Consider the following 42,916-nt stretch of genomic DNA (forward strand, 5'->3'; position numbering starts at 1 on the left):
GGTGACCGCGCCCCGTGAGGGGGCACCATCGTGGTAACGGGGGAGGGGGTAATTTCAGTGAATTTAGCCTTGCGTAAGGCGATAAGCATTGCCTAACCTAAGGCTGTTTTAGGTGGTGTTCCCGATCGGGAACCGGCAACGGAAGCGAGGCGGCGACGATGAACGGAAAACGTGGATCGACCGGAGAGCCCCTCTCCGGAGAGGGAGTCGGGGACGCGGTGGCGTCGCAGACGGATGACGGGCGGTTGGTGCACGTCGCACCGGTCGCAGCGGGTGGCCGACCATCCACCCGCGACATGCTCGTCGCCGCCGCGATCGGCGTTGCGGGGTCTCTCATCATCGTGCCCCTGACCTACCTGCAGGTGTTCGCCGGCATCGCCCACGTTTATCTCGTCGCGGCGACGCTCGGGTTGTGGTTCCTGCAGTGCGTTGTTCCCCTCATCGTCGTCCGCAAGCTTGGCGCGAGCCTCATCGCGTGCCTTGCCATGGGCGTCGTGTCCGCGGCGACCACCCCGTTCGGCGTCGCCGCAATCGGGGCGCTGATTATGGAAGGATTGCTCATCGAGCTTCCGTTCATGGTCACCCTGTACCGGCGGTGGACGCGTCCCCAGTTCGTGGCCTCGGCGATGTTGTTCTCCGCGCTGATGGGAACGATGGCCCCGCGCGCAGTCGGCGTCGACTCGCCGACCACGCCCATGACCCTGATCAGCTTCGCCGTAGCCTTGGCATCGAGCTTGGTGTTTTTGGTCCTGGGCTTTGCCGTCGCAAAGGGGCTTCGCAGCCGCGGGGTCACCCGGTGACCGGCGGAGCACCCGCGTGCGCCGGTGCGACACGCGGGACGGCCCCGGCCCGGTTACGGGTTAGTGGTGCAGGTGTGCGGCACGCCGATGGGCGATGGGCACCCGACATGGTGGATCTCTCCTTCGATTTCGGCACGATCAACGCCATCACGGGACCCGTGGGATGCGGAAAGACGAGCCTGGCCCACCTCATCGCTGGACTGATCCCCTCGCACATCCCCATCGACCATGCCGGATTCGTGCACATCATCGATGCCGACGGCACCGAACGCCCCGTGGACGGGGACCGGGTCACCTTCGTCGGGCAAGACCCGGCGACGCAGGTGCTCACGCTCCGAGTCGTCGATGACGTGGCCATGGCCCTCGAGTTTTCCCTCGTGGAAGCCGGTATCGTCGCCAAGCGATCAGCCGAGGCTCTATCGGAGGTCGGGCTGTCAGAGCTCGCGGAGAAGGATCCGTGGGCTTTGTCGGGCGGGCAACGCCAGCGGATGGCCATCGCCGGTGCGGTGGCCAGGGCTCCGGAGGTCATGATCTTCGACGAGCCCGCGGCCCACGTCGACGAGGACGGTCGCCGGTCGCTGTTCGCCGCCATCCGTGATTTGCGGGCCCCGGGGCGCGTTATCCTGCTCATCGAGCACGACCTCCGCCCGTTCGACGGGTGGGTCGACACGGTGACGGTCCTCGATGCGGACGGGAGCGTCGCCGCCCACGGAGCGCCGGATGGCATCGCGGTGAAGGGCATTGCGACGACGGCCGCGACCGCCGGAACGCCGGACGCCAGTACGCCGGGCACGGGGGCGCCGGACCGTCCCGATCCGGAATCGGAGGCGGATGCCGTTCCACTGCTGGCCTTGACCGGAACCCACGTGGCCCGAGGCGGGGAGAGGATCCTGAACGGGGCCGATCTGACACTGGAACGGGGCGAGATTCATGCCCTAGTCGGTGCCAACGGAGCCGGTAAGTCCACCTTGCTGGCGGTGCTGTCGGGCCAGATGACGGCGGGAGCGGACCTCCGGATTGACGGCGCGTCCGCCCGGCGCGTGCCCGACGCCTTCGCGTCGTTGGCGTTCCAGAACCCCGAGCACCAGTTCACCCGCGCGACCGTCGCCGCGGAAATCGACTCCGCGCTGGCCGGCACGGACCCGCACGGACCACTCGGCGCCGATGAGCTGCGGAAACTGCGGGAAGCCCTGTGCCCCCGGGCACTTGACCCCGTCTCGCCGTTCGTCCTGTCGGGCGGACAGAAAAGACGGTTGGGCATCTTCCTGGCGGTGGCGGCCAATCGCCGTTTGCTGCTTCTCGACGAGCCGTTGGCGCACCTGGATTCGCCGAGCTCGCGCATCGTACTGGATGCCCTAGCGGAATACGCCGGGGCCGGCGGAACCGTTGTGTTCACGTGCCACGACCGCCGTGCCGCGCGAACGTGGGCGGATCGGGCGAGCATCGTCGCCGAAGGGAAGGTCGCCTGGTCCGGTCCCGCAGCCGACGTGCCGGCTTCCCCGGAGTCGTCCCGGCGGGATCGTGCACTGCCCGCGGCCGGCGCACGGACGTCCTTGGACGAAAGCCCCTGGACCAGTGGATCCGCCGCTCGAAGGCGCGCGGGGTTGAACGCCATCACGATTGTCGCGGCGGTGATGCTCGTCCTCGTCGCCGGGCTGCTCTACGGCGGAGACGCCGTTCTCGCCCTGACGGTGGTCGCGTTCCTCGCACTCGCTGCGATCGCGGAACGCGACGTTCGGGCGACGGCGGGGAAGGTCCTTCTCGTCCTGTTAATCGGGGTGTTCTTCGGCCTGCTCGGGTGGCGCTCCGAGTTCTACGGAGGTGGGGATGCGGCGGAGGCCGTCCGCCACGGCATCCATCACGGACTGCTGCTGACGGCCGTGTTCGCGGGGACGGTCCTGGTCTCCGCGTGCATGCGCGTCGAGGAGCTTTTCGACGCCATGGTGCAACGCCTCCGGGTGCCCTACACATGGTGCACCATAGCGATTTCCGGGGTGAGCATCGCGGCGTTCCTGCGCAGCGAAATCCCCCATCTGACATGGGCGATTAGATTGCGCTCAATGCGACCGGGGCAGTCTTTCCGCTCCGGCTTCATCCGCGCGACGACGCCCGCGCGCATCGCCTTTCCCCTGTTCGTCAGCGCCGTGCGCTGCGCCGAAAAGCTGTCCCTGACCCTGGCGATGCGCAACTTCGGCCGCCATCCGCGGCGCACCTTCCGCACCGATTACCCCTGGCGAGTGCGTGACGGGTTCGTGGCCGCAGCGTCCGCCGCGGCCTTCGTCGCCGCCCTGGTGTCCGCAGTGACTTGACGGGCACCCGGAACCGGCGGGTCCCGGGCCCGCGAGCGTTTCCGAGCTTGTGCGGAGACGCGCCCCACCCAGTTTCGTCACCCTTTCAACCCTTCAGACACATCCGCCGGGTCACGCCATGCGGCCCGGTCCGCCCGGCACCGGCATGGCGCCGACAACCGAAAGAGGTACCAATGAACACGATCCGGACCATCAGCGACGTGCTTCGGGACAAGGCCGATGAGACGAAAAAGGGGATCACCTTCGTCGAGAATCGGCGGGACGTCTTCGTCCCGTATGGCCGGGTCCATGCGGAGGCGGTGGCGGGCCCGGTTGACGTCGACAGGGTGCGGACGCTCTCGGACATGATGCCCGGGGCCCCGATCCTGGTCGACGAACGCAGTCACACGCTGCTCACCGGCGCAAACGGTGCCGTGGTCGTGGGCGAGGACCGGCTGCTCGACGTGTCCATCGTCAATGACGCTGCCGCGGAACCGGGTGCGGCGATGCCGGGTGATGCTGAATCGGACTTCTCTCAGGCGGGGGACGTGGATTCCGGGGATGGCTCCGGGGCGGTCCCCGCGTTCCCGGTGCGAGGTGGGACGGCCGGCGAAGCCCTTATCCAGTTTTCGTCCGGCTCCACGGGATCGCCAAAGGGCGTCATCGTAACCAACGAGTCCGTGCTGAACGGTCTGCGCGCGACGATCCCACGCCACGCACACCGGTACGAGAACAAGATGCTCACGTGGCTACCTTTGACCCACAACCTTTCGCTGATCGGCTTCCACGTCTACGCCCTTTTTTGTGGTTACGACCAGGTGTTGCTGCCGGTTTCCGAGGTGGTCGCCGATCCCCCGAGGTGGTTCGAGGCCGTGACCAGGCACCGGCCGAAACGACCGTCGTCCGGGCGACCGGCCCGGGTTCCTACAAAATGACCGCGGCGATTGCTGCCGCCACCGTTGTGGCGGTCGCGGGGAAGCCGGTCGCGCCGGGGTGCCGGGATCTCGTCGGCCACCCCCGGCTCCTCGAACCGGTCCTCGCCTTCGCCCGCGATGCTGGCATCCATATCGAGGTGCCGCATGACAACCCGACCACGGGGCCGCTGCCGACAGCGGCCCACTGCGATACCAAAGGAAAGGGGAAACGATGACGGATCAAGCTGAACGAGGTGCGGCGATTGTCGTCCGCGACCTCACGAAGAGCTACCCGATTGCGGGCAAAGCGGGCACCCCGCCCGAAGGCGGGGCAGGTGCCCCGCCGGCCGGCGGCCGCAAGGGAAAGCGCGGTGCCCGGATGCGCAAGCATGTGCTCGACGGCGTGAGTTTCACCGTGCCCACCGGGGCGATCGTGTCGTTCCTCGGCCACAACGGTGCAGGCAAGACCACCCTCATCCGAATCCTGTCGACGCTCATCACCGCCGACTCCGGCGAGGTGAGCATCTTCTCGCGCGATGTGAAAGAGGACCCGGCGGGCGTGCGCGCTGACATTGCCACCACCGGCCAATTCGCGGCGATCGACGAGAACCTCACCGGCCGGGAGAACCTGGAGTTCTTCGGGCGGCTGCGCGGACTCGACCGCGCCGCCGCGGCCGCCCGCGCGACGGAACTGCTCGCGCAATTCTCGCTCGCGGACAGTGCCTCGACGCTGGCGTCGGCCTATTCGGGTGGCATGCGGCGCCGCCTCGACATCGCCGCGTCGCTGTGCGTCGTGCCCAGGCTGCTGTTCCTCGACGAACCCACGACGGGGCTGGACCCGGTCAGCCGCGAAGAGCTGTGGGGCTTCATCCGGCAACTGCGGGACGACGGAATGACCCTGGTGCTGACCACCCAGTACCTGGAAGAGGCGGAGGCGCTGGCAGACCACGTCCATCTGCTCAAGGATCGCCGCATCGTCGCCAGCGGAACGCCGGAGGAATTGCGCCGCGACTTCGGGTCGCACGTGCTCCGCGTGTCCTTTGCCACCGCCGCCGAGGCGGAGGCGTTCGCCCGCTGCCTCGGGGGAACGTGCCTGGACGGCGCCCGCGTCGCGGGGAAGTCGGTGTCCCTCGACGTCGACCCCGGACCGCGGGTCCTCGAGGCGGTGGCGCAGGCGATGGAGGCCTCGGAAGCGTCGCCGGATTCGCTGAGCGTGTCGCCGCCCACCCTCAACGAGGTGTTCATATCGATGAACGCAGGGGGTGCGGCGCGATGAGTGCGACGTCGGTCGCGGCGTTTCTCCGTCGGGATCTGCTGCTGTTGCGACGCAACACCGCGTCGCTGATCTCCATGTTCGTAGTTCCGCCGCTCTTCCTGCTGTGCCTGTACGCGGTGTTTGGGTACTCGGCGGGGCAATCCGGCTTCGGGTACCTGCGTTTCGTGCTCGGCGGCTGCCTGTTCCAGGCGGCGATGTTCACCGCCGCGGCGTCGGCGATGGCGGTGGGACAGGACGTCGAGTCCGGGCTCGTTGACCGCGTGCGCGTGTTGCCCGGGGCCACAGGCGGCTATGTCGCCGGCAGGCTCGCCACCGATGTGCTGCGGATGTCCGCGTCGATCGCGGCGCTGCTGGTCGTCGCGTGGTCCTGCGGCCTCGACATGGCTATCGGTGACGTCGCGTGGACTGTCCTGTGGTCGCTGCTCGCCGCGGCGGTCCTGTCCCTGGTCACGGACGGGGTGATCCTGATGGTGCCCGCCCCGGTGTCGACGGCCTCATCGATCCAGGCGCTGGAAATGCTGCTGCTCATGTTCTCCACCGCGTTCATTCCGGCGACCGCTTTGGACGGCTCCCTTCGCGACGTCGTGCGCCACATGCCTTTTTCGCCGGTGATCGAGGTGATTAGGGCGGCGTCCCCGGACGCCTTCCCGGATCGCGCCGGGGAAGAGGCCGCCCTGTGGCTCGGTGTCGCGGCGGTCGCCGGAATCGTCCTGTTCATCCGCCGGTTCACCTCGAGGAGCGAATCATGATCGGCCCCATCTTCGTGCATCTGCGGCGCATTGCCCACATTTGGCTGCGGCGCCCCGACTTCTGGTTCATGACGTTCATTGCTCCGCTCGTGTACCTGTTCATCGTCAACCGCATGTTCGGTGGCCTGGTCAGGCAGCTCACCGGAGAGTTCGAACTCCCGAACGCGGTCATCCTGGTCGTGACGGCGTGGGCATTCATCCTGGCCATCACGGGATCGTCCACCGTGTTCGTTGAACGCAGCAATGGCCTCCACGAGCGGTTGATCACCATGCCGGCGCCGTACGCGGCCGTGCCGGCCGCACGGATCATCGCCGAGTTTATCCGGATCATGGCGATGACGGCCGTCGTCGTGGCGGTGGCCGCCTTGCTTTCCGACAGCCCCCCTGAGGCGTCCTGGTGGTGGAGGATCGCGATGACCGGCGCGATGGTTGCCGCGGCGGCCGCATGCACCGGCACGTACATCGCGTTCTCCATCACCAGCCCCCAGGGCTCCGTGGCCCTCATCCCGTTAATCATCGTTGCGATGTTCGTCAACACGGTGCTCATGCCCGCCGACCACTTCCGTCCTCTCCTGCGCGGAATCGCCGGGCACACCCCCGTATCCGCGGCCGGCGAGGCCGTCAACGGCACCGGGGCTGCGGGTCTGGTGGTCTGCGCGGCCTGGTTCTTAGGCATCGCCGTGCTCGCGGCGTGGGGCATCGCCGTGAAAACGAGGCCGGGGGAGTCTGCATGACGGGCACGTCCACGGGGGCATCGCCGCCGACGACGGCCCGCGAACCCGAGCACCTAACCCGAAACCGCCGCGTGGACGCGGCCCACACACCCCGGAGACAGAACCAGATGAAGTCGATTGCCCAGATCGTCCAGAACAACCGCAGACTCCTCGCGGCCTACCAGGACAAGGTCCAGCCGAGGTTCCTCAGCCGCTATGCGCGTGAACCGATGGACGCCGCCGCCGTCGAAGGGCTCGGGGCCCGGACGGAATTCCACGTCGCCGACGTCCTCGCGCCGCTCGCGGGAGAGACCGGCGGGGCCGATGAAATCTGGGTGTGCGGCGCGCTCCACCAAATGAAGGATGCGGGTGCCGCGCTCGGCAGGGTCGCCGGGCTGCTCGCCGACGACGGCATCGCTTACGTGCAGACGTTCGCCGAGGATCCCGACGTGAACGAGCGGGTCGACATGGCCATCATGGCGAAGATGGGCCACCGGGTGTTCCGGGACAGCGAGCTCGAGGACCTCGCCGAAGCCAACGGGCTGAAGCTGGGCGGAGCCTCACACGCCGGCATGGTGTACTTCTGTACTCTCACGAAGAAAAGCGCAATCGGGGAGGCGGGCAAGTGAGCGCCGTGGACGGGACTGTAGGCCCGTGGTCACTGCTCGCCCCGATCCGGACACGGATGCGTGCGGTGGTCGCGTTATCCGTCCTGTCGTCGGTGGCTACCGTCGCTTCTCTGGTCGGCATCATCGACATCGCGATGACGTACCCGGAGGCCCCGGAGCATCGGACGTGGTTGGCCGTGGCTATCATCGTCGTCGCCGCAACGGTGCGCATGGCCGCGGACGGCGCCGCCGGCATGCTCTCGCACCGGGCGGATAACGACCTGCAGCTCCACCTTCGGCGCCGGCTGGTCGCCCAAATCCGGAAGTTGCCGCTGGGCTGGCTGGACGCCCGGCGCTCGTCGGGAATCATCGGGTCGGTTGAGAAGGACGTCGCGGCTATCCACCAGCTCATGGGCCACACCGTCGGTGAGACCGTGGTGGCGGTGCTGGTTCCCATGCTTTCCCTCATCGCGCTCGTTGCGGTGGATTGGCGGATTGCGGCGGTGGCGGTCGTCCCGGTGCTGGTCACCTTCGCCCTGATGGGCGTGATGATTTCGCGCGGAGCCGGTCTTCAGCGCGACTACGAGCGAGCCTCCGAAGGAGTGACGGCCGCGGTCATCGAGTTGGTGCGAGGTATCTCAGTGATGAAGTCCTTCGGACGCGCCAACCAGGGCGCGGGTCGCTACGATGCCGCGGCGCTGTCGTTCGTCCGTGCGTGGTCTGCCTGGTCCCGGCAGTCGAACATCTATCTCGGGGTCATCGACGTGGTGACGTCCCCGATCACAGTCCTCGCAGTGGTGTGCGGGGCCGGCCTCGCTCTGAGGGACGCCGCGGGCGGCCTACCGGAGGGGCTCGTCGCCGGGCTGGTTCTCGGCCTTGGACTCTCCGCGGCGATCGTGCGGGTGGCCATGAACTCCGAACCCATCATCGCGGGGATCGCTGCCCTGAAGTCCATCGCGGAGGTGCTGGGCACGCCGCCGATCGTCGAGCCCGCCGATCCGGTGCCCGCGCGCGGAGGCGCGCTCGAGGCCCGGAACCTGGTCTTCTCCTACGGCGATGGGCCGCGGGTCCTCGACGGGATGTCCGCGACGTTCGAACCGGGGACCCTCACTGCGCTGGTGGGGTCCTCCGGTTCCGGAAAGTCCACCGTCGCCCGGCTGTTGGCGCGTTTCTACGACCCCGTTGAAGGCTCGGTGCTGCTGGGCGGCGCCGATCTTCGCGACATCGCCGTGCGTGACGTGCACCGCTCGGTGTCGGTGGTGTTCCAAGATCCGCAGTTGCTCACGCTGCCGTTGCGGGAGAACATCCGGCTGGCCAGGAGAGACGCCACCGACGGCGAAATCATGGCGGCCGCGAAGCTCGCGAACCTCGATGCGGTCATCGCGGCGCTGCCGAAGGGCCTGGATTCGGTGGTCAACGTCGACGTGACCTTTTCCGGTGGTGAGGCGCAGCGCGTGGCCATCGCGAGGTCGATCGTCACGGACGCGCCGGTGCTCATCTTCGACGAGGCAACCGCTTACGCGGATCCGGCTTCCGAGGCCCTCATCCAGTCCGCAATCGAGCGTTTGGCCCGTTCACGGACGGTGATTGTGATCGCGCACAGGTTGAGCACGATCCGCAACGCCGACCGCATCCTCGTTCTCGACGGGGGAGCGGTCGCGGAGGCGGGTACCCACGACGAGTTGCTTGCGCGCGGTGGCCGCTACCGGGATTTGTGGCGCGCGTTCGCGCTCGACGACGAACCATCCGCCCCGCGGGGCACTGAATTAGACGATGAAAAGGCGGGGAACCGATGATTCGGGACTTGTGGTCGATGACGGATCGGCGCTCGAGAATGACGCTGGCGTGGCTCATTGCGTTGGCCGCGCTTGCCGCGCTGGCTCAGGGAGCGGCGTTCGTCGCGCTGCTGCCGCTGCTGTCGGCTCTGGCCGAGGGAGATGATGCGACGGCGTGGCGTTTCACCGGCGTCATCGCCGGCCTCGCGGCCGCCCATGCGGTGCTGTCTCTCGCCGCGGGGACGGTCGGCAGGGCGAATTCCGCAGCGGTGCTGTCGTCCCTACTGCGTTCTCTGGGCGAACGCGTGCTGACGTTGCCACTCGGGTACGTCACCAAGTCCACGGCCGGCCGCTTTTCGGAGATGGCATCGTCGGGTATCGCGTTCGCGGCGTCCGTGCCGCACGTGATCCTGCGGCCTGTCATCGCCGCGGCGGTTGCGCCGACCGTCATCGCCTTCGGAATTCTGGCGGTGGATTGGCGCGTCGGTTTGGTTCTCGTCGCGTCGGCGCCGGTGATCTTCTTCGCCTACCGGGCCATTGGTCGCGTCGGCGGGGAGTCGGACGAAGCGCATGCTGACGCCGTCGCTGCCGTCTCCGGCAGGCTGATCGAGTTCACCCGCTGCCAGCAGGCGATTCGCGCCGCGGGCGACGGTTCGGCGGCGGACGCGATGGTGGATGAGGCAATCCGGGCCCAACACGATGCGTTCGCGAAGGCGACGTCGACGCAGGGGGCGGCCATCGGACGGCTGGGTTCGGTCGTCCATGCGGTGTTCACGGCGGCGGTGATAGTCGCCGTGGCAGTCGCCGCGACGGGCGGGATGGCGCCGGCGCATTTGGCGCCGATGCTCATCGTGGTCGTCCAGTTCACCGGACCGATCACCACGGCGGGAGCGTTGTCCGGCGGTTTCGGTGCGGGCCGCAACACGTTGGCTGCGTTGCGTGACCTGCGGGCAATCCCCGCCCTTCCCGAACCTGCCGCACCGGAGCTGCCCGACGGGCATGACGTAGAGTTCCGCGACGTGAGCTTCGGGTACGGGGATAAGAAGGTTCTCGACGGCGTCAGCTTCCGTGCCCCTCAGGGAGCGCTGGTTGCCGTAGTGGGACCGTCGGGGGCGGGCAAGACGACGGTCATGCGGCTGCTGTCGCGTTTTCATGATCCGGACTCGGGGGAGGTCCTCATCGGCGGGGTACCCTTGCCTCGGATTGGCACCGACGGCGTGAACTCGCTGGTGACCCCGGTGTTCCAGGAGACGTTCCTTTTCGACGCGTCCGTGCGGGACAACGTGGTCTTCGCCGATCCCGGATTCGGTTCCGAGCCCGGTGACGGGGATCGCTTGCGCGAGGCCGCCCGGCGTTCCGGGGTGGACCGCATCGTGGAGCTGCTGCCTTCCGGGTGGGATACCCCGGTGGGGGAGGAGGGGACGCTGCTGTCGGGAGGCGAGCGGCAGCGCCTCGCCATCGCCCGGGCGCTTCTGAAGGATTCCCCGGTGGTGCTTCTCGACGAGCCGACGTCCTCGCTGGATGCGGCCACTGAGCGGGCGATCGTCGGCACGATGGAGGCGTTGCGCGGCGATCGCACCGTGATTGTCGTCGCCCATCGCCTGCACACCGTTCGCGATGCCGACCTCATCGTCGTGCTTTCGGAGGACGGGACGGTCGCAGAACGGGGCACGCACGATGAATTGCTGGCGAAGGGCGGCCGCTACGCCGAGTCGTGGGCGTGCCGGACGGGGAGCTCCTCGGGCGCCTGATCCTCATCACCTGGTCGATGCCCTCACGGGCGCCCTGCCGCAGCTTCCCGAATCCCACCGCCAGGCGCTCGGTGGACAGAGCGAAAACGCCGACGAAAACGCCGAGCAGCACGAACACCGACGAGCTGTAAAGACTGAAGCTCCCGGGAACGTGAAAATAGCCCCCCCCTCCCGCTTCTGCTACCGCCCGTGAATCTGGTTCTGCGCAATCTCCAGCCCGTGGCTGGCGATTAGCTCCACCGCCTCCGCCGCAGTGGGCAGAGTGAAAGCGAGCTCCTCGCGTTCCTTAGCATTGAAGTTACGCAGCACGTAGTCCGCCGGATCTTGGCGGCCCGGAGGACGGCCAATGCCAATGCGCACGCGCATGTAGTCCTTCGTGCCCAACGACTTCGTGGTCGAGCGCAGGCCATTGTGGCCATTCTCGCCCCCGCCGCGCTTGAGGCGCACCACGCCCGGGTCCAGGTCCAGCTCATCGTGGACTACCACGACGTCGGTAGGTGCGACGTTGAAGAACTTTGTCAGCGCCGCGACCGGTCCACCCGACAGGTTCATGTACGTCCGGGGCTTAGCCAGAATCACCTGCCGCTCGCCACCGTCGGAAGTCTTGAACCGAGTCTGGACTATCTCAGCATTCGACTTCTTGTGCACGCTAAACGACGACGGCATCGGAGAAGTGCGGCTGGCTAGTTCATCTAGCACCAGATGCCCGACGTTATGGCGGGTGAGTTCATATTTGGGCCCAGGGTTGCCGAGCCCCACGACAAGCAAAGGTGTGGTGGAGGCGTTCATGAGTTCAATCTTGGCACACAGCGCGCGGTCTGTTGGCTTCGGGGAGTTTCAAGAACAAAAAAGGGACGGACCAGAGTGTCCGTCCCTTTTTTTACTTAGCTGTGGTAGCTAGGCCTGCGAGTTCATAATTACTCAGCGGATTCCTCAGCTGGCTCATCCGGGGTCTCAGCCTCGCCCATGCCCTCGATGTCGGCATCGACGTCACCAGCCGGCTCTTCCTCCGGCTCGACAATGTTGAAGATGAGAAGGTCAGCGTCGTCGGTGAGGACCAGGCCCTCCGGCAGGGTAACGTCGCCGGCGTGAACCATGGTGCCGACCTCTGCACCCTCGACGGAGACCTCGATCTCTTCCGGAATAGCCAGAACCGGTGCGTTGACCAGAATGGTCTCGGCATCCTGCATGAGCAGGGCGCCCGGAGCGAGCTCGCCAGTCGGAACGACCGGAACCTCAACCTCAACCTTCTCGTCACGGTGAATGGCGAGCAGGTCAGCGTGGTCGATGTCGAGGGTCAGCGGGTTCTGGTCAACAGCCTTGACCATGGACAGCTGGGACTCACCCTCGATGTTGACGTCCAGAACAGCGTTGACACCGTGGTTACGGATGACAGCGTGGAAATCCAGAGTGTCAACGAGGATGTGCTTCGGGGCATCCAGGTCAGCGCCGTAGATGACAACCGGGATGTCGCCAGCAACGCGGGCACGGCGAGCGGCACCCTTGCCGAACTCGGTGCGGTTACGAGCATCAATCTTGATGATGTTGGGCTTTGCCATGAAAATGGGCTCCTAAACGATTCGATATTGAGTCGTCGAGTCGAGCACGTGCCGCATCCATGCCACCGTGGGCGCAAAAGTTGGGCTGCGAGCGTCGCGTCGATAACGGCAACCACCTACTGTGGCCGCCCTCGCCGAGACTTACCGGAGAAATTGTAGTGGACTAACAGGTCAAACAGCAAACCCCGCCACCACCAGCAAAACTAGGTTGCTGGTCGCGGCGGGGTGCCCGTCGGCAAGCGGAAAGAACTTATGCCTGACCCTCGAAGAGGGTGGTGACGGAACCGTTTTCGAAGATCTCGTGGATCGTCTTAGCCAGCAGTGGTGCGATTGGCAGGACGGTCAGGTTGTCCCAGCCCTCGGTGGACTGCGGCAAGGTATCGGTGGTGATGACCTCGCGGGCACCGCACTTCGACAGGCGCTCGCGAGCTGGGTCGGAGAAGACGCCGTGCGTGGTAGCGATGATGACATCCTCAGCGCCAGCCTCACGCAGCACCTTGACAGCGCCGGCGATGGTGCCGCCGGTGTCAATCATGTCGTCGATGAGCAGACAGGTCTTACCGGAGACCTCGCCGACCACGCGGTTGGCGACAACCTGGTTTGCGACATCGACGGAACGGGTCTTGTGAATGAAGGCCAGCGGGGCGTCGCCCAGGGTGTTGGCCCACTTCTCGGAAACCTTCACACGGCCGGCGTCAGGGGAGACCACGACCAGGTTGTCCAGGGAGTAGTTCTTCTTGATGTACTCCGACAGAATCGGCATGGCGTGCATGTGATCGACCGGGCCGTCGAAGAAGCCCTGAATCTGGTCGGTGTGGAGATCCACGGAGACGATGCGGTCAGCGCCTGCGGTCTTGAGCAGATCAGCGACCAGGCGAGCGGAAATCGGCTCACGGCCACGGTGCTTCTTGTCCTGGCGGGCGTATGGGAAGAACGGCAGGATAGCGGTGATGCGCTTGGCTGAACCGCGCTTGAGCGCGTCAATCATAATCAGCTGCTCGATGAGCCACTTGTTCAGCGGTGCCGGGTGCGCCTGCAGTACGAAGGCATCGGAACCGCGGACGGATTCCTCGTAGCGCACGAAGATTTCGCCGTTGGCAAAATCACGAGCGGTCATCGGAGTCAGCTCTGTGCCGAGCTCCTTGGCAACTGCCTCGCCCAATTCCGGGTGTGCCCTTCCGGAGAAGAGCATGAGGTTCTTTTGGTTATCGATCCACTGGCCGGTCATCTGCCGTCTAGCCTTCCTGGTCTTCCTTGTTGTTGTCAGCGTTGTCAGCTACCTGCGCCGCCTGCGCTGCCTCAGCAGCAGCGGTACCTGGACGCTTCCGCTCGACCCATCCCTCGATGTTGCGCTGACGGCCACCACTGACCGCCAATGCTCCCGGAGGAACGTCGTCCTTAATAACAGTACCTGCACCTGAGTACGCACCATCACCCACGGTCACCGGAGCGATGAACATGGTGTCGGAGCCGGTGCGAACATGCGAGCCGATAACAGTGCGGTGCTTGTTGACACCGTCGTAGTTCACGAACACGCTGGAGGCACCAATGTTGGAGTGCTCGCCAATCTCCGCATCGCCGACGTAGGTCAGGTGCGGAACCTTCGAACCGTTTCCGATCTGCGCGTTCTTCGCTTCTACGAAGCCGCCGAGCTTCGCGCCGACACCGAGTTTGGTGTTCGGGCGAATGTAGGTGAACGGTCCGACCGTCGCATCCTCGCCGATCTCCGAATCGGAACCGTGTGTACGTACGACGCTGGCGCGCTTGCCGACGACCATGTTGGTCAGTGTCGTGTCCGGTCCCACGGTGGCCCCGTCGCCAATCACGGTCTTGCCGTGCAGCTGCGTGCCCGGCAGAATCGTGACGTCGCGGCCGACTTCCACCTCAACGTCAATCCACGTGGTGTCCGGGTCGACGATAGTGGCGCCCCCGCGCATAGCTGCCTCGCAGGTGCGACGGTTGAGTTCGCGGCCAAGGGTAGCCAGCTGGACGCGGTCATTGACACCGGCGACGACGGTGGCATCGGCGAGGCGGTGACCGCGTACTGAGCGGTCGGCCTCACGGGCGATGCCGATGACATCGGTGAGGTAGAGCTCGCCCTGGGCATTGTTGGTGTCCAGCTGCTTGAGAGCGTTTGCCAGGGTCTCGGCATCAAATGCGTAGACACCGGAGTTGACCTCGGTAATCTCGCGTTCCTCGTCGGAGGCATCCTTTTCCTCCACGATGCGCAGAACTTCGCCGTCGGCGTTGCGAACGATGCGGCCGTAGCCGTGCGGGTTGTCAGCAGTGGAGGTCAGCACAGTCACGGCAGCGCGTGGCTTGCGGTTGTGCTCTTCGAGCAGTGCCTGGAGCGCTTCGGAATCCAGCAGCGGAACATCGGAAGTGGTTACCAGGATGGTGCCATCGAAGTTCTGTAGCTCGGGGTGCTCCAGCGCGCACTGAACAGCGTGGCCGGTACCGTTTTGCTCGTCCTGGTGGGCAATGACGACACCGTTGGAGTGCTCGGTATCCGAAGCCCAAGTCCCGATGGCGTCGATTACCTTTTCGCGCTGGTGGCCAACGACAACAGCAATCTCATCCGGATTAATGCCCTTGGCGGCATAGAGCGCGTGCTCCAACATGGTACGACCGCCGATAGCGTGCAGCATTTTCGGCGTATCGGATTTCATTCGGGTGCCTTGACCCGCGGCGAGAATGACCACAGCGGTGGCCGAACCGTTTGACATGAAACTTGCTACTCCTCGGTCAGGGTGCATCACGGTCACGGCGGGGCGAAAAGTCACTTCTTAATTAAGGGGCCGGCCCCCCGCTTGCTCTCCCACCAGGACTCGAACCTAGAATGCCGGTACCAAAAACCGGAGTGTTGCCATTACACCATGGGAGAATGGGGCAAACGCGAAAAATTGCATGGCTGATTCGACGCTGATTCGACTCAGCCAACTCGCTTGCGCCTGCGATATACGATAGCAAGACTTTAGCCACTAATCTAAAAGCATGGCCTCCAATTCTCCGAGACGACGTATGACCGGTCCACAGCGCAAAGCTCAGCTGACAGAAGTCAGCCGTGGAATCTTTGCCGCCAAGGGGCTTGATGCCGCCTCAATGGAGGAGATCGCTGCCGCAGCTGGGGTATCAAAGCCGGTTGTCTACGAGCATTTCGGTACCAAAGAGCGGCTCTACCAGGCAGTCGTCGACCAGGAGATGAAGACCCTGGAGGCCACGATTAGGGAAGCGTTGTCCCTGGGACGCTCGCGTTACCGCATCGAACAGGCGGTGTTGGCACTGCTGACTTATGTGGAGGAAAACCCGGAGGGATTCTCCATTATTTCTCGCGACCCCGGCGTGGCGGGTGGCTATGAGACGCTGCTGAATAATGCCACTGAGTCGATTACGCCTATCCTTGCCGAGGCTTTCAAACGCGCCGGCTTCGACCCGGCCATGTCGGTGCTCTACGGAAACTGCATGGTCGGTATGGTTTCGCAGACCGCTCGCTGGTGGATGGAGAAGCGCAGTCCGGATAAGGAGACAGTGGCGGCGCACATCGTGAACCTGTGTTGGAACGGGCTGGCCGGCATGGAGGGTTCTCCGACTCTGCATGGCTCCGCTGATGTGCCAGCGGCCGCTGAGGGCGCGAAGTTCGGCGCAGGTGCCGCAGCAGACCCGATGCAGGTGGCGGAGAACGGCTAACCAGCACGCAGGGTGGATCCGGGGTGCATGGTTATATTGGGGCTATGCCAACTTCTGCGTCTTCCTCGGCGAAAGCCACACCCAGCATTCTGCCGAACCCGCTGTCGGGGCTGGAAAGCCTCGTTGTCACGGATCCTCAATTTGTCGGCGTGCTCGGGCGCATCGGCGAAGACGAGCTGGCGCTCACGGGTGCGGACGCGGTGCGTTCGCACCTTATTTACGCCATGTCTACGAAGGTGCCGGTGCTGGTCATCACGGCTACCGGCCGTGAGGCGGAGGACCTGACTGCCGAGGTCAAGTCGATGATCGGCGACCGTGTAGCTATGTTCCCCTCGTGGGAGACGCTCCCGCATGAGAAGCTTTCGCCAGCGGTGGATACCGTGGCGCAGCGTCGTAAGGCGCTTTACGACGTTCGCCGGGGCAAAGTCGACGTTCTGATTGCGGCGGTGCGCTCGTTGGTGCAGCCGATTGTGGACGACCTCGAGGCTGAAGCCAGCGCCCCCATTCACGTCCAACTGGACCGGGACTGCGAGAACCTGGTTGAGCGGCTGGTGCATCACGGCTATTCGCATGTGGACATGGTCGGCAGGCGTGGCCAGTTTGCCGTGCGTGGCGGCATCGTCGATGTTTTCCCTGCGACCGAAGAGCTGCCGGTACGTATCGAGCTCTGGGGTGACGAGGTCACCGACCTGCGCGCCTTTTCCGTCGCTGACCAGCGCACGATCTCTGAGGTAGAGGTCGACCAGCTGGATATCTTCCCGTGTCGTGCACTGCTTATCGACGACGACGTGAAGGCCGCCGCGGAGAAACTCGCCACCACGCGCTCGGGTCAGGTCCAAGAAATGCTCACCCGCATCGGCGATGGCCAGTGGGTGGAGGGCATGGAATCGCTGATTCCGCTGATTAGTCAGCATCCGATGAAGATGCTCACCGAGGTCATGCCGGAGAAAACGCATGTGCTCATGTGCGGGCCGGAGCGCATTCGCTCCCGCGCACAAGACTTGATCAGTGCAGGCGAGGAGTTTATGGCCGCAGCGTGGGAAACTGCTGCGATGGGTGGCTCGGCGCCAATCGCCACGGATGGGCTGGAGCCCAGCGCGTACCGCAGCTTGGCCTCTATCCCGATGCCCACTTCGTGGCATATTTCCCCGCCCGGCATGTTGGAGGCGGGAGTCACCGAAGATGATGTGCTGCCACTGACCTTCGAGCCTGGGCCCGCGCCACGCGGCGACTTAAAGGAAATTGGTCACCTGATGAAGCAGCTGCGCGATGCCACGGTCGCGGGGGAGCGAGTGGCGTACGTGGCGGCGACGCCCGCGGGGGCGCGTCGGCAAGCGGAAAAGTTTAGGGAAGCCGGAATTGCGACGCGCATGGCGGCGGGCCCGGAGTATCCCGAGTCCGGAAGAATTACGGTCTACCAGGGTGTTTTGCACGGTGGCCTGGTGTTCCCGCGAATCCCCGGTGGCGCGCTGACTCTGATTACCGAGCAGGACATCACAGGTAACCGCATCGCGGAAGGCGCGCTTGGTGGGCGCCGCAAGCCAGCGAAGCGCCGTGGTCAGGTGGATCCGCTGGCGCTGAAGGCCGGTGACTATGTCGTGCACGACACGCATGGCATTGGTCGGTTTGTGAAGCTCACTGAGCGCACCATCGGCACGGGCGAGGATCAGGCTCGCCGCGAGTACGTGGTGCTCGAGTACGCACCGAGCAAGCGCGGAGGCCCCTCGGACCAGCTCTACGTGCCGATGGAGAGCCTGGATTTGCTGTCGCGCTATGTCGGCGGTGAAAAGCCCGCGCTGTCGAAGATGGGCGGCTCGGACTGGAAGTCCACCAAGCGCAAGGCCCGTGGCGCTGTCCGCGAGATTGCGGAAGAGCTGGTCAAGCTCTACGCCGAGCGCCAAGCCGCGCCGGGCCACGCGTTCGCGCCGGATACGCCATGGCAGCAGGAGATGGAGGATAACTTCCCCTTCACCGAGACCGAAGATCAACTGCAGGCCATCGACGAAATTAAGTCCGACATGGAAAAGCCGGTGCCGATGGATCGCGTGCTCATCGGCGATGTCGGCTACGGCAAGACCGAGGTGGCACTGCGTGCTGCCTTCAAGGCTGTTCAAGATGGCCGTCAGGTGGCAGTGTTGGTGCCGACCACACTTCTGGCGCAGCAGCACTTGACCACTTTCACCCAACGTATGGAGGGCTTCCCGGTCACCATCCGTGGACTGTCCCGCTTCACCTCGCCGAAGGACTCCAAGGAGGTCCTCGAAGGGTTGAAGAACGGGACGGTCGACATTGTTATCGGCACGCATCGTCTCCTGCAGACCGGCGTGCAGTGGAAAGAACTCGGCCTGGTCATCGTTGACGAGGAGCAGCGTTTCGGCGTCGAACACAAGGAACACATCAAGGCGCTACGGCACCACGTCGACGTACTCACCATGTCCGCAACGCCAATTCCGCGCACGCTCGAAATGTCGATTGCTGGCATCCGCGAGATGAGCCAGATTCTCACCCCGCCGCAGGACCGTCACCCGGTGCTGACATACGTCGGCGCGCAGTCCGACAAGCAGGTCGCCGCTGCTATCAGGCGAGAGCTGCTTCGCGACGGCCAGGTGTTCTACCTGCATAATAAGGTGGAAACCATTGACAAAGTCGCCCAGACTATCCGCAATTTGGTGCCCGAGGCCCGCGTGGTAGTGGCCCACGGTCAGATGGGGGAGGAGCAGCTGGAGCGCACGGTCGATGGCTTCTGGCAGCGCGAGTACGACGTGCTGGTGTGTACCACCATCGTGGAGACCGGCCTGGATATTGCCAACGCCAATACGTTGATTGTGGAAAACGCGCACCATATGGGCCTTTCCCAGCTGCACCAGCTGCGTGGTCGTGTGGGCCGTTCCCGTGAGCGCGCCTATGCCTACTTCCTCTACCCGGAAAATCAGACGCTGACGGAGACTTCCTACGACCGTCTGTCCACGATCGCGCAGAACAATGACTTGGGTGCCGGTATGGCTGTGGCCATGAAGGACCTGGAAATGCGCGGTGCCGGAAATATCCTCGGTGCGGAGCAGTCCGGTCACATTGCCGGTGTCGGCTTCGATATGTACGTCCGACTGGTTGGCGAGGCCGTGGCCGCGCTGAAGGCAGTGGCCGATGGTGAAACTCCGGATGCTTCCGATAACGAACCGAAGGAAGTGCGGATCGATTTGCCGGTCGATGCGAATATTCCGGCCGAATATGTGTCGTCGGAACGCCTACGTCTAGAGGCGTACCGCAAATTTGCTGCCGCCAGTGCGCTGGACGATATCGACGTAGTGCTCGAAGAGCTTGTTGACCGTTACGGAACCCCACCCATTGAGGTGGAGAGACTGGCGGTTATTTCACGACTTCGAATTATTTGCCGGGAATTCGGCGTGCATGAAGTTCAAGCCATGGGTGCGCACATTAGAATAACCCCTATGGAGCTTGCTGACTCCAAGCAGGTGCGTCTCAAGCGCCTGTATCCACAGGCGACCTATCGTGCGGCAACGCGCACGGTTTCCGTCGGAATGCCGAAGGAAGGGCGAGGGTTGCGGGCAAAACCTGTCCGCGATATTGCATTGGTGCAGTGGGTAGCAGACTTCTTGACATCGATGGCGGGAATTCCACGTATGGATATCTCGCACATGGGAAAGGACTAGAAACCGTATGACTATCATCAAGCTCGATAGCCGCTTTCCAACAGCGATTCCGCTGGAAGCCGCTAGCCTGCTGACCGGTGAAGTCAGCTACACCGAAGAAGTCCCGATCCGTGTGCGCTGGGCAATCGCCGACGCCGGTGGGCACTCGGTGTCCCAGGCGGAGATTCTGGTCACCACCGATATGGAAAACGACGAGGTACTCGATCGCCTCGATGCGGGCGAGAAGGTCTACTCGGTCGAGCTGGATGATGCGCAGGACCCAGCAGCTCCGGCAGCTCAGGTTGCGGCGGCTCCCCAGCAGGACTCGGTGAAAGAACCTGAGTCAGAACCGGTTGCAGAGCCAGGGGCAGAGCCTGTTGCAGAACCGCTGACTCCGCAGGAACAGCTTGCCGCAGCTCGTCTGCCCCACGTCGTCGAGGCCGTGGACATCATGGCGGCAGCACGGCGCACGGGGCAGTGGGAAGCTCGCCAGACGCACAAGAGCCTGCTGCCGTATCTCATTGAAGAGACCTACGAGTTTGTCGACGCAGTCAACGAGGGCGGTGACATTCGTAGCGAGCTGTCAGATCTGCTGCTGCAGATCCTCTTCCACGCTGAAATCGCGGAGGACTTCGACTTCGACGATGTGGCGACCGACTTTATTTTGAAGATGCGCGCTCGTCAGCCGTACCTCTTCGACGGCACTGTGGCCGAGGGAGAGATGGTGTCGGAGGAAGAACAGGAGCGACTGTGGGCTTACGGCCGCGGACGTCCGCGCTCGAACCCGGCCACACAGCTGCCAGCTCTGACTTTGGCTGAGGAAGCCATCCGCCGCGCACGTGCACTGGGACTGTCCGATGCAGACATTCCAGTGGAGATTCTGGTCCCGACCCCGGGGCTGGAGACTGAGTCCGGTGCGGAAGAACGGACCCGACAGGCTTCACGCGCATTCCTGACTGAGCTGGCCCAGATGGAGAATCAGCAGGCCGGCAGTGCTGAGCAGTGGGCAGCGGGCAGCGAAGATAACGAAGAGGCTGAGGACTTCGGCCCGTCGGAAAGCGACAGCTAGTTTCCAGCAAAAGTGATTTCTGTCCTCGAGTTTGAGTGATTTTTACGGTCTACCCCGTAGAGTAATTCCCCATGCCTTCTAATTCTCCCTTTGATGAATACGCGCACCCCGCACCCCGCGGGGCGAAGCCGCGTGGCCGCAGTAAGGGGAAAAAGAAGTCCTCGAGAGGCTGTGGCTGCCTCGGTCTAACCTCCCTGGCGGTGCTGATCATCATTGGCACGGTTGGGGCGTTGGCTATGTTCACTGGACCCGTAATCCCGTCGTTGACCAAGAAGCCGATTCCGGATAATGTGCCGCCTGCTGCGGCTGAGCCACCGCCGATGATTGATGTCAACGCGCCCGGGCGCACCTCGGAACAGCTCCGACAGTGGGCGCAGCAGATTTCCCCGAAGACGGGTATTTCTGAGGACGCTCTCCGCGCCTACGGCAACGCATATGTGATTGCGGCAGAACAGTTCCCGAACTGCCACCTGGAGTGGAACACGCTTGCAGGACTGGGCAAAGTGGAGACTAATCACGGCACGTACTCGGGCAATTGGCTCAAGCCGGCTCATATCGGCGCCGATGGGGTAGTCAGTCCGACGATTATCGGTCCGCCGCTGGACGGCACGAGTGGGTTTGCTGAGGTTCTCGATACTGACAACGGCGAACTCGACGGTGACACAGAGTATGACCGCGCTGTGGGGCCGATGCAGTTTATTCCCGAGACCTGGCATCGTTTTGCGATGGATGCTTCTGGTGATGGCGTCGCCGACCCCAACAACATCGACGACGCAACTGCGACCACCGCACGGATGCTCTGCAGTGGGGAACGCGACCTCGCCACCCCGGAAGGGTGGCCATCTGCAATTCGCTCATATAACCAGTCTGAGCAGTACCTTCGCGATGTTCGGGACGCTGCGGCGAACTATGCGCTGAATCAGCCCGCATAGGGTGAAAAGGATTTAAGGCGAAGGTCGGCAAACCGTGCCACAATTGGAGTCATGTGCCGGAACGGTTCCGGCGGAAAGGTGACCTATGGCTGCAATCATCGAGTTGAACGCACGCGAAATTCTGGACTCCCGTGGTAACCCGACCGTTGAGGTTGAGGTGCTGTTGGAAGACGGCGCTGTGGGCCGCGCTGCGGTTCCGTCCGGTGCCTCCACCGGCGTTCATGAGGCACACGAGCTCCGCGATGGCGGAGACCGTTACCTGGGCAAGGGGGTCGAGAAGGCTGTCCGCGCTGTGCTCGAGGAGATTGAGGACGCAATTATTGGCCTCGAGGCTGAGGACCAGCGTCTGGTTGACAAGACCATGATTGAGCTGGACGGCACCGACAACAAGTCCCGCCTGGGTGCTAACGCAATCCTGGGTGTTTCCATGGCTGTTGCCAAGGCTGCTGCTGAGTCCGCTGGCCTGGATCTGTTCCGCTACGTCGGCGGCCCGAACGGTCACGTTCTGCCGGTTCCGATGATGAACATCCTCAACGGTGGCGCACACGCTGACTCCGGCGTTGACGTCCAGGAGTTCATGATTGCTCCGATTGGCGCCCCGACCTTCAAGGAAGCACTGCGCGTCGGTGCTGAGGTCTACCACGCACTCAAGAAGGTCATTAAGGACAAGGGCCTGTCCACTGGCCTCGGCGATGAGGGTGGCTTCGCTCCGTCGGTTGACTCCACCAAGGCTGCACTGGACCTGATTGTTGAGGCAATTGAGGCCGCAGGCTACAAGTTGGGCGACGATGTCGCTCTGGCTCTCGACGTCGCTTCTTCCGAGTTCTTCAAGGACGGCAAGTACCACTTCGAGGGCGGCGAGCACACCGCTGAGGAGATGGCAGCTGTCTACGCTGACCTGGTTGAGAACTACGCCATCGTCTCCATCGAGGATCCGCTGCAGGAAGATGACTGGGAGGGCTACACCACCCTGACCGCTCAGCTTGGTGACAAGGTCCAGATTGTCGGCGACGACTTCTTCGTCACCAACCCGAAGCGTCTGGCAGAGGGCATTGAGAAGAAGGCCGCTAATGCTCTGCTGGTCAAGGTCAACCAGATTGGTACCCTGTCCGAGACCTTCGAGGCCGTCGCAATGGCTCACAACGCCGGCTACAAGTCCATGATGTCCCACCGCTCTGGTGAGACCGAGGACACTACCATCGCTGACCTGGCTGTCGGCCTGAACTGTGGCCAGATCAAGACCGGTGCTCCGGCTCGCTCCGAGCGCGTTGCTAAGTACAACCAGCTGCTGCGCATCGAGGAGTACCTGGGTGACGCCGCAGTCTACGCTGGTCGCAGCGCATTCCCGCGTTTCAAGTAAAGAGCTGAGGCGCTGCGAAAGCTGCGTCTAGCACTGCCCGTCCGCACCACGCACGTGGTTGTGGGCGGGTTTTTGTTATTTCATCGGCTGGCGGTCGGGTAGAGTGTGGGGCATGAGTGCATCGGACCGATCTCGCCGCGGAACACAGTCGCGCCCTGCAGGGGCGGGGCAGCGTTCGGCAGCGGCAATCGCATCGGGAATGCGCTCGCTGAGCACAGCACAGAAGATCGGCATTGGTCTGCTGGTGCTTTTCTTAGTATCTGTTCTCGCAATTCCGCTGCGGACTTTTGCACAACAACAGGCGGATGTCGCCGCCACGCAGGACAATATTGCTCGCATGGAACAGCGAATTAAGCAGTTAGAGGATGAAAAGGAGCTTTACTCCAACCCCGCCTACGTTAAGGAGCAGGCACGTCTGCGCCTGGGGCTGGTAGAGCCGGGGGAGACCCCATTCCGTATCCTCGATCCGGCCGTGGGCGAACAGCCTGTGACGCAGCCGGAGGAAATTCCGCAGCACCAGGCTAAGAAGTGGTACGAGACGCTGTGGGATTCCATTTCCATCCCGCCCGAACCCGAAGAGACTCGCCCGAATCCGGGGCGCGATCAGGCAACGAGGCCAGAGAGCTTGCCGACGGTACCGGAGTCCTAAACCTCCATACGGCTACCTGAGCCTCTCGGTGAGGTTGCATGCGCGGCGGAGTGTGCCGTCGTAAAGCGAAACAACGCGCTTGTAAGGCGACTGTGAGATTATGTGTCAGTAAAACGGAAGCAAAAGGAGTGTGACCGATGTCTGTGGATACCGCAGATTTGGAAGTGATAGCGGAGCAGCTCGGACGTGAACCGCGGGGTGTAGTGGACATCTCTTACCGCAGCCCCGACGGCACTCCTGGTGTGGTCAAGACGAAGCCGCGCTTGGACGATGGCACTCCGTTTCCCACGCTCTTTTACCTAACTGATCCGCGACTCACCGCCGAGGCCTCTCGGTTGGAGACGACTGGCGTGATGAAGGAAATGACCGCGCGTCTGGAAAGCGACGAAGAGCTCGCCGCCGATTACCAGCGTGCACATGAGGCGTTTCTGGCAGAGCGCAATGAGATGGAAGACCTGGGCACGGACTTCTCCGGTGGCGGCATGCCGACGCGCGTGAAGTGCCTCCACGTTCTTATTGCCTACGCCCTGGCCAAGGGGCCGAATCACTTCCGACTGGGTACTGAGTCGGTGGCGCTGGCGGCGGAGAACGAGAAGCTGCGCGGCACCGCGATTCCCGCAGATTGGCCCACGATTGCCGAGCTCGGTATTGCGTATCCGGGGGTGGAGGGATAAATGACGACCCTCGCTGCCGTCGACTGCGGCACTAACTCGCTTCGCCTGCTTATCAGCCGGGTCGAGGTCGTCGATGGAGTTCTCGAAATCACAGAACTGCACCGACTGATGGAAATCGTCCGCCTTGGCCAGGGCGTGGACGCCACTGGCATGCTGGCTCCAGAGGCGCTGGAGCGCGTGCGGGAGGCTCTGACGAAGTATGCGGAGCTTATGCAGGTCGAGAAAGTGCAAGCAGTCCGAATGGTGGCGACATCGGCGACGCGCGACGCAAGCAACCGCGACGATTTCTTCGCCATGACCCGCGAGATTCTCGCTCCGTGGGGTGCAGAGGCCGAGGTTATTTCCGGCGACGAGGAAGCGGCGCTGTCCTTCCGCGGGGCAGTCGATGACTTGGAGCCCGAGCTCGGTCCGTATTGCGTCATTGACGTCGGCGGTGGCTCCACCGAGGTTATTGTCGGTGACCACGATGGTACGGTAGCCGGTTCTGATTCCGTGGCTATGGGCAGTGTGCGCTTGACCGAACGGTTCCTGCAGGCCTCGCCACCGACGGCGGAACAGGTCCAGGAGGCGCGTTCGTATGTTGCGGAGCTGGCCGACGAGATTGTTGCGAAGGTGCCTGTCGACAAGGCTCGCACCATCGTCGGCTGCGCCGGGACCTTCACCACGCTGTCGGCGCTGGCACAGGGGCTAGAAACCTACGACCCGGAGGCAATCCACCTGTCGCAGCTGCGCTTTGCGGCGTTGCGTGCGCTGACCGCGTCCGTGATTGAGACCGACGCGGAGTCCCTCGCTGCCAATCCCGTGATGCATCCGAAGCGCGCGGATGTCTTCGCCGGCGGTTCCATCATTGTGGACGGTCTGATGGACATGTTTGAGGCGCTGCCGCTTTCCGAGGCAGCGAAGGAAGAGCAGCGCTTTTTCTACATCAGCGAGAAGGATATCCTCGACGGAATTGTGGCGAGTTTGGTAGACACCCATATCGCCCATTAATCTTTCTTAGGGGCCCCTATAGCCCAATTGGCAGAGGCAGAGGACTTAAAATCCTTTCAGTGTGGGTTCGAGTCCCACTGGGGGCACCAAAAGGCCAGGTCAGAGAGTTTTCTGACCTGGCCTTTTGCTATTTGTGCGCGCTACATGCGGATTACGGCAGGACGTTGAACTTCTTGCCGAGGACAAGTGCCGTGTTGAACACCTTCGAGTACAGCTCACGCGGCATCTGCGGCATCGACACCGGGGAAAGACGCTGCACGGTCACTGTCTGCTCATCGGTGTACTTCAGCAGGCCGCCCGCTGCTTGACGACGGCCCACACCCGAATCCTTGAAACCACCCATCGGGGCATCGACAGACGCGAAGGCCGCAGCAAAACCATCGTTGACATTGACAGTGCCGGCCTCAAGCTGTGGAGCCAGCTCCTTTGCGCGACGCGGGGAGGTCCACAGCGAAGCGTTGAGGCCATAACGGGAATCGTTGGACTTGGCGATAGCCTCGTGGACATCCGAGACACGCTGGAGGACTACCACCGGGCCGAATACCTCTTCGGTCAGCAGGGCGACGCCCTCCGGGACGTCGGTAAGCACGGTCGGCTCGTAGAACAGCGGTCCCAGATCCGGGCGAGGACGACCGCCGGCCAGCACGGTGGCGCCGGCCTCGATAGCCTCGTCGACCATGGACTTGACGGTGTCGAACTGGCCCTGCGACTGCAGACAGCCCATCTCGGTTTCCCACTCGTAGCCAGCGCCGATGGACATTGCCTTCACGCGGTCGGTGAATGCCGGGACGAACTCGTCCCAGACGGAGTCCACGACATAGATTCGCTCAATGGACACGCACAGGTGACCGGAGTTGGTGAAGCAGCCAATGCGTGCGCCCTCGACCGCGCGGTTGATGTTGGCATCTTCGGCGACAATCAACGGGTTCTTGCCGCCGAGCTCCGCGGAGAAACTAATCAGGCGCTCGCCGCACTGCTGCGCCAGCGAGCGGCCGGTCTCGGAGGAGCCGGTGAACATCAGGAAGTCACACTGGCCGACAATGCCCTGGCCGACAACGCGACCGGGACCTGGAATGACCTGGAAGAGATCCTCCGGAAGGCCAGCGCGGTAGAGCAAATCGACAGCGAAGAGAGCAGTAAACGGAGTGGTGCTGTCCGGCTTGAGCACGATGGCGTTACCGGCCATCAGTGCAGCCAGCGCGTCGGAAACCGCGAGGGTCAGTGGGTAATTCCACGGAGCAATAACACCGACTACGCCCTTTGGATGGTGGTAGACGGTGGTCTTGGAAAGTACCGGGACAGCGCCGTGTGCTCGCTTCGGCTCAAGCAGTTTCGGGCCCTGATTGCCGTAGTAGCGGGCGGTGATAGCTGTGTGTACGAGCTCCTCGTGGGCACTGGCGCGGTTTTTACCGGTCTCGGCCTGCAGCAGGTCCAGCACCTGGTCGCAGTGGGTAAAGAGCAGGTCGTGGAAGTGGTGCAGCACTTCGCCGCGCTTTTCCGGCGCCATGCGGGCCCACTTCTTCTGCGCGGCACGGGCACGCTTGAAGGCCTCGTCGACATCGGCCTGGGTACCGACAGGAATCTGCGCCAGCTCCTGGCCGGTAAATGGTGCCGAGATAGTGGCGGTCTTCGACTTATCAGCTACCGTGACGCGCTGAAGAAGGCGGGCAACGAGCTCGTCGTTAAGCGGATTGCGGATGGTAGTTCGGTTTGTCGTAGCAGTAGATGCTGTCATGGCACAGATACTACTGTTGCGCGGCGCCCCGAGATAGTAAATTTGGCAAAACTACAAAAACTTAGAAAACTTTAGTAAGTAGTCCAGCCCATCCGACGGTTGCGGTCCGGGTCGCGCGGGCCATCGTTGCCGAACTCGAACGGTTCGTGGCCGTCGACATCGCCGTAGCGCATCTCCGGGTCATCATCCAGATCGTCGTCGACGTCGATGTCCGGCTTTTCCTCGGCCAACCGCTTGCCGAGAGTGTCATGCGGAGAAGCGCCCCGCCAGCGGTCCGGCGGATCCATTACATAATTCTCGCCATCACCGGTGAGGAAGTCGCCATCGAGTCCCTCTGAGCCATCGAGCGTGGTCTCGTCGAAATCACCAGTGGTATCCGGATCGTAGTCAAGGCCATCAGACATCTTGACCAACCTCCTGTTTCATAATCACTCATGTGGTGCCCACGCCTGGCGACTGTGAGTTTTTCCGCGATTACAAAATCACCGCCAGCAGGCGAGGAATTACCTTGATACTAACTGTTTTTCAGGGTTGGGAACAATACCTTTACATCGCCCGTTGTAGAAAGTGTAGGCAAACGTAAGCGCGTGTGCCTGAATACAAAACGTAAGAAAAACTGAGAAAAGAAAGAAGGACGACGTGCGCGAAAGCAGCAATCCTGCATTCAGTTCACTTACTAAGACCGTCGCCCGCGGACAGGCGGGCGCACATCACTACGGCCAAGGTCAGATGGGCGCTGGCTACGGGGATAACCCGTACCAGTCGCAGGTTGCCGCCGACTACCGTCCGATGACGGTCGACGATGTCGTTTCCAAGACCGGCATCACGCTGGCAACCATCATCGTTTTGGCTGCGGTCAATTTCTTCATTGCCGTCAGTGTCTCCACCAGCCTGGCCATGATTCTGACCATTGTCGGCGCCATCGGTGGTCTGATTACTGTTTTGGTTTCCACCTTCGGCAAGAAGTACGGCTCCGCGCCGGTTACCCTCACCTACGCGGCCTTCGAGGGCCTCTTCGTCGGTGGCATCAGCTTCATGTTCACCGCTCCAATTCAGGGCGTTGCCGCAGGTGCGCTGATTATGCAGGCAGTGCTGGCCACCCTGGGTGTCTTCATCGGTATGCTCTTCGTCTACAAGTCGGGCGCTATCCGCGTGACCCCGAAGTTCACCCGTTTTATGAGTGCGGCTCTGATCGGTGTGCTGGTCCTCATGCTGGGCAACCTGGTGCTCTCCCTGTTCGGCCTGGGCTTCCCGCTGCGTGACGGCGGCATGCTGTCGATCATCTTCTCGCTGGTCTGCATCGGCCTGGCAGCCTTCAGCTTCCTGATTGACTTCGATCAGGCTGACCGCCTGGTCCGCGCTGGCGCTCCGGCTCAGTACGCCTGGGGTGTCGCCCTCGGCCTGGCTGTGACCCTGGTCTGGCTCTACACCGAGATTCTGCGTCTGCTGTCCTACTTCAGGGACTAAACGCTAGAAAACTAACTAACGCACAAGCGCCGGTTAGCCCGTTATTACGGGTGGCCGGCGCTTTGTTGTTGGCAGTCGACATATTGACCGATCAGGCTGTTCAGTGTGACGTCGTAAAGCGCGTTATTGAAGCGGGAGAGGGCACAAAAAATGGACCGATAGGCCATATGGGCTTCTATCGGTCCAAGAATCGGGCACTGTGGCCCGAAGTTGCCGCCTGGGTTGAGGCGGTCTAACGCCGGGAGCGCTTAGGCGTCCATCTCCGGGTCGTACGGCTCAGCCTTGACCACAGTGACAGACACTTCGTCGCCGCTTGGGGAAGCGTAAGTGCGGGTCTCGCCCTCCTTAGCGCCGACCAGAGCCTTGCCCAGCGGGGAATCGGTGGAGTAGGTCTCCAGGTTCGGGTTGGAGGAGTCAGCGCCACGGGTACCGATGAGGAAGGTCTCGGTGTCGTCTTCGTCGCCGTCGTAGTAGACGTGGACCACGGTGCCGACCAGAGCCACACCGGACTCCTGCGGGATCTCGCCGACGGTGGCGCGCTGCAGCAGGTCTTCGAGGTAGCGGATGCGCGCCTCTTCCTGTCCCTGCTGCTCACGAGCGGCATCGTAGCCGGCGTTTTCCTTCAAGTCGCCCTCTTCGCGGCGCTCGTTAATCTCGGCGGCGATGACCGGGCGGTTTTCATATAGCGCCTCAAGCTCGGCCTTGAGCTTGTCGTAGGACTCCTGGGTGAGCCATGGGCTATTGTTCTTTGCCTCAGTCATGGTTCCTCCTGTGTTTTGGCTATTTAATACAAAAGCGGCCCCGCGTGGGGCCGTCGGCTGCGTCACAGGATAGCACTGTCACGCCACATGGCAATAACAGGCGCGTCGGAGTGTTGTCGCGCACGCTTTACGACGTGCCGTGGAAGCGCATAATCCTCAGTTGCGAAAGGCAGTTACTTAGCAGGTGCGAGGAACTCCGGAATGTCGGTGGAGCAGCCGTAGACATCGCCTGCGACGGCCAGCTCGCGGGTGGCAATGGGGACGTCCATACGCACCGTAGCGGGGCCGCCGCCCGGGATGAATACGTCGCGACGGCCGACCTCTGCCACGTCATAGTTCAGCGCGTAGATAATGCAGTAGCTATCCAGCTCCGGCTTTTCGCGGGTGACGTCCAGCGTGAAGATGAACTGCTCATCTTCCTTACCTGGAGTGCGGCTCCAGCCCGCTTGCGTTGCAGAGACATCCGGGGCGGAGACGCGGTTCATCTGAACGAAGATGTATGCGCCGGCGATGACGAGCATGCCAACAATAGCGATGACAACCAATTTTGCGGGGAGAGTGCGACTGTTGTCCCCATAGCGCTCGCGCTGCCCGTTAGGCGCTGCGGTATTTCGGGTGTTTCGCTCCGAACTTTCAGCCATGCTTTTTAGCCTATCGGAGTTCTTGGTCGACGTGGTAAAATGTTGACAGTTAAACAATCTTTCTGGTGTGGCGCGGTGTCCTGCTGCTATGTCGTTCCACCGAGTAGCGATGCTGCGTAGTCATATGATGGTGCAGCGCTATAGTGGGGCGGTATTGAAACGGTGCTGTAGTAGCATCGTTGCGGTCGAAGGGCCCCGGCCTCGGCCAGAAAACATGGACTGAGATAGTAGCGGGAGTGACTTCAATTGGCACTTCGTCTGATGGCGATTCACGCTCATCCTGATGACGAATCGAGCAAGGGCGCCGCAACAATGGCCCGATATGTGGCGGAAGGGCATCGCGTCAAAGTGGTGACCTGCACCGGCGGTGAGGCCGGTAGCATTCTCAACCCGGCGATGGATCGGCCGGAGGTGCGGGAGAATATCGCCTCGGTGCGCGTTCACGAAATGGCTGCAGCCGCTGAGATTCTCGGCGTTGAACATGAGTGGCTCGGCTTTACCGACTCCGGTCTGCCTGCGGGTAACCCGGTGCCGGTGCTGTCGCACGGTGTGTTTGCGCGCCAATCGGTCGAGGATGCGACCAAGCCTCTCATTCGGGCCATCCGGGAATTCCGCCCGCACGTTGTCATTACCTACGACGAAAACGGTGGTTACCCGCACCCGGACCACATCATGACCCACATCGTGTCCATGCGCGCTTGGCTGGAGTCCGGAACGGATAAGTACCCCGAGCTCGGTGAACCATGGGAGATTTCCAAGCTCTACTACACCCACGGTTTCATCAAGGCGCGCCTCATCGCGCTGGATAACTACTACCGTGACAACGGCTTGGAAAGTCCGCTGACCGAGTCCTTCCGCCGTTGGACTAAGACTCCCGGCGACATCATGACCCGCGTGACCACACAGGTCGAGTGCGGCGATTACTTCCAGCAGCGGGATCAGGCGCTGCTGGCGCACGCCACGCAGATCGATCCGAACGGGCCATTCTTCGCCGTGCCAGTAGACATTCAGCAGCGCGTTTGGCCGACCGAAGAGTTTGAACTCGCCCGCACTCGCGTGCAGACCGAGCTGCCAGAGGCCGATCTCTTCGCTGGTATCGACCCCGACGCGGAATAGTCCGGAATTAACGCTAAGCTGGAACTCATGATTGAAAGCTTCGATGCCTTGGCGGCTCGCACGACAATTTTCCTGGCGCAGAACCCCACTGGTCCGCGGGGTGCTGACTTCGGAAAGGCCTCTCCTGTTGGCCTGCTCATCATTGTCGTTTTGCTCATCGTCATCCTGGCTCTCGGCTGGGATCTCTCGCGGCGCGCGAAGCGCATGGCCGCTCGCCGGAAGTTCGCCGAGGCGCACGACATGGATCCCTTCGATTCCGAGGCTGTGGATAAGGCGATGGCTGCAGCAGAGCAGCGTCGTGAAGCGGAGTAGTCAGCGTCAAGGTGTGTGCGCGTCGCTTGACGACGGGCAGTTGCGCGCACCCCTGATTGTTTCCCGTGTGGCGGGATTTGGAGTTCGAATTGCGGGATTCTAGGCAGTGCGCTACAGTCAAGCGCATGCGTATGTGGCGATTTTATTTTTCGAAGGCTCCGGAGGCAGTGACGACATAGTCACAGCCGGCGGCTATTCGTCACGTCGCCACCAACCGGAGCCAAAGGCAGCAGCCCCACCAATAGGGGCGCTGCCTTTTGTCGTATCTACAGCCAAATACATGCGTAACGCCCCAGAGAAAAGAGACCTCAGATGACCCCTCCAACTTCCCTCGAAGCCCCCGCCTCTACCGCGAACCGCCGTGTCGTAGCCTTCCACGACCTGCCCTCCCCAGAAGAGGTCATGGCCAAACAGCCACTGACCCCGAACCTAGTTAACGAAGTGGAGCAGTCGCGACTCGACATCGCCCGCGTCATCGCCCGCGAGGACGATCGCCTGCTGGTCGTTGTCGGCCCGTGCTCCATTCACGACCCCGAGGCCGCCATCGACTACGCCCGCCGCCTGAAGGCCACCGCCGATGAGCTCGACGAGGACCTGCTGGTCGTCATGCGCGTCTACTTCGAAAAGCCGCGCACCACCGTCGGCTGGAAGGGACTCATCAACGACCCCGACCTGGATAGCTCCTTCAGAATCAACAAGGGCCTGCACATGGCCCGCGAAGTGCTCATCGAGGTCCTGCGCACCGGCCTGCCCGCCGGCGCTGAATTCCTCGAGCCCAACAGCCCGCAATACATCGCCGATGCCGTCTCCTGGGGTGCGATTGGTGCGCGCACCACGGAGTCGCAGGTCCACCGCCAGCTCGCTTCCGGACTTTCCATGCCCATCGGCTTCAAAAACGGCACCGACGGCAACGTCCAGGTCGCCGTGGACTCGCTGGTCTCTGCAGCAAACCCGCACTTCTTCTTCGGCATGAACGACCAGGGCCGCGCCGCCGTCGTCGAAACCGCCGGCAACCACAATTGCCACCTCATTCTCCGCGGCGGCACCTCCGGCCCGAACTGGGACGAGGCATCGCTTAACGACGCCGAAGCCCGCCTGAACAAGGCCGAGCAAACCATCAGCATCATGGTGGACGCCTCCCACGCCAATTCCGGAAAATCCGAGGTGCGCCAGGCCGAGGTCGTTGAGGAGCTCGGCAAGCTCATCGGTGCCGGCGACAAGCGCATCACCGGCATCATGATGGAGTCCTTCCTCGAAGCCGGTGCGCAAAAAATTACCGATGGGCGTAATGGCCTCGTATACGGCAAGTCCGTCACCGATGCCTGCATGGATTGGGAAACCACCGACCGGCTGCTGCGTACGCTTGCGACAGAAGTCCGGAAGCGTCGGCAGGCACGTGACTAAGCACAAAGCGGCCGTGCCCATTGGGTAGAGTTACATATGTGAAAGAAAACCAGCCGTCCTCACTCCGGCGGATTGCGTATCCGCTCTACGAGCGCAAACTAGCCCAAGAGCTAGAAGGAAAACCTCGCCCCAAGCACGTTGCCATCATGGCCGATGGCAACCGCCGCTGGGCGAGGGAGGCTGGATTCACCGACGTCAGCCACGGCCACCGCGTCGGCTCCCGCAAAATCGCAGAATTCGTCGGCTGGTGCGCCGAGCAGGAAATCGAGCTGGTCACCATCTACCTGCTCTCCACCGAAAACCTCGGGCGAGACCCCGAAGAGCTGGAATTACTGTTCGACATCATCGCCGACGTCGTCGACGAATTGGCGCAATCGCCTAACGACGTGCGCCTGCGCATGGTCGGCCACCTCGAGCTCCTTCCGGAAAGAATGACCGCCCGGCTGCGTCACGACGAAGAAGTCACCGCGAACAACACCGGCATCCAGGTCAACATCGCCGTTGGCTACGGCGGCCGGCAGGAAATCGTCGACGCAGTACGCAGAATCATCCGGGAATCAGTCGCCGAAGGAATTGATGCTTCCGAGCTCGAGGAGAGCATCACCACCGACGCCATTTCTCGCCGCCTCTATACATCCGGACAACCGGACCCCGATCTAGTCATCCGCACTTCCGGAGAACAGCGGCTCAGCGGCTTCCTTCTCTGGCAAACCGCCTACTCCGAGATTTGGTTCACCGATACCTACTGGCCCGAATTCCGCCGCATCGACTTCCTCCGCGCACTTCGAGACTTTTCGCAGCGCTCACGCCGCTTCGGCAAATAACCTCCCTACATCCGGAAAAATTTCCGGATGTTAGAGTTTGCGCATCCGGACCCTCGAAACCTTGTGGTCCCGAGACTTCGTAAGAACTAATGACGCCCGCACTCGAGTGGGCAAAATATTTTCCGTCAGGTTCGGCAAGTTCACCTGCTGCCAAATGCGTCGGGCCACCTCGGCCGCAGCTTCGTCGTCAAGCGTGGCGTAATCCGCGAAGTGCGCGCCCGGAGCGCGAAACGCCGTCTGGCGGAGACTGAGGAAACGATTAATGTACCAGCGTTCGATGTCCGCGCGCGGGGCATCGACGTAGACACTGAAATCGAAAAGATCGGAAATCATCAGCGTCGGGCCCGTCTGCAAAACGTTGAGCCCCTCGAGAATGAGAATGTCCGGACGATCGACATCGACGAACTCATCCGGCACCCGGTCATAGAGCGTGTGCGAATACACCGGCGCCTTCACATGCCGCGCCCCCGACTTCACCGCCGTGACAAACCGCATCAACGCACGCTGATCATACGACTCCGGATACCCCTTGCGCTGCATAATCCCACGGCGATTCAATTCCTCAGAAGGATAGAGGAAGCCATCAGTAGTAACCAAGTCCACCCGCGGATTAGTCTCCCAGCGCTCGAGCAGGACCTGCAGCAAACGCGCCGTCGTTGACTTGCCGACCGCCACCGAACCCGCGACGCCGATAATAAACGGCACCGACGCCCCCTTCGAAGGATTTTCCCCAAGAAAGTTCGACGTTACGGCGTTCAGCTCCCGATGCGCCGCCACACGCATGTGAATCAGACGAGAAAGCGGAAGATAGACCTCGGCGACTTCGTCCAGGTCGATGTTTTCACCGATACCGGAAAGTCGTTCAGCTTCCTCTTCCGTCAGCACCAGAGGCATATTCTTGCGCATTTCGCGCCACTGCTCGCGTTTGAACTCGACGTACGGGCTGGGGGATGTTGCGCGCGTCATACTTCCAATTGTGCCAAGGGGGTGCCGAAAACCGGAAAACGAGTCAATAAAGGGGGCATACCTGAATGGTGCTGCTTTCGTGGTTTGCCCCATAAAGGGCTAGCATGGCCTGTGGCATTGAAGTTTCATTGAAAGGTCGAAAACCTACTCATGACCGGGTCTAACAATAACGATGTCCGCTACCAATCGCTGCGTGAACTCGATCCCGACCTCGCAGAGGCAATGGCAGGGGAGCTCTCTCGTCAGCGTGACATGCTCGAAATGATTGCCAGTGAGAACTTTGTTCCACGTGCAGTGCTGCAAGCTCAGGGCTCGGTTCTGACCAACAAGTACGCCGAAGGCTACCCGGGCCGTCGTTACTACGGTGGCTGCGAATACGTCGACGTCGTCGAGGACATGGCACGCAACCGCGCCAAGGAGCTCTTCGGCGCTGAGTTCGCCAACGTTCAGCCACACGCAGGTGCGCAGGCCAACGCTGCCGTTCTGCATGCGCTAATCAACGCCGGTGACAAGATTATGGGCCTCGACCTGGCACACGGCGGTCACCTGACCCACGGCATGAAGCTGAACTTCTCCGGCAAGCTCTACCACGTCGCCGCATACGGTGTGGACAAGGACACTATGCGGATCGATATGGACAAGGTGCGTGAGCAGGCGCTCGCAGAAAAGCCGGATGTTCTCATCGCAGGTTGGTCGGCGTACCCGCGCCACCTCGACTTCGAAGCTTTCCGTTCCATCGCCGATGAGGTCGGTGCGAAGTTGTGGACGGACATGGCGCACTTCGCAGGCCTGGTTGCCGCCGGTCTGCACCCGTCGCCGGTTCCGCATTCTGACGTTGTGTCGACTACCGTTCACAAGACCCTCGGTGGTCCTCGTTCGGGCATGATTTTGGCTAAGCAGGAGTACGCCAAGAAGCTGAACTCCGCTGTTTTCCCGGGGCAGCAGGGGGGTCCGCTGATGCACGCCATCGCCGGCAAGGCCGTGGCGCTGAAGATTGCTGGTACCGAGGAGTTCAAGGAGCGCCAGGAGCGCACTCTGGCTGGTGCCCGCATTCTGGCTGAGCGTCTCACCGCTTCCGACTGCGCCGAGGCTGGCGTCGATGTTCTCACTGGCGGCACCGATGTCCACCTGGTTCTGGCGGATCTGCGCAATTCTGAGATGAACGGCCAGGAGGCCGAGGATCTGCTCCACGCTGTTGGCATTACCGTCAACCGCAATGCTGTTCCGTTTGACCCGCGTCCTCCGATGGTTACATCCGGGCTTCGTATCGGTACTCCGGCGCTGGCCACCCGTGGTCTCGACGAGAAGGCCTTCACCGAGGTCGCCGATGTCATCGGTACTGCTCTCGCCGCCGGCAAGAATGCGGATGTTGACTCCCTGCGTGCTCGTGTTTCGAAGATTGCTCAGGAATTCCCGCTTTACGACGGTATCGAGGACTGGAACCTCATCTAATTCTGCGTTTTTGCAGCGCAAGTACCCGTTCTAGCAGTGCGCTAGGACGGGTTTTCCCGTACATCCGGGTTTTGGTCCGGAGGTGGTGGCTCCGGCCCGAGCTGTTTCGTCGTGCCTGCCCGGTATCCGGCGTAGGACCTCCCGGACATTGATGTCACGAATGAGTTGCTAAACAGCGGCGGCCGAGTCTTGTCAGGTGGGCGCCATCGAATATGTCCGGATGTGGGGATGCGTTCGAGGTGGCCGTTGCGTCCTTCCCGGTCGTCGTCGTTAAGCCCGTTGTGTTCGCGGCAGACCATGGTGAGGTTGTCCAGCGTGGTTGTGCCGCCGTGTTTGTGGGCGACTAGGTGGTGCGCTTGTCCGCTATAGGCGGGGCGTTCACAGCCGGGCCAGGCGCAGATGGGGTTGTCGATGAGCATCGCGATGCGCTGCTCTTCAGTCGCCAGGCGGGGGTTGCCGATGGGAAATAAGTCCGTAATGGCGCTGTGTTCGTCGTAAAGCACGGCCCACCCGGTGTCGGCGAGTAGGGCGTTGAGGAAGACGTCGGGGGCGAGCGCAGAGCCGTTGGTGGTGGCGGCGAATCGCGGGCTGTAGTCGATGAGGTCTTGTGCGGTGATGATGATGGCGGGTTGGTAGCGCATTTCATCGAGCTTGTCGACGGGCATTGCGGCATCGGCATGCTCGAGGCGCTCGGCAAGCGCTTGGCCGACGCAGCGGTCGTGGGAAAACTCCGGATGGGACTTCCGGATTTCTGCGGCACGGATGGTAAGCGGCGACAGGAGATTGTCGAGCATATCCGAGGGGCCGGAGATGTGGAAGTGCTTCATTCCCCGGATGTCTACCTTCCGGGAAAATCGGGCGCGCAGATGCTGGGGTGGCTCGTCTTCGGTGTTGAGCTCGGTGAGAGTTTCCCGCATGTAGAGATCGAGTTCTTCGAAGCCGAGGCGTTCGGCGGCAGCGACGAATGTGAGCCGCAGGTTGTCGTGGAGTTCGGCGTTGTTGGCTTGGCGGCTGCGCTTGTCGATAAGCACGCAGGTGTCTAGGCTGAGCCCGAGTCGGCGGGCCAGAGCGGTGGCATCTTCGCGGGCTTTGGTGTTTTCCTCGGTGTCAGCGGGTTGGAGGTAGTGGGCGGCGACGCGTAGCAAAAGCCGGAGGCGCGCCGGGTCAAGGCCGAGGGTTGCCGCCAGGTGGGAGGTGGCGTCGTGGCCGTCGGGACGCGCGGCGTGGAGTTCCGCCAGCGTGTCCATTCCGCGCGAGGCCAGTGCGGCGAGCGTCCCAAGAACTGTCATGCCTTTGAAGGTAAAAGTCCGGATGTAGGGGGACAACGCCTATGAGGGCAGGCTGTGGATAAGTCAGCCGGTTTAGCAGTTATCCACATCCGGACTTTTCACCGCGCAAACGCACCGCAGCTGCACCGCCGTACCGCCGCACCACGCGCTGCCGTCTGTTACGCCCCGAAGTCACGCAGGGCGCTGCCGGTGAGGCGGAAGGTGTCCCATTCGTCCATGGGGAAGGCGCCGAGGGAGCGGTAGAAATCGATGGAGGGTTGATTCCACTTCAGGACGCACCACTCGACACGTGAGTAGCCTCGCTCCACGGCAATTCGCGCGAGGTTCTGCAGCAGTGCTTTGCCCTTGCCGGTGCCGCGTGCCTCGGGGCGGACGTAGAGGTCTTCGAGGTAGATGCCGTGGGTGCCTTCCCAGGTGGAGTAGTTGAGGAACCACAGTGCAATGCCGTCGAGGCGCGGGCTGCCTCCAACACCGCCATCACCGCCACCAACACCGCCATCACCGCCACCGGCGCCGTCGTCCAAATTTCCGGATGTGGAGTCGACGACGTGGCAGAAAATCGCAGGGTTGTCCCCGAAGAGCTGTTCGCGCAGGCGCTCGGGGGTCAGTCGGACGGCATCGGGTTCTTTTTCGTAGGCCGCCAGGTCTTTGATGAGGTCGACGATCTCGTGGACGTCGTCAGGCGTGGCGGGGCGTGGAAGTGTCATGTGTCCCTTGTTACTCGCGGCGAGTGATTTGGTGCAAAAGTGCGTCCGAGGCGGGGGAGATTGCGATAACCTGCGAGGTTATGAGCAACGTTACTCAAGACTTTTCCGACGGCATTCTAGCCATCACCATCGACCGCCCGGATGCCTATAACTCCCTGGATAAGAACCTCCGCTTGGAGCTGAAAGCCGCTTTTGAGCGTGCGCAGGAGCCGAATGTGCGCGCTGTTATCCTGCTCGGCGGGCCGAAGGCGTTTTGTACGGGCCAGGATTTGAAGGAGCACATTTCTGACCTGCAGTCCGGCGCCGGCATGGGCAAGGTTGTCGAGGAGTACAACCCGATGGTCGCGGAGCTGACCGCGATTAACGTTCCGGTTATTGCAGCTATCGAAGGTGCTGCGGCGGGTGCCGGCTGGTCGTTGGCGCTGCACTGTGATTTCCGTATCGCGGGCCCGAAGGCGTCGTTCAAGGCGGCGTTCCCGTCGATTGGCCTGGCCACGGACTGTGGCATGTCGGCGCTGCTGCCGCGCATGGTCAGTGACGCGAAGGCGCGTGAGCTGTTGTTCTTCGATAAGAAGGTGCTTGCCGACGAAGCCCTGAGCCTCGGCCTGGTCACTGAAGTGGTGGATAATCCAGCGACTCGGGCACGTGAGTTGGCTGCCCAGTTTGCGGCGGGGCCGACGGCCGCGCTGAAGGAGATTAAGGCTCTGCTGCGCCGGGATACCTTGTCTGCCGCTGCGGCGGAGGCGGACGCGCAGGCTCGTTTGGCGGTCTCGGCCGACCATAAGGAAGCGGTGGCCGCGTTCTTGGAGAAGCGACCACCGCATTTCGTAGGTGAGTAAGGCAGATACCTGGAGTGGCAGGGGAGAGGTAGTAGTGAAGAACTACTGCTCTTCCTGTGCTCCTAGTACTTCACTGGTGAGTTCTGGGTGATCTCCCAGCTCACCGGAAACCTCGTCAGGGTGCTTGGATAGGCTGACCAGCGAGACCGCCAGACCGCCCCAGATGACGATGATGAACAGTGCCATCATGACAATTGCGATACCGGACATTTGGCTTAAACCTCCTCGGTTTCCGGAGTGTGCTTGCGTGGCAGGTGTGAGGACCGCTTGAAATCTGGCGTCACACCGAAGTCCGAGCCCGGAGGGCCATCGAGACGGTGTTGGCCGCGCCAAGGCAGGATGGCCATAATCAGAGCGCCGATGAGAATCACGCCGATGACACCCCAGCCAAAGATGTCGATTTGGGTGTCGGAGTAGCCTTCGTAGTTTTCCTGGAAAAGTCCAATGAGCTCCTGGAACAGGATGACGGCGAGAATGACCGGCGTGATGTTTCCGACGAAGATCTGCCACATGGTGCCGACCTTGAACGAGGACACGGCGTTGAGGTGCATGGCGAACTCGTTGGTGCGGCGCAGGATCCAGTCGATTGCGATGATGGTCAGCAGTGCAACCAGGACGATACCGACGTTGTTGGTGAACTTATCTACGATGTCGAGGGTTACCAGACCTGAGGTGGTCGGGAAGGCCAGCAGCGAGATGACGGCCATGGCGCCACCGACGGTGAGGGTGGCCTGGACGCGGCCGAGGTTCAGCTTGTCCTTTACTGCGGAGACGACGACCTCGAGCAGCGACATCAGGGAGGTCACACCGGCGATTGCCAGGGAGAGGAAGAACAACAGGCCGAAGACGGAGCCGATGAGCTTTGGCATCTCAGAGATGACCGTCGGGAAGGCGATGAAGGCAAGACCAATACCGGAGGTTGCGACCTCGTCAACGGCCTGACCCGACTGCGCTGCCATGAAGCCCAGGGTGGCGAAGACACCGATACCGGCGAGAACCTCGAAGGAGGAGTTTGCGAACGCGGTGACCAGGCCGGAACCGGTGAGGTTCGTGCGTGGCTTCAGGTAGGAGGCGTAGGTCAGCATAATGCCGAAGGCCACGGACAGGGAGAAGAAGATTTGGCCGTAGGCGGCAATCCATACGCTGGAGTCAGTGAGTGCGGACCAGTCTGGGGTGAAGAATGCGTCCAGGCCTTTTGCAGCGCCGTCGAGCGTCAGGGAGTAGATGACCACTGCGACGAAGAGGATGGTCAACAGTGGGATGAAGATAATCGAGACCTTGCCGATGCCCTTGTCCACACCAGCGGCCAGAATGCCGATGACGAGTACCCAGACAATGAGCAGGACGATGGAAATCGAGGGGACGAAGTCCAGAGAGAAGACGCTCTCGGTGTCTACTTGGAGGAAGTCCTTCATGAAGTGGGTCTCGGCATCTGGGCCCCAGCTCTTGCGGATGGACTTCCAGGCGTAGATGAAGGACCACGCGATAATAACGGCGTAGTAGACGGTAATGAAGAAGGCGATACCGACCTGGATCCAGCCGATTGGCTCAGCCCAGGGCTTGATGCGACGCATCGACTTCGGTGCGGACCCTCGGAAGCGGTGGCCGATGGCGAAGTCGAGGAAGAGCAGTGGGATACCCGCGGTCAGAAGTGCGACCAGGTAGGGGATAAGGAAAGCGCCACCGCCGGAGTCATACGCGACATAGGGGAAACGCCAGATGTTTCCAAGCCCGACTGCCGAGCCGATAGCGGCGAAAATGAAGGCTGCTCGGGTGGAAAACACCTCCCTTCGCTGAGGGGTAGCGGTCGAGTTGGTTGTGCTCATACCTCTGGAACTCCAATCCTTCATCTCCGGTCACGCGCTCGCGCGGCCTAGGAGGGAATTTGGTGAAGTGCATCACCATTACCTAACAGAATCTTAGTATATGAGATGGGTATCTCATTGTATAGTTTCGGTTTTGTAGGGGGTAATGTTTTTGGTGAGGGGTATGGCACAGGGGAAGGGAACTCTAATCCAGCCTCGTAAATAATCGCCAGCCACCTACTTTGAGGTATGCAAAAACCCCGCCAGGAAGACCTGACGGGGTTTGAGGCGAATCGGCTAGACCGACGTGCGCTGTTTACTCTGCGCCGCCCTTGGCGATACGACGGAAGATGATCTCCTTCATGATCTCGTTGGTGCCACCGTAAATGGTCTGGACCTTGGAGTCGAGGTAGTGAGTGGAGATTGGGTACTCGAGCATGAAGCCGTAGCCACCGAACATCTGCAGGCAGCGGGTAACGATGTCCTGCTGCTCCTCGGTGGTCCAGTACTTGGCCATGGAAGCACCGGTCTCGTCCAGCTGACCAGCGTTGTGGGCCATAACGGCCTGGTCAACGAAAGCCTGCAGGGCGGTGACGCGGGTGGCGATGTCAGCCAGGTAGTGGCCGTGGACCTGGTGCTGGATGATCGGGCGACCGAATGCCTCGCGCTCCTGGGCGTACTTGTAAGCCAGGGTCCAGGCGCGGCGGGAAGTTGCGACAGAGCCGCAAGCCAGGGTCAGGCGCTCGTGAGCGAGGTTGGTGCGCAGGTAGCCGAAGGCAGCGCCCTCTTCGCCGAGCAGGTTCTCAGCCGGAACGCGGACGTTATCGAAGTTGAGCTCAGCGGTGTCCTGAGCCTTCAGGCCGACCTTCTGCAGCGGGCCAGCCTTGGTGAAGCCCTCGAGGTCAGCGTCGACGATGAACATGGAGACGCCAGCGCGGCCCTTGGATGGGTCGGTGATAGCTGCGACGAGAGCGAAGTCGGCCATCATGCCGTTGGAGATGAAGATCTTGGTGCCGTTGAGGACGTAGTGGTCGCCGTCCTTCTTGGCGAAGGTGCGCATACCTGCCAGGTCAGAACCGGCGCCCGGCTCGGTCATAGCGAGGCAGCCGATGGTGTCGCCGGCGTTCATGGAAGCCAGGTACTTCTGCTTCTGCTCTTCGTTACCGAACTTGGCCAGGTATGGAGCGACCAGGTCGTTGAGAACGCCGAAGGAAACGACGATGGAACCACAGTCAGCGTTGGAGAGCTCCTCGTTCAGGACCTGGTTGTAGCGGAAGTCCATCTCTCCGCCGCCGCCGTATGCCTCCGGAGTGGACATACCAATCAGGCCCAGCTCACCGGCCTTCTTGAAAATCTCGCGGTCCGGCTGACCTTCCTTGTGCCAGCGCTCTACGTTCGGGGTGATTTCCTTCTCGACGAAGCCGCGAACCATGTCGCGGAACATGTTGTGCTCTTCTTCGAAGTGAGTACGGGGCAGAAAGTCCTTCATGACATGCTCCTAGAAATATTGTCGTGGAATTTTTGTCTTAAGGCCTTTTCGTACGTCGCAGATAAACGCTGCAGATAAACGCGATGGCCTCGGTTCATCGTCATAGTGGCTATGACTGTTGTACCCCATTATGCATGAGTGTGATGAGAGACACTTGTTTTTTTAAAAGTTTTTTCCCGATTGATGACGTGAAATCGCTTGACGACGGATATTGCGCCCAGCCTTCCCGGAAAACTACCCCCGTTGCGGTTGGGGGTTGCTATTGAATCCAGACTATCCCCGACAGTCGGCAATGTTAGGTAATGCTAACCTACAAAGCCAGGTGAATGGCTATTTTTGTCATATCTGACAGGCGGGACCCTGGGGCTTTGGGGTCGATAGGGTAGGCGTTTTGGATGGTCATCATGGGGGTGATTAACGAAACATTCTCGTTTTCTTATTCCCATTAGTGCTGGTGGTAGTTAGTATGAGCATCAGGTGGAGACCGGTTCCCTTGATTATCCGAGCTTCTTCCACTGCAGTCATAGCAACCTCCAATTGCACTCGAAAAAATGACGCGACCTGTGCGCCGTCCCCGTGGAATGGACAGCGAGCAGGTCGCGTTATTTTTATTTTTTATTGCTGCGATTAGGCGCTAGTGGGTTAAGTAAAGAAAAGTGTGTCCG

General features: G+C 62.1%; 38 protein-coding genes and 2 tRNA genes. 25 read left to right on the top strand and 15 right to left on the bottom strand.

The window, feature by feature from the left end:
* Positions 1-218: 218 nt before the first annotated feature.
* From HMPREF3135_RS04030 to HMPREF3135_RS04075, 9 genes are all read left to right on the top strand, one after another.
* The gene (locus HMPREF3135_RS04030) at positions 219-800 is read left to right on the top strand and encodes an ECF transporter S component (RefSeq protein WP_224783742.1); all 582 of its coding nucleotides are present in this window, start codon (positions 219-221) and stop codon (positions 798-800) included.
* Positions 801-907: 107 nt separating this feature from the next.
* Positions 908-3,109, top strand: a complete 2,202-nt coding sequence (locus HMPREF3135_RS04035) for an ATP-binding cassette domain-containing protein (protein WP_224783743.1) — start codon at positions 908-910, stop codon at positions 3,107-3,109.
* Between the two features lie 173 nt (positions 3,110-3,282).
* A complete protein-coding gene (locus HMPREF3135_RS04040; protein ID WP_070438210.1) occupies positions 3,283-4,023 on the top strand; it encodes an AMP-binding protein in 741 nt (246 codons plus the stop codon).
* Positions 4,024-4,234: 211 nt separating this feature from the next.
* The gene (locus HMPREF3135_RS04050) at positions 4,235-5,278 is read left to right on the top strand and encodes an ABC transporter ATP-binding protein (RefSeq protein ID WP_070438215.1); all 1,044 of its coding nucleotides are present in this window, start codon (positions 4,235-4,237) and stop codon (positions 5,276-5,278) included.
* Positions 5,275-6,027 carry an ABC transporter permease gene (locus HMPREF3135_RS04055; RefSeq protein ID WP_070438218.1) on the top strand — a complete coding sequence of 251 codons (753 nt, stop codon included), beginning with the start codon at positions 5,275-5,277 and terminating at the stop codon, positions 6,025-6,027. The genes HMPREF3135_RS04050 and HMPREF3135_RS04055 overlap by 4 nt, the downstream gene beginning before the upstream one ends.
* Entirely contained in the window at positions 6,024-6,761 is a 738-nt protein-coding gene (locus HMPREF3135_RS04060) for an ABC transporter permease (protein ID WP_070438221.1), read from the top strand. Before HMPREF3135_RS04055 ends, HMPREF3135_RS04060 begins: the two co-directional genes overlap by 4 nt.
* Before the next feature lie 107 nt (positions 6,762-6,868).
* Entirely contained in the window at positions 6,869-7,369 is a 501-nt protein-coding gene (locus tag HMPREF3135_RS04065) for a transferase (RefSeq protein WP_070438224.1), read from the top strand.
* On the top strand, positions 7,366-9,144 hold the full coding sequence (locus HMPREF3135_RS04070) for an ABC transporter ATP-binding protein (RefSeq protein WP_049172230.1): 1,779 nt from the start codon (positions 7,366-7,368) through the stop codon (positions 9,142-9,144). The genes HMPREF3135_RS04065 and HMPREF3135_RS04070 overlap by 4 nt, the downstream gene beginning before the upstream one ends.
* Positions 9,141-10,874, top strand: a complete 1,734-nt coding sequence (locus HMPREF3135_RS04075; protein WP_016423209.1) for an ABC transporter ATP-binding protein — start codon at positions 9,141-9,143, stop codon at positions 10,872-10,874. The genes HMPREF3135_RS04070 and HMPREF3135_RS04075 overlap by 4 nt, the downstream gene beginning before the upstream one ends.
* A gap of 180 nt (positions 10,875-11,054) precedes the next feature.
* Here HMPREF3135_RS04075 and pth read toward each other — a convergent pair whose 3' ends face one another.
* The 5 genes from pth to HMPREF3135_RS04100 all read right to left on the bottom strand — a co-directional run bounded on the left by pth (position 11,055) and on the right by HMPREF3135_RS04100 (position 15,317).
* The gene (gene pth / locus HMPREF3135_RS04080; protein ID WP_049172234.1) at positions 11,055-11,663 is read right to left on the bottom strand and encodes an aminoacyl-tRNA hydrolase; all 609 of its coding nucleotides are present in this window, start codon (positions 11,661-11,663) and stop codon (positions 11,055-11,057) included.
* 128 nt (positions 11,664-11,791) lie between these two features.
* Entirely contained in the window at positions 11,792-12,433 is a 642-nt protein-coding gene (locus HMPREF3135_RS04085) for a 50S ribosomal protein L25/general stress protein Ctc (protein WP_038626221.1), read from the bottom strand.
* Between the two features lie 250 nt (positions 12,434-12,683).
* Positions 12,684-13,661: a ribose-phosphate diphosphokinase gene (locus HMPREF3135_RS04090; protein WP_016423206.1), complete on the bottom strand. Its 978-nt coding sequence runs from the start codon at positions 13,659-13,661 to the stop codon at positions 12,684-12,686.
* Between the two features lie 7 nt (positions 13,662-13,668).
* Complete coding sequence (glmU, locus tag HMPREF3135_RS04095) at positions 13,669-15,159, bottom strand: bifunctional UDP-N-acetylglucosamine diphosphorylase/glucosamine-1-phosphate N-acetyltransferase GlmU (protein WP_048733948.1); 1,491 nt, start codon at positions 15,157-15,159, stop codon at positions 13,669-13,671.
* Positions 15,160-15,246: 87 nt separating this feature from the next.
* Positions 15,247-15,317: transfer RNA gene (locus HMPREF3135_RS04100), tRNA-Gln, on the bottom strand.
* A gap of 110 nt (positions 15,318-15,427) precedes the next feature.
* On the opposite strand from HMPREF3135_RS04100, the gene HMPREF3135_RS04105 reads away from it, so the two are divergent.
* From HMPREF3135_RS04105 to HMPREF3135_RS04145, 9 genes are all read left to right on the top strand, one after another.
* Positions 15,428-16,120: a TetR/AcrR family transcriptional regulator gene (locus tag HMPREF3135_RS04105; RefSeq protein WP_101687444.1), complete on the top strand. Its 693-nt coding sequence runs from the start codon at positions 15,428-15,430 to the stop codon at positions 16,118-16,120.
* 44 nt (positions 16,121-16,164) lie between these two features.
* Entirely contained in the window at positions 16,165-19,791 is a 3,627-nt protein-coding gene (gene mfd, locus HMPREF3135_RS04110) for a transcription-repair coupling factor (RefSeq protein ID WP_070438239.1), read from the top strand.
* A 7-nt stretch (positions 19,792-19,798) separates the two neighbouring features.
* A complete protein-coding gene (locus HMPREF3135_RS04115) occupies positions 19,799-20,839 on the top strand; it encodes a MazG nucleotide pyrophosphohydrolase domain-containing protein (protein ID WP_049182369.1) in 1,041 nt (346 codons plus the stop codon).
* A gap of 71 nt (positions 20,840-20,910) precedes the next feature.
* Positions 20,911-21,771 carry a lytic transglycosylase domain-containing protein gene (locus tag HMPREF3135_RS04120; RefSeq protein ID WP_070438227.1) on the top strand — a complete coding sequence of 287 codons (861 nt, stop codon included), beginning with the start codon at positions 20,911-20,913 and terminating at the stop codon, positions 21,769-21,771.
* A gap of 85 nt (positions 21,772-21,856) precedes the next feature.
* On the top strand, positions 21,857-23,131 hold the full coding sequence (gene eno / locus HMPREF3135_RS04125; RefSeq protein ID WP_048733955.1) for a phosphopyruvate hydratase: 1,275 nt from the start codon (positions 21,857-21,859) through the stop codon (positions 23,129-23,131).
* A gap of 112 nt (positions 23,132-23,243) precedes the next feature.
* On the top strand, positions 23,244-23,780 hold the full coding sequence (locus HMPREF3135_RS04130; RefSeq protein ID WP_048733957.1) for an FtsB family cell division protein: 537 nt from the start codon (positions 23,244-23,246) through the stop codon (positions 23,778-23,780).
* Positions 23,781-23,917: 137 nt separating this feature from the next.
* Complete coding sequence (locus HMPREF3135_RS04135; RefSeq protein ID WP_048733959.1) at positions 23,918-24,454, top strand: DUF501 domain-containing protein; 537 nt, start codon at positions 23,918-23,920, stop codon at positions 24,452-24,454.
* Complete coding sequence (locus HMPREF3135_RS04140; RefSeq protein ID WP_049172251.1) at positions 24,455-25,444, top strand: Ppx/GppA phosphatase family protein; 990 nt, start codon at positions 24,455-24,457, stop codon at positions 25,442-25,444. It abuts the gene before it with no gap.
* A gap of 12 nt (positions 25,445-25,456) precedes the next feature.
* Positions 25,457-25,533: transfer RNA gene (locus tag HMPREF3135_RS04145), tRNA-Leu, on the top strand.
* 62 nt (positions 25,534-25,595) lie between these two features.
* Here HMPREF3135_RS04145 and HMPREF3135_RS04150 read toward each other — a convergent pair.
* Both HMPREF3135_RS04150 and HMPREF3135_RS04155 read right to left on the bottom strand, forming a co-directional pair.
* A complete protein-coding gene (locus HMPREF3135_RS04150; protein WP_049172253.1) occupies positions 25,596-27,179 on the bottom strand; it encodes a succinic semialdehyde dehydrogenase in 1,584 nt (527 codons plus the stop codon).
* 71 nt (positions 27,180-27,250) lie between these two features.
* Entirely contained in the window at positions 27,251-27,583 is a 333-nt protein-coding gene (locus tag HMPREF3135_RS04155; RefSeq protein ID WP_048733964.1) for a hypothetical protein, read from the bottom strand.
* Between the two features lie 235 nt (positions 27,584-27,818).
* On the opposite strand from HMPREF3135_RS04155, the gene HMPREF3135_RS04160 reads away from it, so the two are divergent.
* Positions 27,819-28,646 carry a Bax inhibitor-1/YccA family protein gene (locus tag HMPREF3135_RS04160; RefSeq protein ID WP_048733966.1) on the top strand — a complete coding sequence of 276 codons (828 nt, stop codon included), beginning with the start codon at positions 27,819-27,821 and terminating at the stop codon, positions 28,644-28,646.
* 248 nt (positions 28,647-28,894) lie between these two features.
* Here the strand turns inward: HMPREF3135_RS04160 and greA are convergent, their stop codons facing one another.
* Complete coding sequence (greA, locus tag HMPREF3135_RS04165) at positions 28,895-29,407, bottom strand: transcription elongation factor GreA (protein ID WP_048733968.1); 513 nt, start codon at positions 29,405-29,407, stop codon at positions 28,895-28,897.
* A 173-nt stretch (positions 29,408-29,580) separates the two neighbouring features.
* Positions 29,581-30,048 (bottom strand): DUF4307 domain-containing protein, encoded by a 468-nt coding sequence (locus HMPREF3135_RS04170; protein WP_048733970.1) that lies wholly within the window; start codon positions 30,046-30,048, stop codon positions 29,581-29,583.
* Positions 30,049-30,309: 261 nt separating this feature from the next.
* On the opposite strand from HMPREF3135_RS04170, the gene mca reads away from it, so the two are divergent.
* The 4 genes from mca (at position 30,310) to HMPREF3135_RS04190 (ending at position 33,704) form a co-directional block, all read left to right on the top strand.
* On the top strand, positions 30,310-31,164 hold the full coding sequence (mca, locus tag HMPREF3135_RS04175) for a mycothiol conjugate amidase Mca (protein WP_070438243.1): 855 nt from the start codon (positions 30,310-30,312) through the stop codon (positions 31,162-31,164).
* Between the two features lie 27 nt (positions 31,165-31,191).
* The gene (locus HMPREF3135_RS04180; protein WP_016423190.1) at positions 31,192-31,476 is read left to right on the top strand and encodes a hypothetical protein; all 285 of its coding nucleotides are present in this window, start codon (positions 31,192-31,194) and stop codon (positions 31,474-31,476) included.
* Positions 31,477-31,788: 312 nt separating this feature from the next.
* Positions 31,789-32,880, top strand: coding sequence for a 3-deoxy-7-phosphoheptulonate synthase (locus HMPREF3135_RS04185; protein ID WP_070438230.1), 1,092 nt, complete (start codon positions 31,789-31,791; stop codon positions 32,878-32,880).
* Between the two features lie 38 nt (positions 32,881-32,918).
* Positions 32,919-33,704: an isoprenyl transferase gene (locus tag HMPREF3135_RS04190; RefSeq protein WP_038626180.1), complete on the top strand. Its 786-nt coding sequence runs from the start codon at positions 32,919-32,921 to the stop codon at positions 33,702-33,704.
* 30 nt (positions 33,705-33,734) lie between these two features.
* Here HMPREF3135_RS04190 and coaA read toward each other — a convergent pair whose 3' ends face one another.
* Positions 33,735-34,670 (bottom strand): type I pantothenate kinase, encoded by a 936-nt coding sequence (coaA, locus tag HMPREF3135_RS04195; protein ID WP_038626177.1) that lies wholly within the window; start codon positions 34,668-34,670, stop codon positions 33,735-33,737.
* 150 nt (positions 34,671-34,820) lie between these two features.
* On the opposite strand from coaA, the gene glyA reads away from it, so the two are divergent.
* Positions 34,821-36,122 carry a serine hydroxymethyltransferase gene (gene glyA / locus HMPREF3135_RS04200; RefSeq protein ID WP_005510713.1) on the top strand — a complete coding sequence of 434 codons (1,302 nt, stop codon included), beginning with the start codon at positions 34,821-34,823 and terminating at the stop codon, positions 36,120-36,122.
* A 41-nt stretch (positions 36,123-36,163) separates the two neighbouring features.
* Here glyA and HMPREF3135_RS04205 read toward each other — a convergent pair whose 3' ends face one another.
* Together HMPREF3135_RS04205 and HMPREF3135_RS04210 are read right to left on the bottom strand one after the other, a co-directional pair.
* On the bottom strand, positions 36,164-37,411 hold the full coding sequence (locus HMPREF3135_RS04205; RefSeq protein ID WP_241482448.1) for an HNH endonuclease signature motif containing protein: 1,248 nt from the start codon (positions 37,409-37,411) through the stop codon (positions 36,164-36,166).
* A 158-nt stretch (positions 37,412-37,569) separates the two neighbouring features.
* A complete protein-coding gene (locus tag HMPREF3135_RS04210) occupies positions 37,570-38,118 on the bottom strand; it encodes a GNAT family N-acetyltransferase (RefSeq protein ID WP_049190692.1) in 549 nt (182 codons plus the stop codon).
* A gap of 80 nt (positions 38,119-38,198) precedes the next feature.
* On the opposite strand from HMPREF3135_RS04210, the gene HMPREF3135_RS04215 reads away from it, so the two are divergent.
* The gene (locus tag HMPREF3135_RS04215) at positions 38,199-38,957 is read left to right on the top strand and encodes an enoyl-CoA hydratase-related protein (RefSeq protein ID WP_070438233.1); all 759 of its coding nucleotides are present in this window, start codon (positions 38,199-38,201) and stop codon (positions 38,955-38,957) included.
* 42 nt (positions 38,958-38,999) lie between these two features.
* On the opposite strand, the gene metS is transcribed toward HMPREF3135_RS04215, so the two are convergent.
* The 3 genes from metS to HMPREF3135_RS04230 form a co-directional block, all read right to left on the bottom strand.
* Positions 39,000-39,167 (bottom strand): methionine/alanine import NSS transporter subunit MetS, encoded by a 168-nt coding sequence (gene metS, locus HMPREF3135_RS04220; protein WP_048733989.1) that lies wholly within the window; start codon positions 39,165-39,167, stop codon positions 39,000-39,002.
* Between the two features lie 5 nt (positions 39,168-39,172).
* Complete coding sequence (locus HMPREF3135_RS04225; RefSeq protein ID WP_070438236.1) at positions 39,173-40,783, bottom strand: sodium-dependent transporter; 1,611 nt, start codon at positions 40,781-40,783, stop codon at positions 39,173-39,175.
* A 295-nt stretch (positions 40,784-41,078) separates the two neighbouring features.
* A complete protein-coding gene (locus HMPREF3135_RS04230) occupies positions 41,079-42,251 on the bottom strand; it encodes an acyl-CoA dehydrogenase family protein (RefSeq protein ID WP_005510658.1) in 1,173 nt (390 codons plus the stop codon).
* Between the last annotated feature and the right edge of the window lie 665 nt (positions 42,252-42,916).

This window comes from Corynebacterium sp. HMSC14H10 (assembly GCF_001807105.1).
GTDB lineage: Bacteria > Actinomycetota > Actinomycetes > Mycobacteriales > Mycobacteriaceae > Corynebacterium > Corynebacterium jeikeium_D.

Excerpts from the sequence above, each read along its gene's own strand:
- HMPREF3135_RS04035 (WP_224783743.1), top strand. The coding sequence starts at position 908 with ATGGTGGATCTCTCCTTCGATTTCGGCACGATCAACGCCATCACGGGA.
- HMPREF3135_RS04040 (WP_070438210.1), top strand. The coding sequence starts at position 3,283 with ATGAACACGATCCGGACCATCAGCGACGTGCTTCGGGACAAGGCCGAT.
- HMPREF3135_RS04050 (WP_070438215.1), top strand. The coding sequence starts at position 4,235 with ATGACGGATCAAGCTGAACGAGGTGCGGCGATTGTCGTCCGCGACCTC.
- HMPREF3135_RS04055 (WP_070438218.1), top strand. The coding sequence starts at position 5,275 with ATGAGTGCGACGTCGGTCGCGGCGTTTCTCCGTCGGGATCTGCTGCTG.
- HMPREF3135_RS04060 (WP_070438221.1), top strand. The coding sequence starts at position 6,024 with ATGATCGGCCCCATCTTCGTGCATCTGCGGCGCATTGCCCACATTTGG.
- HMPREF3135_RS04065 (WP_070438224.1), top strand. The coding sequence starts at position 6,869 with ATGAAGTCGATTGCCCAGATCGTCCAGAACAACCGCAGACTCCTCGCG.
- HMPREF3135_RS04075 (WP_016423209.1), top strand. The coding sequence starts at position 9,141 with ATGATTCGGGACTTGTGGTCGATGACGGATCGGCGCTCGAGAATGACG.
- pth (WP_049172234.1), bottom strand. The coding sequence starts at position 11,663 with ATGAACGCCTCCACCACACCTTTGCTTGTCGTGGGGCTCGGCAACCCT.
- HMPREF3135_RS04085 (WP_038626221.1), bottom strand. The coding sequence starts at position 12,433 with ATGGCAAAGCCCAACATCATCAAGATTGATGCTCGTAACCGCACCGAG.
- HMPREF3135_RS04090 (WP_016423206.1), bottom strand. The coding sequence starts at position 13,661 with ATGACCGGCCAGTGGATCGATAACCAAAAGAACCTCATGCTCTTCTCC.
- glmU (WP_048733948.1), bottom strand. The coding sequence starts at position 15,159 with ATGTCAAACGGTTCGGCCACCGCTGTGGTCATTCTCGCCGCGGGTCAA.
- HMPREF3135_RS04105 (WP_101687444.1), top strand. The coding sequence starts at position 15,428 with ATGGCCTCCAATTCTCCGAGACGACGTATGACCGGTCCACAGCGCAAA.
- mfd (WP_070438239.1), top strand. The coding sequence starts at position 16,165 with ATGCCAACTTCTGCGTCTTCCTCGGCGAAAGCCACACCCAGCATTCTG.
- HMPREF3135_RS04115 (WP_049182369.1), top strand. The coding sequence starts at position 19,799 with ATGACTATCATCAAGCTCGATAGCCGCTTTCCAACAGCGATTCCGCTG.
- HMPREF3135_RS04120 (WP_070438227.1), top strand. The coding sequence starts at position 20,911 with ATGCCTTCTAATTCTCCCTTTGATGAATACGCGCACCCCGCACCCCGC.
- eno (WP_048733955.1), top strand. The coding sequence starts at position 21,857 with ATGGCTGCAATCATCGAGTTGAACGCACGCGAAATTCTGGACTCCCGT.
- HMPREF3135_RS04130 (WP_048733957.1), top strand. The coding sequence starts at position 23,244 with ATGAGTGCATCGGACCGATCTCGCCGCGGAACACAGTCGCGCCCTGCA.
- HMPREF3135_RS04135 (WP_048733959.1), top strand. The coding sequence starts at position 23,918 with ATGTCTGTGGATACCGCAGATTTGGAAGTGATAGCGGAGCAGCTCGGA.
- HMPREF3135_RS04140 (WP_049172251.1), top strand. The coding sequence starts at position 24,455 with ATGACGACCCTCGCTGCCGTCGACTGCGGCACTAACTCGCTTCGCCTG.
- HMPREF3135_RS04150 (WP_049172253.1), bottom strand. The coding sequence starts at position 27,179 with ATGACAGCATCTACTGCTACGACAAACCGAACTACCATCCGCAATCCG.
- HMPREF3135_RS04155 (WP_048733964.1), bottom strand. The coding sequence starts at position 27,583 with ATGTCTGATGGCCTTGACTACGATCCGGATACCACTGGTGATTTCGAC.
- greA (WP_048733968.1), bottom strand. The coding sequence starts at position 29,407 with ATGACTGAGGCAAAGAACAATAGCCCATGGCTCACCCAGGAGTCCTAC.
- HMPREF3135_RS04170 (WP_048733970.1), bottom strand. The coding sequence starts at position 30,048 with ATGGCTGAAAGTTCGGAGCGAAACACCCGAAATACCGCAGCGCCTAAC.
- mca (WP_070438243.1), top strand. The coding sequence starts at position 30,310 with ATGGCGATTCACGCTCATCCTGATGACGAATCGAGCAAGGGCGCCGCA.
- HMPREF3135_RS04180 (WP_016423190.1), top strand. The coding sequence starts at position 31,192 with ATGATTGAAAGCTTCGATGCCTTGGCGGCTCGCACGACAATTTTCCTG.
- HMPREF3135_RS04185 (WP_070438230.1), top strand. The coding sequence starts at position 31,789 with ATGACCCCTCCAACTTCCCTCGAAGCCCCCGCCTCTACCGCGAACCGC.
- coaA (WP_038626177.1), bottom strand. The coding sequence starts at position 34,670 with ATGACGCGCGCAACATCCCCCAGCCCGTACGTCGAGTTCAAACGCGAG.
- glyA (WP_005510713.1), top strand. The coding sequence starts at position 34,821 with ATGACCGGGTCTAACAATAACGATGTCCGCTACCAATCGCTGCGTGAA.
- HMPREF3135_RS04205 (WP_241482448.1), bottom strand. The coding sequence starts at position 37,411 with ATGACAGTTCTTGGGACGCTCGCCGCACTGGCCTCGCGCGGAATGGAC.
- HMPREF3135_RS04210 (WP_049190692.1), bottom strand. The coding sequence starts at position 38,118 with ATGACACTTCCACGCCCCGCCACGCCTGACGACGTCCACGAGATCGTC.
- HMPREF3135_RS04215 (WP_070438233.1), top strand. The coding sequence starts at position 38,199 with ATGAGCAACGTTACTCAAGACTTTTCCGACGGCATTCTAGCCATCACC.
- metS (WP_048733989.1), bottom strand. The coding sequence starts at position 39,167 with ATGTCCGGTATCGCAATTGTCATGATGGCACTGTTCATCATCGTCATC.
- HMPREF3135_RS04225 (WP_070438236.1), bottom strand. The coding sequence starts at position 40,783 with ATGAGCACAACCAACTCGACCGCTACCCCTCAGCGAAGGGAGGTGTTT.
- HMPREF3135_RS04230 (WP_005510658.1), bottom strand. The coding sequence starts at position 42,251 with ATGAAGGACTTTCTGCCCCGTACTCACTTCGAAGAAGAGCACAACATG.